The 56205-nt window shown below is 71.4% G+C and carries 50 protein-coding genes, 1 tRNA gene and 2 pseudogenes (2 of these 53 only partly in view); 23 read left to right on the plus strand and 30 right to left on the minus strand.

Annotation, left to right across the window (positions count from 1 at the left end):
- From H4W80_RS34325 to topA, 5 genes are all read right to left on the minus strand, one after another.
- Positions 1-756, minus strand: the 5' portion of a protein-coding gene (locus H4W80_RS34325) for a DNA polymerase III subunit delta' (protein WP_192788870.1). Its footprint begins 417 nt before the window's first position; the window shows 756 of its 1173 coding nt (coding positions 1-756); its start codon is at positions 754-756; the stop codon falls past the left edge of the window.
- Positions 757-921: 165 nt separating this feature from the next.
- On the minus strand, positions 922-2991 hold the full coding sequence (tmk, locus tag H4W80_RS34330) for a dTMP kinase (RefSeq protein WP_192788871.1): 2070 nt from the start codon (positions 2989-2991) through the stop codon (positions 922-924).
- Positions 2992-3123: 132 nt separating this feature from the next.
- Entirely contained in the window at positions 3124-3669 is a 546-nt protein-coding gene (locus H4W80_RS34335) for a helix-turn-helix domain-containing protein (protein WP_225963817.1), read from the minus strand.
- Positions 3670-3744: 75 nt separating this feature from the next.
- On the minus strand, positions 3745-4962 hold the full coding sequence (locus H4W80_RS34340; protein ID WP_192788872.1) for a metallophosphoesterase: 1218 nt from the start codon (positions 4960-4962) through the stop codon (positions 3745-3747).
- A 58-nt stretch (positions 4963-5020) separates the two neighbouring features.
- Positions 5021-7705: a type I DNA topoisomerase gene (topA, locus tag H4W80_RS34345; protein WP_192788873.1), complete on the minus strand. Its 2685-nt coding sequence runs from the start codon at positions 7703-7705 to the stop codon at positions 5021-5023.
- A gap of 208 nt (positions 7706-7913) precedes the next feature.
- Between topA and H4W80_RS34350 the strand changes: the two genes are divergently transcribed.
- Entirely contained in the window at positions 7914-8081 is a 168-nt protein-coding gene (locus H4W80_RS34350; RefSeq protein WP_225963818.1) for a DUF5703 family protein, read from the plus strand.
- A gap of 118 nt (positions 8082-8199) precedes the next feature.
- Here H4W80_RS34350 and H4W80_RS34355 read toward each other — a convergent pair whose 3' ends face one another.
- Together H4W80_RS34355 and H4W80_RS34360 are read right to left on the minus strand one after the other, a co-directional pair.
- Positions 8200-10212 (minus strand): chaplin, encoded by a 2013-nt coding sequence (locus H4W80_RS34355; protein ID WP_192788875.1) that lies wholly within the window; start codon positions 10210-10212, stop codon positions 8200-8202.
- Between the two features lie 235 nt (positions 10213-10447).
- Positions 10448-11041 carry a hypothetical protein gene (locus H4W80_RS34360; RefSeq protein WP_318787198.1) on the minus strand — a complete coding sequence of 198 codons (594 nt, stop codon included), beginning with the start codon at positions 11039-11041 and terminating at the stop codon, positions 10448-10450.
- 342 nt (positions 11042-11383) lie between these two features.
- Between H4W80_RS34360 and H4W80_RS34365 the strand changes: the two genes are divergently transcribed.
- Positions 11384-11469: transfer RNA gene (locus tag H4W80_RS34365), tRNA-Leu, on the plus strand.
- Positions 11470-11540: 71 nt separating this feature from the next.
- On the opposite strand, the gene H4W80_RS34370 is transcribed toward H4W80_RS34365, so the two are convergent.
- Positions 11541-11780: a hypothetical protein gene (locus tag H4W80_RS34370; RefSeq protein ID WP_192794449.1), complete on the minus strand. Its 240-nt coding sequence runs from the start codon at positions 11778-11780 to the stop codon at positions 11541-11543.
- Positions 11781-11879: 99 nt separating this feature from the next.
- On the opposite strand from H4W80_RS34370, the pseudogene H4W80_RS61435 reads away from it, so the two are divergent.
- A pseudogene (locus tag H4W80_RS61435) lies at positions 11880-12668 on the plus strand (sensor domain-containing protein); the annotation flags it as partial.
- A 176-nt stretch (positions 12669-12844) separates the two neighbouring features.
- Here H4W80_RS61435 and H4W80_RS61440 read toward each other — a convergent pair.
- From H4W80_RS61440 to H4W80_RS34390, 4 genes and pseudogenes are all read right to left on the minus strand, one after another.
- Positions 12845-13225 (minus strand): annotated as a pseudogene (locus H4W80_RS61440) (serine hydrolase domain-containing protein); the annotation flags it as partial.
- 235 nt (positions 13226-13460) lie between these two features.
- Positions 13461-16580 (minus strand): S8 family serine peptidase, encoded by a 3120-nt coding sequence (locus H4W80_RS34380; protein ID WP_192788876.1) that lies wholly within the window; start codon positions 16578-16580, stop codon positions 13461-13463.
- Complete coding sequence (locus H4W80_RS34385) at positions 16577-17437, minus strand: hypothetical protein (RefSeq protein WP_192788877.1); 861 nt, start codon at positions 17435-17437, stop codon at positions 16577-16579. Before H4W80_RS34385 ends, H4W80_RS34380 begins: the two co-directional genes overlap by 4 nt.
- A complete protein-coding gene (locus H4W80_RS34390) occupies positions 17434-17985 on the minus strand; it encodes an RNA polymerase sigma factor (protein WP_192788878.1) in 552 nt (183 codons plus the stop codon). Before H4W80_RS34390 ends, H4W80_RS34385 begins: the two co-directional genes overlap by 4 nt.
- Before the next feature lie 283 nt (positions 17986-18268).
- Between H4W80_RS34390 and ilvA the strand changes: the two genes are divergently transcribed.
- The gene (gene ilvA / locus H4W80_RS34395) at positions 18269-19519 is read left to right on the plus strand and encodes a threonine ammonia-lyase IlvA (RefSeq protein ID WP_192788879.1); all 1251 of its coding nucleotides are present in this window, start codon (positions 18269-18271) and stop codon (positions 19517-19519) included.
- A gap of 252 nt (positions 19520-19771) precedes the next feature.
- Here ilvA and H4W80_RS34400 read toward each other — a convergent pair whose 3' ends face one another.
- Positions 19772-20833, minus strand: a complete 1062-nt coding sequence (locus H4W80_RS34400; RefSeq protein WP_192788880.1) for a hypothetical protein — start codon at positions 20831-20833, stop codon at positions 19772-19774.
- A gap of 301 nt (positions 20834-21134) precedes the next feature.
- On the opposite strand from H4W80_RS34400, the gene H4W80_RS34405 reads away from it, so the two are divergent.
- Positions 21135-22079 carry a helix-turn-helix domain-containing protein gene (locus tag H4W80_RS34405; protein ID WP_192788881.1) on the plus strand — a complete coding sequence of 315 codons (945 nt, stop codon included), beginning with the start codon at positions 21135-21137 and terminating at the stop codon, positions 22077-22079.
- On the opposite strand, the gene H4W80_RS34410 is transcribed toward H4W80_RS34405, so the two are convergent.
- The gene (locus H4W80_RS34410) at positions 22076-22903 is read right to left on the minus strand and encodes an SDR family NAD(P)-dependent oxidoreductase (RefSeq protein ID WP_192788882.1); all 828 of its coding nucleotides are present in this window, start codon (positions 22901-22903) and stop codon (positions 22076-22078) included. The two genes, H4W80_RS34405 and H4W80_RS34410, sit on opposite strands and share 4 nt — an antisense overlap.
- A gap of 69 nt (positions 22904-22972) precedes the next feature.
- On the opposite strand from H4W80_RS34410, the gene H4W80_RS34415 reads away from it, so the two are divergent.
- Positions 22973-23392 (plus strand): MarR family winged helix-turn-helix transcriptional regulator, encoded by a 420-nt coding sequence (locus H4W80_RS34415; protein ID WP_192788883.1) that lies wholly within the window; start codon positions 22973-22975, stop codon positions 23390-23392.
- 149 nt (positions 23393-23541) lie between these two features.
- Here the strand turns inward: H4W80_RS34415 and H4W80_RS34420 are convergent, their stop codons facing one another.
- Positions 23542-24828 carry a PP2C family protein-serine/threonine phosphatase gene (locus H4W80_RS34420; protein WP_192788884.1) on the minus strand — a complete coding sequence of 429 codons (1287 nt, stop codon included), beginning with the start codon at positions 24826-24828 and terminating at the stop codon, positions 23542-23544.
- A gap of 26 nt (positions 24829-24854) precedes the next feature.
- Here H4W80_RS34420 and H4W80_RS34425 point away from each other — a divergent pair, with 26 nt between their 5' ends.
- Positions 24855-25847, plus strand: coding sequence for a DMT family transporter (locus H4W80_RS34425; protein WP_465263741.1), 993 nt, complete (start codon positions 24855-24857; stop codon positions 25845-25847).
- Here the strand turns inward: H4W80_RS34425 and H4W80_RS34430 are convergent.
- On the minus strand, positions 25771-26406 hold the full coding sequence (locus H4W80_RS34430) for a TetR/AcrR family transcriptional regulator (RefSeq protein ID WP_192788885.1): 636 nt from the start codon (positions 26404-26406) through the stop codon (positions 25771-25773). The genes H4W80_RS34425 and H4W80_RS34430 overlap by 77 nt on opposite strands.
- A gap of 112 nt (positions 26407-26518) precedes the next feature.
- Between H4W80_RS34430 and H4W80_RS34435 the strand changes: the two genes are divergently transcribed.
- Positions 26519-27361: an oxidoreductase gene (locus H4W80_RS34435; RefSeq protein ID WP_192788886.1), complete on the plus strand. Its 843-nt coding sequence runs from the start codon at positions 26519-26521 to the stop codon at positions 27359-27361.
- On the opposite strand, the gene H4W80_RS34440 is transcribed toward H4W80_RS34435, so the two are convergent.
- The gene (locus H4W80_RS34440) at positions 27362-28015 is read right to left on the minus strand and encodes a TetR/AcrR family transcriptional regulator (protein WP_192788887.1); all 654 of its coding nucleotides are present in this window, start codon (positions 28013-28015) and stop codon (positions 27362-27364) included. It abuts the gene before it with no gap.
- A 54-nt stretch (positions 28016-28069) separates the two neighbouring features.
- Complete coding sequence (locus H4W80_RS34445) at positions 28070-28429, minus strand: hypothetical protein (protein WP_225963821.1); 360 nt, start codon at positions 28427-28429, stop codon at positions 28070-28072.
- A 170-nt stretch (positions 28430-28599) separates the two neighbouring features.
- On the opposite strand from H4W80_RS34445, the gene sigJ reads away from it, so the two are divergent.
- Positions 28600-29532 (plus strand): RNA polymerase sigma factor SigJ, encoded by a 933-nt coding sequence (gene sigJ / locus H4W80_RS34450; RefSeq protein ID WP_192788889.1) that lies wholly within the window; start codon positions 28600-28602, stop codon positions 29530-29532.
- Positions 29533-29534: 2 nt separating this feature from the next.
- On the opposite strand, the gene H4W80_RS34455 is transcribed toward sigJ, so the two are convergent.
- The 3 genes from H4W80_RS34455 to H4W80_RS34465 form a co-directional block, all read right to left on the minus strand.
- The gene (locus H4W80_RS34455) at positions 29535-31037 is read right to left on the minus strand and encodes a serine/threonine-protein kinase (protein ID WP_318787200.1); all 1503 of its coding nucleotides are present in this window, start codon (positions 31035-31037) and stop codon (positions 29535-29537) included.
- A gap of 135 nt (positions 31038-31172) precedes the next feature.
- Positions 31173-31709 carry a CHRD domain-containing protein gene (locus tag H4W80_RS34460; RefSeq protein ID WP_192788890.1) on the minus strand — a complete coding sequence of 179 codons (537 nt, stop codon included), beginning with the start codon at positions 31707-31709 and terminating at the stop codon, positions 31173-31175.
- A gap of 132 nt (positions 31710-31841) precedes the next feature.
- On the minus strand, positions 31842-32363 hold the full coding sequence (locus H4W80_RS34465; RefSeq protein WP_192788891.1) for a plastocyanin/azurin family copper-binding protein: 522 nt from the start codon (positions 32361-32363) through the stop codon (positions 31842-31844).
- A gap of 274 nt (positions 32364-32637) precedes the next feature.
- Here H4W80_RS34465 and H4W80_RS34470 point away from each other — a divergent pair, with 274 nt between their 5' ends.
- The 10 genes from H4W80_RS34470 to H4W80_RS34515 all read left to right on the plus strand — a co-directional run bounded on the left by H4W80_RS34470 (position 32638) and on the right by H4W80_RS34515 (position 42121).
- Positions 32638-34308: a PQQ-dependent sugar dehydrogenase gene (locus H4W80_RS34470; protein ID WP_192788892.1), complete on the plus strand. Its 1671-nt coding sequence runs from the start codon at positions 32638-32640 to the stop codon at positions 34306-34308.
- 93 nt (positions 34309-34401) lie between these two features.
- Positions 34402-35511 (plus strand): DUF418 domain-containing protein, encoded by a 1110-nt coding sequence (locus tag H4W80_RS34475; RefSeq protein WP_318787201.1) that lies wholly within the window; start codon positions 34402-34404, stop codon positions 35509-35511.
- A gap of 53 nt (positions 35512-35564) precedes the next feature.
- Positions 35565-36188, plus strand: a complete 624-nt coding sequence (locus tag H4W80_RS34480) for a DUF7711 family protein (protein ID WP_192788893.1) — start codon at positions 35565-35567, stop codon at positions 36186-36188.
- A 99-nt stretch (positions 36189-36287) separates the two neighbouring features.
- The gene (locus H4W80_RS34485; RefSeq protein WP_192788894.1) at positions 36288-37034 is read left to right on the plus strand and encodes an SAM-dependent methyltransferase; all 747 of its coding nucleotides are present in this window, start codon (positions 36288-36290) and stop codon (positions 37032-37034) included.
- 128 nt (positions 37035-37162) lie between these two features.
- A complete protein-coding gene (locus tag H4W80_RS34490) occupies positions 37163-37579 on the plus strand; it encodes an ArsR/SmtB family transcription factor (RefSeq protein WP_192788895.1) in 417 nt (138 codons plus the stop codon).
- Positions 37579-38478: a cation diffusion facilitator family transporter gene (locus H4W80_RS34495; protein ID WP_192788896.1), complete on the plus strand. Its 900-nt coding sequence runs from the start codon at positions 37579-37581 to the stop codon at positions 38476-38478. Before H4W80_RS34490 ends, H4W80_RS34495 begins: the two co-directional genes overlap by 1 nt.
- A gap of 87 nt (positions 38479-38565) precedes the next feature.
- On the plus strand, positions 38566-39270 hold the full coding sequence (locus tag H4W80_RS34500; protein ID WP_192788897.1) for a DUF4097 family beta strand repeat-containing protein: 705 nt from the start codon (positions 38566-38568) through the stop codon (positions 39268-39270).
- Between the two features lie 105 nt (positions 39271-39375).
- Entirely contained in the window at positions 39376-40374 is a 999-nt protein-coding gene (locus H4W80_RS34505; RefSeq protein WP_192788898.1) for a DUF418 domain-containing protein, read from the plus strand.
- A gap of 54 nt (positions 40375-40428) precedes the next feature.
- Positions 40429-41238 carry an alpha/beta fold hydrolase gene (locus tag H4W80_RS34510; RefSeq protein WP_192788899.1) on the plus strand — a complete coding sequence of 270 codons (810 nt, stop codon included), beginning with the start codon at positions 40429-40431 and terminating at the stop codon, positions 41236-41238.
- Positions 41239-41302: 64 nt separating this feature from the next.
- The gene (locus tag H4W80_RS34515; protein WP_192788900.1) at positions 41303-42121 is read left to right on the plus strand and encodes a patatin-like phospholipase family protein; all 819 of its coding nucleotides are present in this window, start codon (positions 41303-41305) and stop codon (positions 42119-42121) included.
- A gap of 97 nt (positions 42122-42218) precedes the next feature.
- Here H4W80_RS34515 and H4W80_RS34520 read toward each other — a convergent pair whose 3' ends face one another.
- From H4W80_RS34520 to H4W80_RS34540, 5 genes are all read right to left on the minus strand, one after another.
- On the minus strand, positions 42219-44369 hold the full coding sequence (locus H4W80_RS34520) for a polysaccharide lyase 8 family protein (protein WP_192788901.1): 2151 nt from the start codon (positions 44367-44369) through the stop codon (positions 42219-42221).
- Positions 44370-44383: 14 nt separating this feature from the next.
- Positions 44384-44599, minus strand: a complete 216-nt coding sequence (locus H4W80_RS34525) for an Lrp/AsnC ligand binding domain-containing protein (RefSeq protein WP_318787202.1) — start codon at positions 44597-44599, stop codon at positions 44384-44386.
- A gap of 18 nt (positions 44600-44617) precedes the next feature.
- On the minus strand, positions 44618-46039 hold the full coding sequence (locus H4W80_RS34530) for a WGR domain-containing protein (RefSeq protein ID WP_192788902.1): 1422 nt from the start codon (positions 46037-46039) through the stop codon (positions 44618-44620).
- 78 nt (positions 46040-46117) lie between these two features.
- Positions 46118-47467, minus strand: a complete 1350-nt coding sequence (locus H4W80_RS34535) for a choice-of-anchor Q domain-containing protein (RefSeq protein WP_192788903.1) — start codon at positions 47465-47467, stop codon at positions 46118-46120.
- A gap of 118 nt (positions 47468-47585) precedes the next feature.
- Entirely contained in the window at positions 47586-48053 is a 468-nt protein-coding gene (locus H4W80_RS34540) for an ATP-binding protein (RefSeq protein WP_192788904.1), read from the minus strand.
- 204 nt (positions 48054-48257) lie between these two features.
- Here H4W80_RS34540 and H4W80_RS34545 point away from each other — a divergent pair, with 204 nt between their 5' ends.
- Entirely contained in the window at positions 48258-48434 is a 177-nt protein-coding gene (locus H4W80_RS34545) for a hypothetical protein (protein WP_192788905.1), read from the plus strand.
- Positions 48435-48494: 60 nt separating this feature from the next.
- Here the strand turns inward: H4W80_RS34545 and H4W80_RS34550 are convergent, their stop codons facing one another.
- From H4W80_RS34550 to H4W80_RS34565, 4 genes are all read right to left on the minus strand, one after another.
- Positions 48495-50792 carry a xanthine dehydrogenase family protein molybdopterin-binding subunit gene (locus H4W80_RS34550; protein ID WP_192788906.1) on the minus strand — a complete coding sequence of 766 codons (2298 nt, stop codon included), beginning with the start codon at positions 50790-50792 and terminating at the stop codon, positions 48495-48497.
- A gap of 156 nt (positions 50793-50948) precedes the next feature.
- Complete coding sequence (locus H4W80_RS34555; protein WP_192788907.1) at positions 50949-52397, minus strand: multicopper oxidase family protein; 1449 nt, start codon at positions 52395-52397, stop codon at positions 50949-50951.
- A complete protein-coding gene (locus H4W80_RS34560) occupies positions 52394-52783 on the minus strand; it encodes a hypothetical protein (protein WP_225963822.1) in 390 nt (129 codons plus the stop codon). Before H4W80_RS34560 ends, H4W80_RS34555 begins: the two co-directional genes overlap by 4 nt.
- Positions 52780-53775: a carboxymuconolactone decarboxylase family protein gene (locus H4W80_RS34565; protein ID WP_192788908.1), complete on the minus strand. Its 996-nt coding sequence runs from the start codon at positions 53773-53775 to the stop codon at positions 52780-52782. The genes H4W80_RS34560 and H4W80_RS34565 overlap by 4 nt, the downstream gene beginning before the upstream one ends.
- Before the next feature lie 166 nt (positions 53776-53941).
- On the opposite strand from H4W80_RS34565, the gene H4W80_RS34570 reads away from it, so the two are divergent.
- The 3 genes in view from H4W80_RS34570 to H4W80_RS34580 are tightly spaced (at most 18 nt apart) and all read left to right on the plus strand, a layout consistent with a single transcriptional unit that may run on beyond the window.
- Positions 53942-55105 carry a sensor histidine kinase gene (locus H4W80_RS34570; RefSeq protein WP_192788909.1) on the plus strand — a complete coding sequence of 388 codons (1164 nt, stop codon included), beginning with the start codon at positions 53942-53944 and terminating at the stop codon, positions 55103-55105.
- Positions 55102-55761, plus strand: a complete 660-nt coding sequence (locus tag H4W80_RS34575; RefSeq protein ID WP_192788910.1) for a response regulator — start codon at positions 55102-55104, stop codon at positions 55759-55761. Before H4W80_RS34570 ends, H4W80_RS34575 begins: the two co-directional genes overlap by 4 nt.
- Before the next feature lie 18 nt (positions 55762-55779).
- Positions 55780-56205, plus strand: partial view of a sulfite oxidase-like oxidoreductase gene (locus H4W80_RS34580; RefSeq protein WP_192788911.1) — the 5' portion only. The gene runs 174 nt beyond the window's last position; 426 of the gene's 600 nt are visible here — the first part of the coding sequence; its start codon is at positions 55780-55782; its stop codon lies beyond the right edge, outside the window.

A 56205-nucleotide genomic window follows, 5' to 3' on the forward strand; every position in this document is an offset into this window, starting at 1 on the left:
GGCCTCCTCCTCCGCGGTCTTGACCAGCCGCTCGGCGGCCGAGACGCACTCACCCACCCCGGTCAGCGAGCGTGGGATGCCCAGGACGGCCTCACGACGCCGCCTGACGCCCTCGTCGAGCGCCAGCGCCCGCGCCCTGCCGATGTGCCCCTGGGCGGCCCTGGCGGCGAACCTGGCCACCTCCGGCGGCACGCTGTCGCGCGTGGCCAGCACATGGGCGACGGCCTCCGTGCCGGGGGTGGTCAGGTTGACCACCCGGCAGCGCGACCTGATGGTGATCATGAGGTCGTCGGGGGCGGGCGCGCACAGCAGCCAGACCGTACGGGGCGGGGGCTCCTCGATGGCCTTGAGCAGGGCGTTGGCGGCCGACTCCGTGGCCCGGTCGGCGTCCTCGAACAGGATGACCCGCCACCGCCCCTGCGTCGGCGCCCCGGCCGCGCGCAGGATGAGCTCGCGGGTCTGCTTGACGCTGTAGGACAGGCCCTGGGGGCGTACGGACTCCAGGTCCGGGTGGGAGCCGACGAACACCTGGTGGCACTGGTCACAGTGGCCGCACCCGCCGTCGGAGCAGAGCAGCGCGGCGGCGAAAGCGCGAGCGGCGTCCTCCCGGCCCGAGCCCGGCGGCCCGGTGAACAGCCACGCGTGCGTCATGCCCGCGCCGCGCCCGCCCCTGACGACCTCCCCGGCCGCCGCCGCGGCCCGCGACAGCACGGCCACCGCCTGGTCCTGCCCGACGAGGTCATCGAAAACTGCCACGACGTAAGGCTAACCGCCGACGGCAGTCCCCACGCCCGTACGCGCGGGCTCATCGGCGACAGCGGCCCGTCGTAGAGGCCCCACGCCCCGTACGCGCGGGAGGGGCGGGCTCGTCGGCGACGGCGGCGCGTCGTAGGGGCCCCACGTGCGTACGCGCGGGAGGGGCTAGTCGCGGATGGTGGGCATCGTCCAGTCGCCGCGGATGGCGGGCATCGTGCCCGTGGCGTCCTCGGACTCCTGCGGCACCGGGTCCGGCAGGATGTCGCGGATCCGGTCCTGGATCTGGCGGGTGATCTCCTCGGGCGCCAGCGTGCCGTCCACCACCAGGTAACGCTCGGGCGCAGCCGCGGCCAGTGCCCGGAACTCCTTGCGCACCCGCTCGTGGAAGTCCAGCGGCTCCGACTCGATCCGGTCGGCGGCCCCGCCCAGCCGGGTCAGCCCCACCTGCGGCGGCGTGTCGATGAGCACCGTCAGGTGCGGGACCAGCCCGCCGGTGGCCCAAGCGTTGATCTTGGACACGTCCTCGGGGTCGAGCGCCCGCCCGGCCCCCTGGTAGGCCAGGGACGAGTCCACGTAGCGGTCGGTGATCACGAGCGAGCCCCGGTAGAGCGCGGGACGGATCACCTTCTCCACGTGCTCGGCCCGGTCGGCGGCGTAGAGCAGGGCCTCGGAGCGCGCCGACAGCCCGCGCTCGGCCGCGTCGAGCAGGATCGCCCGCAGCCGCATGCCGACCTTGGTCGAGCCCGGCTCCCGCGTCTGCACCACGTCGTAGCCCTGGTCGCGCAGCCAGATGGCGATCAGCCGCGACTGGGTCGTCTTGCCCGACCCCTCGCCGCCCTCGAACGCCACGAACAGCCCGGGCACCGCCTCGGCCGACTCGGCCGGGAAGCGCTCGCCGCGCACCGCCGCGATGAGGTCGCCGGCCAGCGAGACGCCCTTCCTGTCGTCCATGTGCCGCAGCGCCAGGATGCCCACGACCATCGCGAGCACCCCGCCGATGACCAGCACCAGGTTGGAGCCGTCGAACCGGTAGGCGAGCGCGCCGAACCGCAGCCAGTGGACGTCGAAGATCGCCGCCAGCGGGTTGGCCACGGCGACCACCAGCAGCAGGGTCACCCGCGCCGTGGACTGCAGGAACGCGAACGTACGGCCCCGCAGCGCGTCCTCGACCTCGAGCCCGATCAGCGTGTAGCCGATGATCCACGCGATGCCCGCGCACGCCCCCAGCAGCACGGTCAGCATGACCACGATCACCAGGTTGTGCACCAGCGCGGTGGCCACCAGCACGAGCCCCGCGACGGTGATGGCCAGGCCGAACAGCCGCCGCCGCGACAGCTCGCGCAGCAGCCTGAGGCCGAAGAACATGCCCAGCGCCATGCCGACGAAGACCGCGCCGAACACGACGCCGTAGGCCGCGTCGCCGCCGCCGAGCGCCTGGACGTAGATCTTCGCGACGCCGACCACGGCCCCGCCCGCGGCGAAGGCGCCCAGCATGCCGATGATCAGCCCGCGCACCAGCCGGTTGCCGCCCACGAACCGCCAGCCCTCGACGATCTGCTTGAGCACGGAGGGCGTGGAGATGGCGCCGTCACGCTTGGGGATCTCGCGCAGCGTGAAGATCAGGACGGCGGAGACGAGGTAGGCGCAGGCGTTGACGACCAGCGCGAGCGACGTGGCGTCCTGGCCGGACATGAACGGCACCACGCTCGTGAGCATGTCGCCCACCACGGACAGCGCCGCGAACAGCAGGGCCGCGACCGGCGCGGTGCCGTAGGTGACGAGCAGGTTGAGCCGGTTGGCCGACTCGAGCTGCTCCTTGCGCACCAGGTTGGGCACCGTGGCGTCCTTGGCCGGGACCCAGAACAGGTTGACGCACTCGACCAGGACGGTCGCGACGATCACCCACTGGTAGCTGCGGACGAACGGGATCGACAGCACCACGGCGAACCTGAGCAGGTCGGCCACGACCATCATCAGCCGCCGGTCGAACCGGTCGGCGAACACCCCGGCGAGCGGCCCGAGCAGCACGGCGGGCAGCATCTTGGCGATGAACACCCCGCCGACGGCCAGCGACTGCAGCCGGTAGTCGCTCTGCGTGAGATTACCGGCCAGGGCGGTCAGCGCCAGGATGTTGAGCCAGTCGCCCAGGCTGCACACCGACATGGCCATCCAAAGCCGTCGAAACGGCGCATTGGCCAGCACGTGGGCCGGGCGGCTTCGCCCAGGGGCAGTCATGATTTCAGCGTATCCAGGAAGTGGGCGGACAACAGACCAGCCGGATATTCCCGGCCGACTCGGGGCTGAGGGTATTACGTTCGCGGGCCAGCGTGCAGGTTACAGACCTCGAATAGGCCCCCAAAAGCATCATCAATTCATAACTCCGGCCTCACGTCGGGCCTCTTCCACCAATGGCCCCCACTCCGCGCGGATCTCCGCGGGCAGCTCCAGCTCGCCCCACAGCTCGACGAGCAGCACCCCGTCCACATGATCGAGCAGCTCCTGGGGCTCGCCCTCGCACAGCAGCACGGTGTAGGCCGCCCGGCGCGCCTGCCGGTCGGCCAGGTCGTAGACCCGCTCCCGCAGCCGCACGACGCCCAGCGCCGCCCCGACCGGCAGCCGCCGCAACCTGCTCGGCACGTGGAACGTCCGCCCGCCGCCCGCGCGGGCCGCGAACTCGACCTTGGCCTCCAGCGCCAGCCGGAAGCCGGCCGCGTCGAGAATGCGCCCCGCGGTCTCCAGCGTCGGCGACTTCCTGCCGTGCTCGTAGGCCGACAGCGTGGTCCTCGACGTGCCGCTCACGCTGGCCAGGACGCGCTGATTCATGCTCGCGGCATGCCGGGCCTGCTTGAACAGCTGCCCGCCCCGCTGGGCCCAGAAGGCGGCATGCGCCGCCTCCATAGGCGAGGAGACCATCCCCCACCTCCGATCAGTATCCGGTTGGATACTCTACGCCATCATGACCGCAGGTGACCAGTGGATTGCGGAAAGTCAGCCGCGCAACTCCAGCAGCGTGATCTCGGGCGGCGCCCCGACGCGCACCGGCGGGCCCCAGAAGCCGGCGCCCCTGGTGACGTAGACCTGCACCCCGTCGACCGTGGCCAGGCCGGAGACCACGGGCTGCTGCAGGCCCACCACGAGGTTGAACGGCGCGATCTGCCCGCCGTGCGTGTGGCCGGACAGCTGCAGGTCGACGCCGTGGCGAGCGGCCTGGGCGACCTGGACCGGCTGGTGTGCCAGCAGCACCGTGGACCGGCCGGTGTCCCGGCCGCCCAGCGCCTTGTCGAAGTCGGGCCCGTCGCCCGCCGAGGCGCCGTTGAGGTCGTTGACCCCGGCGAGGTCGAGCACGGCGCCCTGGTGCCTGATCTCCACGCGCTCGTTACGCAGCGAGCGTACGCCGAGCTGATCGAGCTCCTCGATCCACTCCATGGGCCCGCTGGGAGCGAAGTATTCGTGGTTGCCGGTCACGAAATATGCCCCGTAACGGGACTCCAGGCTCTTCAGCGGCTGCGCCAGCGGCCCCAACTGGGCCACCGACCCGTCGACCAGGTCGCCCACGATCGCCACCACGTCGGCCTCCAGGCCGTTGATCATGCGGACGATCCGCTCGGTGTGCCCCCTGCCCGTGAGCGGCCCCAGGTGGATGTCGCTCACCACGGCGAACCGCAGGCCGCTGAGCCGTGAATCCAGCTTCGGCAGGGCCACCTTGACGCGTTCGATCACGGGGTCGCCCAGGGCGCTCGTCATGCCGTACCCGACCGTGCCCAGCGCTCCCACGCCCGCGATGGCGGCGGTGGTCCGCCCCAGGAAGAGCCTCCTGCTGATCGGGGCCACCACGGGAGCGGGCTCCGGAGGCGCCGGGGCGCCCGCCATGGCGGGCACGGGCACCGGCGCCGCCTCGGGCGCCACAGCCTGCCGCGAGGCCCTGCGCAGGACGAGCGCGGCCACCGCCCGCGGCACCTCCAGCACCACGAGGAAGACGATCAGGTAGAACATCAGCGCCAGCCAGACGTAGCCCGGCCAGGCCAGCCAGTGCCCGAGGTCCATCCGCGTGGCCGCGAACGTGGCCACGACGAGCACCACCAGCCCCACCACGCCCCACGTCAGCGCCTTGCGCAGCCGCCCGGGGGCCGTGGTGGAACGGACCATCCGCTGCCACAGATAAAGGTGTGCCAGCAGGACCAGGCCCGCGAAGAACAAGACGATCACAGCATCGATGCTACTTGCGGGGCCGCGTCCGGCGGCCCCGCGGACCTCGTGATTCGCCCTACGACTTGGCCGCCGGCTTCTTCGCGGGAGCCTTCTTCGCCGGCGCCTTCCGCGTGGTGGTCTTCTTGGCCGCCGGCGCCCGCTCGCGCCGCTCGGCCAGCAGCTCGGCCGCCCGCTCGGTCGTGATGTCCTCGACCGTGTCGCCCTTGCGCAGCGACGCGTTCGTCTCGCCGTCGGTCACGTAAGGCCCGAACCGCCCCTCCTTCACCACGATGGGCTTCTTGGAGTTGGGGTCGGCGCCCAGCTCGCGCAGCGGCGCCGCCGCCGCGGCCCGCCGGCCGCGCTGCTTCGGCTGCGCGAACAGCTCCTTGGCCTGCTCGATCGTGACCGTCAGCAGGTCTTCTTCGGAGGCCAGCGAGCGCGAGTCGGTGCCCTTCTTCAGGTAGGGGCCGAACTTGCCGTTGGAGGCCACGACCTCCTCGCCCTCCAGCTCGCCCACGAGCCTGGGGATCGACAGCAGCTTGAGCGCGTCCTCGAGCGTGATCGTGTCCAGCGACATCGTCTTGAACAGCGACGACGTGCGCGGCTTGGGCGCGTCGGCCTTCTTCGTCCGCTTCTTGGGCGCCTCGTCCTCGGGCGGCTCGGGCAGGACCTCCGTCACGTACGGGCCGTAGCGGCCGTCCTTGGCCACGATCAGGTTGCCGGACACCGGGTCGCGCCCGAGCTCCCGGTCGCCCGTCGGCCTGGAGAACAGCTCCTCGGCCTTCTCCGCCGTCAGCTCGTCGGGCGTCATGTCCTCGGGCACGTTGACCCGCGCGCCGTCCCTGTCGAGGTAAGGCCCGTAGCGCCCGACCCGCAGCACGATGTCCGTGCCCTTGACCGGGAACGAGCTGATCTCCTTGGCGTCGATGTCACCGAGGTCGGTGACCATCTCCTTCAGGCCCTCGTCGCCGTCGGAGCCGTAGTAGAAGCGCTGCAGCTCCGGCACCCGCTCGGCCCGGTCGTTGGCGATGTCGTCGAGGACCTTCTCCATCTCGGCCGTGAAGTCGTAGTCGACCAGGTTGCCGAAATGCTGCTCCAGCAGGTTGACCACGGCGAACGCCAGGAACGACGGCACCAGCGCCGTGCCCTTCTTGAACACGTAGCCGCGGTCGAGGATGGTGCCGATGATCGAGGCGTACGTCGAAGGCCGCCCGATCTCGCGGTCCTCCAGCTCCTTGACCAGCGACGCCTCGGTGTAACGCGCGGGCGGCTTGGTCGAGTGGCCCGCCACGTCGAGCCTGGTGACGCTGAGGGCGTCGCCCTCCGCCAGGTTGGGCAGCCGCTTCTCGGAGTCGTCGCGGTCGGTCGAGGGGTCGTCGGCCCCCTCCACGTACGCCTTGAGGAACCCGTAGAACGTGATCGTCCGCCCGGAGGCGCTGAACTCGACGTCCTCGCCCGACGACGACCTGCCGCCCACCTTGACCGTGATCGACTCGCCGACCGCGTCCTTCATCTGCGAGGACACCGTGCGCTGCCAGATCAGCTCGTACAGCCGGAACATGTCGCCCGACAGCCCGGTCTCGCCCGGCGTGCGGAACTCCTCGCCCGACGGCCGGATCGCCTCGTGCGCCTCCTGCGCGCTCTTCACCTTGCTGCTGTAGACGCGCGGCTTGTCGGGCACGTACGCGGCCCCGTACAGCTTGATCGCCTGCGACCTGGCGGCCGCCACGGCGGTCTCCGACAGCGTGATGCTGTCGGTACGCATGTAGGTGATGAAGCCGTTCTCGTAGAGCCGCTGCGCCACCTGCATCGTGTACTTCGCGGAGAACCCCAGCTTCCGGCTGGCCTCCTGCTGCAGCGTGGTCGTCCGGAACGGCGCGTACGGCTTGCGCGTGTACGGCTTGCGCTCGACGGACTTGACCGCGAACGACGCGCCCCTCAGCCGCCCGGCCAGCTCGCCCGCGGCCTGCTCGGACAGGTGGAGCACGTCGACGTTCTTGAGCCGCCCGGTGCTGGCGAAGTCGCGGCCCTGCGCCACCCGCTTGCCGTCGACCCCCGTGAGGGTCGCGGTGAAGTCACGCGGCCGCTCCTCGGACTTGCCGGTGTCGAAGAGCGCCTGCAGGTCCCAGTAGTGGGCGGCCGTGAACGCCATGCGCTCCCGCTCCCGCTCCACCACCAGCCTCGTCGCCACCGACTGCACGCGGCCGGCCGACAGGCGCGGCTTGACCTTCTTCCACAGGACCGGGCTGACCTCGTAGCCGTAGAGGCGGTCGAGGATGCGCCGGGTCTCCTGGGCGTCGACCAGGCGCAGGTTGAGGTCGCGCGGGTTGGCCACGGCGTCCTGGATGGCCTGCGGGGTGATCTCGTGGAACACCATGCGGTGGACCGGGACCTTGGGCTTGAGCACCTCGCGCAGGTGCCAGGCGATGGCCTCGCCCTCGCGGTCCTCGTCAGTGGCCAGATAGAGCTCGTCGGCGTCCTTCAGCAGCTGCCGCAGCTTGTTGACCTGCGACCGCTTGTCCGGGTTGACGACGTACAGCGGCTCGAACTCGTGCTCGACATTGACCCCGAGGCGGGCCCATGGGGCTCCCTTGTACTTCTCGGGGATGTCGTCGGCCTTCTCCGGAAGGTCACGGATGTGGCCGATGCTCGATTCGACGATGTAGCCGCGCCCGAGGTACCCGGCGATCGTCTTCGCCTTGGCGGGCGACTCGACGATCACCAGGCGTGTTCCGCCGGCGCTGCCGTTCTTGGCTGGCACGCTGCTTCCTACCTCGCTGTTCGCTTTGCAAATCCCCCTGCCGGGAGTCGGCACAGACTGAAAGGTAACCCGACTCGCGGAAATTTCCTTCCCCCGGGCTACCCACTAGCTTCCGGGTCCACCCACAAGCACGCAGAATAAGGCCCATCGAGCGGCATGGCGCCCTGACTCACCCTGGAGACTAATCGTTGTGCTCGACTACTCCTACATGGATATCTTCATTCCACGCGATCTCACTCGTGAAGCAGCACGTCAGCTGCTGACCGAACACGCAGAGTACGGGCAGTGGGAGCTGGCCCGCGTACGCGTGTACCCCGACGGGAGCCGCCACGTACGGCTACGTCGCAAGGTCATGCGGGTACGCAGCACGCTGTGAACCCCGGACATGGCTTTGCCCGCCCCGGGCCGCGCCCCCGGAACGGGCAAAGCGTCTAACGCTGACCGCTCACAGGCTGTGAGCGGTAGCCGTCCTTGTTACGTGCTGCCTGATTCCCTTACTTCCGGCCGAACCGGAACCGGCGGGCGGTCCCGAACAGCGTCGCCGAGGCGGCGAACATCGCGCCGATCATGAGGGCGAGCAGGGAGCTGGAGTTCATCCCCCCGAGGCCGGCGGGCTGCTCGGCGCTCATCAGGCCGCTGACCGGCAGGCCGCGGGTGGCCGAGGTCACGGCGCCGCCGACCGGGGTGCCGGCCACCAGGCCGGTCGCCGGGTCGAGCACGGACACGGCGCCGCTGGAGGCGGCGGGGCGCCCGGCCCCGTCGACCAGGCCGGCCGCGTGCTTCTTCTTCGGCTGGGCCGGGGTCTGCGCCTGGCCGGGCAGGCCGGGCAGCTCGGGCAGGCTCGGCAGGCCGAACGTCTGAGCGGCGTCCTCGACCAGCGGCACCGAGGTCAGACCCGTACCGGTGACCTCCTGCAGCTTGCCGGTCACGCCCAGCTGCTGCGGAACCCCGGCCAGGTCGTTGCCCTTCTGGGCGGCGCCGGCGAGGTCCTGCGCGCCGCCCAGGACCGGGACGGCGGGCAGCATGGGCAGCAGCCCGCCCTTGGAGCCCTTGCCGGCCGTCCTCTCGACGCCGCCGCGGACGTATCCGTGCCCGTACCCGGGCTTGCCGACGTTCGCCCCGCCGAGGCACCCGGCCGCGGCGTCGCCGAGGACGGCCGCCGCGTTGCCGCAGACGTTGATGGGAGCGGCGATCGGGGCGATGATCTGGTTGCCCGCGAGCACCCCGGCGCGGCCGGAGGTGTGGTTGCCGCCGCCACCGGTGCGGTCGACCTTGGCCCCGCCCTTGCAGTGGGCCCTGGAGGCGCCGAGCACGGCGGCCGCGTTGCCGCAGATGTTGATCGGGGCGGTGATCGGGGCGATCACCTGGTTGCCGCTCAGCACGCCGGCCCGGCCGGAGGTGTGGTTGCCACCGGCGCCGGTGCCGCCGTTCTTCACGCGGGCGCCGCCCTTGCAGCCGGCGAACGCGTGCCCGACCAGGGCGACCGCGTTGCCGCAGACGTTGACGGGCGCGCTGATCGGCGCCACCACCTGGTTGCCGCTGAGGACGCCCGCCTGGCCGGAGGTGACGTTGCCGCCCGCCCCGGACCCGCGGCGGGTGTTCTCGACCTTGGCGCCGCCCTCGCACCGGGCGACGGCGTTGCCCACGGCGTTGCCGCAGACGTTGACGGGCGCGCTGATCGGGGCGATCACCTGGTTGCCGCTGCCGACCCCGAAGCGTCCGTCGGTGTCGTTGCCCGAGGAGCCCACGGGGCCGCGGGGGCCGTGGTAGCCGTCCCGGCCGCCGCCGTTGGTGACGGTCGAGCCACCCTTGCAGCCCGCGAACGCCCGGCCGACGACGGCGATGGCGTTGCCGCAGATGTTGACCGGCGCGGAGATCGGCGCGACGACCTGGTTGCCGCCCAGCACGCTGGCGTTGCCCGAGGTGCGGTTGCCGCCCGCGCCCTGTCCGGTGTTGTGGACGCTGGAGCCGCCCTTGCAGCCCGCCGTCGCGTCGCCGAAGATCGCGACCGCGTTGCCGCAGGCGTTGATCGGCGCGGAGATCGGCGCGGTGATCTGGTTGCCGCCGAGCACGCTGGCGTCGCCGGAGGTGCGGTTGCCGCCCGCGCCGCCCTTGCCCTGGTTGCGAACGGTGGCGCCGCCCTTGCAGCCGGCGTCGGACCTGCCGACCAGGGAGATGGCGTTGCCGCAGGCGTTGACCGGGACGCTGATGGGCGCGTTCACCTGGTTGCCGCCGAGCACGCTCGCGTTGCCCGAGGTGCGGTTGCCGGGGATGCCGCCCTTGTTGACGACCTCGGCGCCGCCCTGCGAGCTGGCCGAGGAACTGCCGATCGCGCCGACGGAGTTGCCGCTGATGTCGATGGGCAGGGAGATCGGCAGGTCGACCTGGTTGCCGCCGCCGACGGACGCGTCGCCCGAGGTGTCGGCCAGGGCGGTGCCGCCGCCGAACGACATGACGGCAACGGCGAGCAGGGCCGCGGGAGTAGATACCTTTGCCCACGTACGCATGAGAATGCTCCTAGTGGTTCTTCTTGGGGGGATAACTTCTTGGGGGATAACGGAACGGTTCGCGGGCAGCCCGAGGCCGTGCGAGGTTTCGCGCACAGCGGAGACCTCGGATTCGCGAACAGCTGAACTGACGTGTTTGTGCACCCGCCGGCGGAGAGGCGTCTCAGATCGCGCTCAACCGCGTTACTTCGGAAAGGGGCCGGTCAACGAAAGGACCGGCAGCTGCAAGGCGGGATCAGTCAGGCGAGAAGGAGGGGTCGTCCGCCGCTGTGCGGACGACGGGGGCAGGCACCCGCGCCAGGAGGGCGCGCGTCACCTGCAGCCGCGGGTCGAACACGGACCTCGCGACGTCCCCCGCAGCGGCACCGAAGGAGCCGCTGCCACCGCCGTTGGGCACCAAGCCATTGGTGTCCAGGATCTTTCCGGCGGTGGATGGCGATGGCAGGCCAGGATCCTGCTGGCTGTTGAGCCCGTCGACCGTGCGCCCGGCCATGGCCTGGGCGTTGTCATCGGGGCTGGTGAGGGAGTGAGGCGCCTGAGCGGACGCGGCTCCGTCCACGGTCTGCGCGGCCGTGGTCTTCGCGTGCGCGTCCGCCGTAGGAGTCGCCACTTCGGCCGCCGCCGGGGCGGCGGTGAGCATGCCGAAGATGACGGCGAACAGCCATCCGGCGGCTACCAGGGCGCCGACCGTGACTGCCCGCACGACGAGCCGCCGGGCACCGGCCGCGAACCGCGCCATCCGGTCAACCCGAACGGTGTCCGGGACGGTCACGGGCAGGCGATGCGCACCGAGGGCCACAGCCCTCCGCTGCACCACCTTGCGCGCCACGTGACCTCCCGCACTCCAGAACCGGCCTCATTTGTCGTGAGGCCGGTCCATGGACTCACCCCTCAACGGTCCGTAACCGTAGCAGCACTCAAGGTTGCCGCAAGAGCTTTTCATCGGAGACCCAGAAATTCGCCAACTCCCCATGGGCCAAACCCCCACCAACTGCCCCAACACCCTCTGGCGTACGCCAGCGGGACCCCATCAGGAGCTCTCGGCCGCCCCATATCCCGGCTCTTGGAGACACCTCGGGGAGGCGAGCTGATTCTTGGTATGACGCACCCCTCAGAGTTTGCTAACCTTACTGAGCCGACGCGAGATGACGGTCCCGCGTGCAGGCACCAAGTCCGGGTGGCGGAATAGGCAGACGCGCTAGCTTGAGGTGCTAGTGCCCAGTGATGGGCATGGGGGTTCAAGTCCCCCCTCGGACACAAACAGGTCGCCTATGGGTCCTGGTCACGGGTAGACGTGACCAGGACTTTCTGTTTTGACGGGTGGTAGATCACTCGCCGCGGTCCTGCGGACAAGCTCTTCCTTGGATCCATCCGGCGACGAGCGCCGGCTCGGCGCCCGCCTCAAGGGCAGCCCGATGCTGGGCGAGCTTGCGGTCACACCCGGCGATCTGGCGGCGCGCCATGGCGAGCGCTTGGGCCTCGGGCGGTGTCACGTCCTGTGCGGCCGTCAGGACGTCGAGGATCTGGTCGACGTTGTGGTGCGCGAACAGTTGGCCCAGCCAGCGCATCCAACTCTCTCCGACCGGGACCAACGGAGGAGTGAGGGATGAGGGCGCGACATCCCATCGGTGAGCGTCTTGATGGTGGTGCGGGCACCACCATGCAGAATGTCGCCCGTGAAAGTCCTGACTGCCACGCGGAACGCGGCGCTCTTCCTGATACTCGGGTCAGGCACAGCGCTGCTCGCGCTGCCGCTGTTCTGGCTGGTCGTCAGCACCACTCTGCTGAGCCTGGCCGGCATCGGCCTGCCTTTGGTCCCGCCGGTGACGCGTCTGGTCAGGCGGCTGGCCGGATGGCAGCGCCGCCGCCTGGCGATGCCGGCTCCGCCGTACCTGCCGCTTGAGGGACCGCTGCCGATACGCGTGCGCGCGGCCGTGGGCGAGCCTGCCATGCCGCGGGAGGTGCTCTGGCTCCTCGCTCACGGCCTTAGCGGCACCGTGCTCGGTTTCCTGGCACTCGGCCTGCCCGTGGCCGCGCTCAACGCGGCCACTGTGCCGCTGTGGTGGTGGTTCACGCCGGGCAGCCCGCCCTCGGTGCTCGGCTACGCCATCGACTCCTGGCCGCTGGCCCTGACGGGCCCGTTCGTCGCCGCCGGCTATCTGGGCGCGGCCTGCCTGATCCTGCCGACCGCCGCCGGCCTGTCCGAACGACTCAGCCGCAGCCTGCTCAAATCCCTGGGCCGGGTAGGGCTGGCGCAGCAGGTGGCGCTGCTGACCGCGGCCAGGGCCTCCGCGCTCGAGGCCCACGCGCAGGAGCTCAGGCGCATCGAACGTACTCTGCACGACGGCACACAGAACCGCCTCGTCGCCGTCGTCATGCACCTCGGCATGCTCGAACGCGCCCTGGCCGACGTCCCCGAGAGCACCCGGCGGCTGGCCGGACGGGCCCAGGAGGCCGCCTCCGACGCGCTGGTCAACCTGCGTGACGCCATCCGGGCCATCCACCCGCCCGTCCTCACTGAACACGGGCTCGACGGCGCGCTCGCCGCGCTGGCCGCGCGCAGCCCCGTCCCCTGGAGCAGCTGGCGGACCGTGATCAGGCGGCCGTCGTTCCCGTTGCCACGCACCAGCCCCGGCAGGTACTTCTCAACCGGCGCGTCCAGCTCGACCTTGCCCTCACCGGCCAACTGCAGCACGACCGCGGCGGTGAAGGTCTTGGTGTTGCTCGCGATACGCACCCGCCCGTTGACCGGGACCCGCGCCCGCGTGGCCAGGTCGCCCACACCCGCGGTGTAGTCCCGGACGCGCCCGTCGCGCTCCCTCACCGCTGCCAGCGCACCAGGGAACCGGCCGCCGCCGACCAGCTCATTCAGCGCAGTCTGCACGGCGTCGCCCGGCTGGTCACGTGGAACGGCGTCAGCGGCGGCCGGGCTGGAGGTCCCCAGCACGAGGGCCAAGACCGCCGCGACGCCTGCCCGGGCACCGCTGGAAGGGACGCAAACATACTGTGACATCGGAGAACTCCCTTAATGACGTGGTTGCGATGTCATCAAGGATGTCGGCGCGTCCAGCTCGTGATCGATCCCGCGCGTGGGTGTCTGCGCACTACAGCCGGCACCACCGCCAAACCGATCACACCATTCGCCTCGGCCGGCCAGCGCAACGCCAGGAAGTCCTGCACCAGGCGCCGACAGGTCGCGAGGTGATTGTTGACGGTCGCGGCGGCACGCTTCTCCTGGCCCGGCTGGATCACGTCGCTGGGCCGACCGCGTACGCGCGTACGATCGTCTGCGTCAGCCCGCCGCCCGACCCGTTCTGCGCCGTCACGCGCAGCGACACGAATCCCGGCGTTGCCGGGTTCCGCACCAGGGCCGTCCACCCCGATCCGGACGCCGCCACCGGCACGGCGTGCCAGGTCGCCCCGTCGTCGGCCGACGTCTCCAGCCGCAGCCGCTTGACCGGCCCGGCGCCTTGGGCGCGTTCGACCCGGATGGGCAGCCGGGTCAGCGAGCCCGGCGTGGCCCGGTTGGCGTCGTCGAGCCCGTCCGGCACGTACCGCACCGCCATCAGCGGCAGCGCCTGACGCTCGGCTGTGTGCGACGAACGGAACGTCCAGGCCGCCTCCACCTTCGTGGACAGCACGGACTGCCTGTTCATGGACGTGCTCAGCGTGTACGAGGCGGCCCCGGCGGGCAGTTCGGCACGCAGCTCGCACCGCTCCGGCAGGGCGATCAGGCAGTCGGTGATCTCGGAGGTCGCGAGCACCTTGCCGTCGCCCGCGAGCGTGACGGTTCCCGTCGCGGAGACGTCCGTCCCGGCCCTGCCCGCGACGCCGTCGGCGAACAGGCCGCCCCCGGCGAACACCAGCTCGTCCCCGGTACGGCTGCCGCCGCCCCGGCTGAGCGACGGCCCGGCCACCGCGGTGTTCCAGGTCTCGCTCGTGTGCCCGGGCCGCACGACCTCGCCGTCGTCCACCAGCACGTGCGTGTCGATCTCCAGCGCGCTGTCCCACACCAGCCCCGGCGTACGGTAGAAGGTGAGCGTGCCGGGCAGCTTGATCGCCTCATCGACCGAGCTGGTGTACGACGCCGGTCCCGTCCCGAGGCGGGGCGCGAAGAGCGGCGAGCCCGTGTCACCCGTGGCCCGGTAGTTCGCGGTCACCTTGGCCAGGTCCTTCCGTTTGGTGTCGTACACCGGGTTCTGGGTGATCCCGTCGCCGTGGCGGGCGGCCACGTCGTAGACGACGTCCCGGTTCTGCCACACGCTCCTGATCGCCGAACGCAGGCCCCGTTGGCGCACGGGCACGACGTACGTCCCGCCGGAGCGCCGGTAGGTGAACCAGGCGAGCTCCCAGGGGCCGTTGGCCAGGTAAACGAAGCCGCCGAAGATCGGTTTTGCCGCCGGGTCGTCGATGGTGGCGCGCACCTCCTTGCCCTGGCGGGCGTCCAGCGTCACCTTCAGGTCGGCGGTGACCGTGAGCGGGGTGTGGGCGATCGTGCTCCTGTCGCTCTCCCCCGTCTCCGAGAACAGGTTCCACTTCCCCTTGGCCAGCCGCAGGGTGGCGGTGCCGTCCCTGAACGACACGTCACGGAAGGCGCCGGTCGCCTCGTCGTAGACCTGCGCGTACGGGTCCGCGGGTCGTCCTTGCGCGTCCACGGCGTTCACGGTCACGTCGTACGACTCGGGCTCGACGTACGCGCCGGCCGGGGTGCGGATCACGGTCTCGCCCGACCTGGCGGTGATCACGCCCGGGTGCTCGCCCGTGGACGCGCCGCGGGCGTCGATCGTGAGCGTGACCGGCGCGCTGCCCCCGGCGGGCACCTCGACGCGCTCGGCGGACAGCTTCAGCACCTCGCCCTCCGCGGTCAGGTCGAGGGTGATCGGGGTGTCGCCGCTGTTGACATAGGTGAGCGTGCGGGTCGCCACCTGCTCACTGCCGGCGGGCGTCCCGGTCGACGTCTGCTCGACGTACGGAAAGGCCGCCCACAGGGTGCCGGGTTCGGCCGTCACCGGCTGGGCCAGGGCGCGCACCAGGTCGACCAGCCCCGCTCCCTGCTGGTACGGGGTCGCGTCCGGCTGCGGCGCGGCGCTGCCGATCAGGGCGGCCTTGAGCCGCTGACCCGTCCAGTCCGGGTGACGCTGAGCCAGGATCGCGGCCGCTCCCGCCACGTGCGGAGCGGCCATCGAGGTGCCGCTGCGGGCCACGTGCCGCCCACCCGGCGCCGCCGCCACGATGCCCACGCCGGGCGCGGTGACGTCCGGCTTGATCGCGTGGTCGCCGTCGCGCGGACCCCTGCTGGAGAAGGGCGCCAGGCGATCGGCCCGGTCCACGGCGCCCACGGCGAGCGCGGCGTCGGCGCCGGCCGGGCTGAGCAGCGGACTGGCGCCGGTGTTGCCCGCCGCCACCACGAACAGCGCGCCGGTACGCTCCGACAGCGTGTTCAGCGCCTGCTCGACCGGGTCCAGGTCGGGGGTGTCGGGCGCGCCGAGGCTCATGTTGACGACCTTGGCCTTGACCTCGACGGCCGCCCACTCCATCCCGGCCAGGATGGCGGACTCGAATATGCCGCTCGCCCCGCCCACCTTGGCAACCGCGAGCTTCGCGTCCGGTGCGACACCCCTGTACGTCTCGTCCGCGCTCGCCACGATCGAGGCCACATGCGTGCCATGGCCGGATAAGTCCCTGACGTCGGTGTCCTCGCTGAAGTTGCGCGACTGCGTGACCACGCCCTTCAGGTCGGGATGATCGGGATCGTAGCCGCTGTCGAGAACGGCGACCGTGACTCCCTTGCCCGTCATGCCCTGCTTCCACGCCTGAGGGGCGCCGATCTGCTTGACGCTCTGGTCGAGGGCGAAGGAGCGCTGCCCGTCCAGCCAGATCTTCGTGGCGGCGGTCGTACGGGCGCCGCCGATCAGGTCCTTCCACGTCTGGGCCGCGCCCGACTTGGGCACGCGCACCGCGGTCATGCCGAGAGCGGCGACCCGGCGCTCCTCCCGCGCGCCCCGCAGCCCGCCTCCTTGGACGATCAGTGGGAGGTCGTTCCTGTCGGCGTCGCCGTAGTGCCAGCTCAGGAGCTGGGTGACGTCGAAAAGGCGCCGGTCGAGCCTCCCCTGGGCGATCAGCGGCAGGGCGTCGGAGGGGATCACGTACAGATGGCCTCCGTGCACCTGCCGCATGAACCCCACCTCCCTGCCCGCGCCCGGCTCGACCCGGTATCCGCCCCCGGCCACGATGACCCGGTCCCCGGTGAGCAACGTCACCCCGTTCCCCCGAGCTGTGCTCGTTTGGGTGGTGTTCCCTCCGGTCGTGGGCGCCGGGAGCGGGGCTGCCGCCAGCAGCGCGGCGGCCACCGCCATGCGGAGGATCATGAACCGCACCCCTCCTTCCCCAGGATCGTCCTCAGCAGCTCGCCGTCCATCGGCGTCTCGCTCACGACCAGGTCCGCCGTGCCGTACGAGGCCAGGCCGCCGCCCATCACGTACATGGAGTCGGGCACCGAAGCAGTGACCTGCGCGTCCTCGCCCCGCTCGCCGGGCCGCTTGACGGCGTACTCCCTGACGCTCACGCCCAGTTCCTTCAGCCGTTCCCGCACCTCGCTCACCGGCCGGTTGTAGAACGGCTGGCAGTGCAGGGGCTCGCCGTCGTCGTGCAGACCGGCGCTGGCCTGGTATTCCTCCCCGGGACGGCCCTCACGGCCGAGCAGGATGTCCGCCTGGGCGGTGAAGTCCTTGGCGATGGTGACGCCGATCGGGCACTGCCGGTAGCGCCCGCACTGTTCCGGCCGGTCGATCGTCTTGATCTTGTCTGCGTACGGGAAGGGGCCCTCCTTCCAGCCGGGCGTGTCGGTGGAGATCTCCCCGACGAAGCTCGGGCTCACGGGCACGACCTTCAGCGAGACCTTGAGCCCCAGCCCGCGCAGCCTGCTCTCGTACACCTCGGGCTTGGCGTAGAGATCCTTGACCTCGATGACGTAGTGGTCACCCTCCTCCTTGACGTCGAGCGCGGCGGCGGCGGGGGAGGCGGTGAGGAACGTGGGCAGCGCCCAGGCGGCGACCGTCGCCGCGATCGGCAGCGCCACCGCCCACCTCCTCCTCTTCTTCAGCGGCTTCTGCAGCGGCGCGGCGTCGTCCATGATCTGGGTCAGCATCTCCCGCGCCCCCGGCGTCAGGCCGGGTCCGGGGTCGGGGGCGAGGCTCCTGACGATGTCGTCGACGTCGGTGTTCACGCGTTCTCCTTGGCGAGGTTCACGGCGCGCGGGCCGTAGGTGGTCAGGTCGGCGTCGGCGCGGGCCAGCTCGACGGCCAGCCGCTTGCGGGCCCGGTGCAGGCGCTGGCGGGCCGCCGTGGAGGAGCAGCCGAGGACTTTGGCGATCTGCGGCGTGTCGAGCCCCTCCCAGCCGACCAGGGACAGCAGCTCCCTGTCGTCGCCGGACAGCCGGGCGAACGCCTCCCGGGCCGCGTCGGAGGCCGTGTTCACGACGGTGCCGGTCCAGTCGGCGAGCTCTTCGCGCAGGCGTACGGTCAGCGCCGCCCTGCGGGACTGGCCGCGCCGGTGGTTGGCCAGGGTGCGCCTGGCCACGCCGTAGAGCCACAGCCGGGCCTCCTCGCCGTTCGGCACGTCGGCCAGCCGCCGCCACGTCGTGGTGAACGTCTCGGCCAGCACGTCGGCGGCGTCGTCGGGATCTTCGGCACGGCGGCGTACGTAACTGGAGACGGCCGCGTAATGCTCGGTGTAGATCTCCTCGAAGCGCCGCCGGGGCTCCGCTGGTCCCACGTCGTCGTCCTTCCGGTACAGGAATGTCACATGCCGGTAAATGTCCGGCACTTTATGGGTGTGACAGCGGCCGCCCGTCTCTCGGGGAACCGCAGTGACAGGCCCTGTGCAACCGGTGCGGCTCCCTGCTGGGAATAGCATGGCCCGGTGGGATCGTTGTGGCCGGTGTGCTCGCGCCCGGCGACCAGCACCGTTCCCGATGATCGCCTGTCCGGCCGCGACCGTGGCCGCGACGACGTGACCCGCGAGCCTTCCTCGATCCACCGCTGTGCCAGGAGCGTGCATGACCGACCGCCTCACCGCCGGCCTGATCAGCCAGGCGGCCGAACGGCTGCGGCCGGTGATCCGCCACACCGCGCTGGAGCCGAACCAGCGGCTGTCCGGCCTGCTCGGCGGTCAGGTGCTGCTCAAGCGCGAGGACGCGCAGGTCTGTCGCTCCTACAAGGTGCGCGGGGCGTTCAACCTGATCGCCTCCCTCACGGATGAGGAACGGCGGCGGGGCGTGGTCTGCGCGAGCGCGGGCAACCACGGGCAGGGCGTCGCGTTCGCCTGCGCGCGGCTGGGGATCAGCGGCCGGGTGTACGTCCCGTCCACCACGCCACGGCAGAAGCGTGAGCGCATCGCGGCGCTCGGCGGCGACCGGGTGGAGGTCGTGGTCGGCGGCGGCACCTACGACGAGGCGAGCGGCGCCGCGCACGCCGACAGCGAGCACACCGGCGCCATCTACGTGCATCCGTTCGACGACGTCAGGACGATGGCCGGGCAGGGCACGGTCGGCCTGGAGATCCTGGCGCAGGGCGAGGAGCCACCGCACACCGTGGTCGTCCCGGTCGGCGGAGGCGGCCTGATCAGCGGCATCGCCGTCTGGCTGCGCGAGCACTCACCCAGCACCCGCATCGTGGGGGCCGAGCCCGCCGGGGCGGCCAGCATGCGGGCCGCCCTCGACCACGGCGGGCCTGTCGCCCTGCCCGAGCTGGACACCTTCGTGGACGGCGCCGCCGTCGGAAGAGTGGGAGACGCCACATTCCCCCTGGTCAAGGACCTGGTCGACGAGGTCGTGGCGGTCGATGAGGGTGCGGTGTGCACCGAGATGCTGGATCTCTACCAGACCGACGGCATCATCGCCGAACCCGCCGGAGCTCTCGCGGGTGCGGCGGCCCGCGAGCTCCTGCCGTACGCCTCTGACGGGCCGGTGGTGTGCGTGGTGTCGGGCGGCAACAACGACGTCAGCCGGTACAACGAGGTGCTGGAGCGCTCTCTCGTGCACATCGGGCTGCGGCACTACTTCCTGGTGACCTTCCCGCAGCGCCCCGGAGCCCTGCGGCACTTCCTGGACGAGGTCCTGGGCGAGGGCGAGGACATCATCGCCTTCGAGTACGTCAAGAAGAACAACCGCGAAACCGGCCCGGCGCTCGTCGGCATCGAGCTCGAGCGGGCCGGCGACCTCGACAGCCTCCTGTTCCGGATGAAGTCCGGCCCGCTCACGGTGGAGCGCATCCCGCCGGGGTCGCCGCTGTTCACGTTCATTCTCTGAGATCTCGTCACCGCAGCCACGTCCGCTCCGTCGGGAGCAGGCTCACCTTCGACCGCACGCTCGACTCGGGCAGGTCGACTGCCATCCCCTTCGCGATCAGGCGGAGTCCGTTGTGAAAACAGGCGGCATATCCGGCGGCGAAGAGTCCGACATGTTGTTGTCCTTTCGCGGGCAAGTGGGGTGCGGAAGTTCGGGCCGGTGTCCTTCGGAACCGGCCCGGGGAGAGAGGCGTCGGCTCGGCGGGTAGTGCGATCAGCGCACGTTGACCGGGCGCAGCGTGAAGCCGTCGTTCGGCTTGCCGGCCAGCAGGGCGGCCAGACCGCCGCTGAGCGCGTAGGTCGTGCCTCGGGGGCCGGCCGTGACGGAACTGGTGACCGGGTCGGCGACGGTGTCGGTGACCTTGACGGTGGCGGACTTCCAGTGACGGTCAGGGCGAACGCGTTGCACGACGGCGGCCTTCCCGCTGAGCAGCCCGCTGCTGACCACAGCGAGCGACTTGTCCGGCAGGACCCGGATGCCCGCGGTGAGGGCCTTGAGGTTCTTGGGGAGCTTGACCTTGACGGCCTTCTTGGGGCTGTCGACCGGCACCCGTACCAGGCTGCCGTCGGCCTTGGCGACGATGAGGAGGTTCCCGGGTATCCATGCGACGGCGCTCATGCCCACGTTGTTCAGGAAATCCGGGATGTTCAGATCCCCGGCCAGCAGGTCGTCGCGCAGGAGGACGGAGGCCTGTCCGTTGCGGTCGATGCGGAAGATCGTCGGGGAGAGCTGGTCGACGGCGTACGCCGTGCCGTCCGCAGCGATCGTCACGTCGGAGACGAGATGCTGCTTGTCGTCGTCGGCGACCTTGTTCAGGTCGGCGTACCAGAGCCGGCGTCCGCTGCCGATGGCGTAGGCGGCGACGCCTGCGACCTTGAACTTGGTGGCGTCCGTGGAGCGGTCGGCCGTCCCGTAGTCCACGTTGCCGGCCAGGATCCTGTTCCCCTTGGAGTCAACCCGCACGGCCTGCACGGACACCAGATCCTTGTCTTCGATGATGGTGCGCACCCTGCCCTTCTGGTCGACGGAGGAGATGGTGCTGTGCGCCAGCGAACCCGTCACGAACTTCCGGGAGCCCGGGTAGTAGTCCACGGAGTGGGGGAAGACCCCCGGCCCCTTGGCGTCGATGGTGGGTGCCGCTTGGCGGGGGCTGTCGAAGGTGGTGGCGACGTGCCGGTCGGAAGTGGCAAGGGCGTCGGCGGTACCGGCCAGCGTGGTGCCGAGGACCGTCATGGCGGTGAGGGCCGCGGCGGTCGCGGACTGCTTCAGCTTCATGGAGCGTTCTTCCTTCCGAAGACGCGGTCCCGCCCGGTGCGCCGGACATCGCGTACGGGATGCGGTGGGCGGGGACGTCGTATCCAAGTGAGTCGGTCGAGCAGGAGCCGGCGCCGCGTGGACGGCGACGCCGCCGTACCGGGGCTCTGACCCGATGACGCCGGCCGGTCCGCGCCAGTTTCCTGTTCCGGGGCCGGCCCTGCGTCCTGCTCGTGGCTCCGAGTCTGCTGCCGCCGGCCGTTCGCAGCCTGCCCCTGGCGGGAGCAGGCTGCCCGGCGTCCCGGTGCTCGATACTCGGCGTATGAACAAGAAGACGGGGCTGGGAGAGTTCCTCAGGATGCGCCGGTCGCAGTTGCAGCCGGCGGATGTGGGCCTCCGGGATTTCGGAGAGCGCCGTCGCGTGCCGGGGCTGCGCCGTGACGAGCTGGCGCAGCTCGCCGGGGTGGGCTTGTCCTACTACACGCGCCTGGAGCAGGGGCTCTCGCTCAACGCGTCACCGGAGGTGCTGGACGCGCTGGCCCGTGCCCTCGGTCTTGACGAGGTGGAGCGGACCCACCTGCACGACCTGGCCCGTGCCTCGCGCCGCACCGGCACCCGGCGCAGGCCCGCGCCGGAGCGAGCGGGAGACACGACCCGGCAGCTGCTCGCCGCGTTCGGCGACGCGCCCGCGGTCGTGCTCGGGCGCCGCAGCGACGTACTGGCCTGGAACCGCATGGGACACACGCTGTTCGCCGGGCATCTGGACCCGCACATCCCCGATCAGCCCGACCAGCGTCCGAACACGGCCTGGCTGGTCTTCCTGGACGCGCACACGCGGGACCTGTACGCGGAGGACTGGCCGAAGAAGGCCAGGGACGTGGTGGGGAAGCTGCGGCTCGCCGCCGGGCAGCATCCGGATGATCCTCGGCTGGCCGCACTGATCGGCGAACTGACCATGAAGAGCCCGGAGTTCGCCGGCATGTGGTCCGAGCACCGGGTCAGGAGGTGGGATCTCGCGACCTACCGCATGCACCATCCGGTCGTAGGCCGCATGCAGCTCAACCTCCAGACCCTGAACGTCCCGCAGGTGGACGGCCAGCGCATAGTCGTGGCGACCGCCGAGGCCGGCACCGGGTCGGCGGCAGCGCTGAGCCTTCTTGCCCGGGCCGGTATTGCGAGCGCTGTTCGGCCTGTGCGCCAGGCGGGGCGGACCGAGGCTGCGGGATCCCCGAGGTACGGGGTCACCGGCGTAAGCCTGATGTCCTAGGCGAGGTCGACGACTTCGTGCATGCGGAGCCGGCGGTTGAACCCGCCGGCGATCCGCGCGACGACGGTGCGCGGCAGCAGGCGCGCGGGCCAGGTCAGCGCCCGGTTCACGGCCCGGCCCGGATACGACACCGCGCGCCTGCGGGCGTAGTCGTTCAGGGTACGGGCCGCGACGGTGGCCGGTGCGTCGGCAACCCGGGAGTCGATCGTGGCCGAGGTGCCGTCGAAGAAGCCTGTCGCGATCGCGCCGGGGTGCGCGGCCATGACGTGGACGCCGGTGCCGCGCAGTTCCTCGGCCAGCGCCTCGGTGAAGGAGAGCACGAAAGCCTTGGTCGCGGCATAACTGGCCTGGTAGGGCATGGGCTGGAAGGCCGCGGTGGACGAGACGTTGATGATGCCGCCGGAGCCGCGGGCGACCATTTCGGCCCCGATCGCGTGGGTCAGCGCGAGCAGGCCGGCGACGTTGAGCCCGACGGAGCGCAGTTGCGGCTCGAGCGGGCGGCCGAGGAACGGGCCCGCGCTGCCCGCGCCGGCGTTGTTGAGCAGCAGATCGACGGTCAGGCCGCGGTCACGCAGCTCCCGCAGGACCCGCTCCGGACCATCCGGAGCGCCGAGGTCACCGGTGATGACCTCGGCGTCCGGCCCGCCGTGCCGTTCCCGAATATGTGCGGCGAGCTCCCGCAGGCTCCCGTCCGAACGGGCCAGCAGGATCACCCGTGCTCCCCGGCGCGCCAGCTCCAGCGCGTACGCCCGCCCCAGCCCCTTGGACGCGCCCGTGACGAGCGCGGTGACGCCGCGATAGTCGTCGGCCACAACATCCTCCATTGCTTCGAGTCTCGAAGCATTGACGCTAGCACGATCCTTCGAAACTCGAAACACCGATAGAATGGCGGCATGACCACGCCCGAGCTCACCGCGGTGGTGGCCGCGACCCATGAGATCTGGATGCGGACCAACGACCTGATCGGGCAGGCGCTGGCCAGGCACGGCCTGACCCCGGCGACGTTCCAGGCACTGTGGGCCATCGACCCGGCCGAGCCACCACCCTCGATGAAGGTGATGACCGAGCGCCTGTACTGCAACGCCCCCAACCTGACCTTCATCACCAACCAGCTCGCCGACCGGGGGCTGGTGGAGCGCGCCGTGGACCCGGCCGACCGCCGCTCCCGCGTCCTGGTCCTGACCGCCAAGGGCCGCGAGGTTCGCGACGAACTGGTCCGGACGGCGCTGGAGAAGACCCCGCTGGCAGTGCTGGACCGCGACGAACTGCGGCAGCTCATGGTCCTGCTGAACCGGGCCGTCCGCTCCGGCTGACGAAGGCGGGGTGGGACCGCCGTCGTCTGGCGGTCCCGCGCTTCGGCGCACACGCCCGTCCTGGCTCCCGGGCAGAGCACGACCCTGCACTTCGACGCCCCGCGAGGCGCCCTGCTCACCCTGCTCACCCTGGTCTGCGGCGCAGGCGGTCATGAGCCGCTGGGCATGCGCGGCACCCTGCGCGTGACCGCGTAGGGTCCCATCGGTGCGCCCGCTTGGGGCTGCCATTCCACGAGCAGCACGGTGGCGTCGTCCTGGAGCACGCCGTGCTGGTACTGCAGCAGCGCCTGGACCAGCCGGCGCAGCGTCTCGGGAGCCGAGACCTGGTCGGCTTCGTGGCGGGTGATGAAGTCCACGAAACGGTCAAGACCGAACTCGTGGCCGTCCGGGTCCTTGGCCTCGACGACACCGTCGGTGTAGCACAGCAGCCGGTCGCCGGGCTGGAGCTGGTAGTGAGCCGGGTCCTGGCCGGCCGGCAGGCGCAGCCCCATGGGAGGGCCGGGTTCGGCGGCCAGTTCGGCCACCACGTGGCCGTGGCGCAGCAGCAGCGGTGGCGGATGGCCGCGGTTGACCCAGGTGAGCGCGCCGGTGCCGATGTCGAGGGTGGCCAGGATGCCGGTGGCGAACTGGGTGCGGGCGAACTGCTCGGCTATGGCGGCATCGATCGCCTCGCCGACGGCGCGCAGGCCGTCGCCGCGCAGGCGGCGATTGCGGAAGGCGCCGATGGCGATGGCGGAGGTCAGCCCGGCGGTGAGGTCATGTCCCATGGCGTCGAAGACCGCCAGGTTGAGCTGGTCACGCGTCAGGGCGTAGTCGAAGGCGTCGCCGCCGACCTGGTAGGCCGGTTCCAGAGCGGCGCTGACGACGATCTGGTCGGTGGCGAAGGTCTTGGCGGGCAGCAGGGACCACAGCACTTCGGCCGACAGGTCCATCGGCCGGTCGCGGACCACGGTGGCGAAGGTGTCGCTGGTGGTCTGCTTGCTGGCCAGCACCACGGCCAGCAGGGAAGCGAGCCAGTGCGCGCGCCGCCGGGTTTCGTCGTCGTCCTCGGGGGCGGTGACGGCCAGGACGCCCATGCGGTCGGTGCCGTCCAGCATCACCAGCCACCAGCGCCTGGGGCCGTCCTCGCCGGGGCCTGCCTCCTCATCCGGGTCGGGATCGCCGGTCTTGAGGGAGGAGACCAGGTACAGGCCGCGGTAGGCGCGCCCGGCCAGGGTGGTGTCGATGCGCAGGCGTCGCGGGGGCGAACCGTCGGGCGCGCGCTGGCCGGGCAGCGGCACCAGGTACTGCTGCTGCAGATCGGCCAGATACAGCAGCGGCTGGGAGAAGCCCGCCAGGCCGGCGTAGGCGACGACCAGCGCGGGCAGGTCCTCCATGGGCGCGAGGTGATGGGCGGCGATCAGGCCTCCGAGCATCTGTTCGCCGTTCCTGTCCATATCTGGCCGTCTACCCGTGTCCTCCAGTGCAAACGGGCCTCGGCACTCCGCGGGGGCCAGTTACGGAGCCGGCGTTCGGGGCAGCGGAACGGGGTGCTCATCCCGGTCGGACAGGACATCGGAGACGGTCACCATTGGTGATCGTCATCATCGTCTCTCTGGGGGCGGCGTGCCTGCTGGGCATCGGCTTCGTCGCCCAGCAGCATGCCGCCTACCGCGAGCCCCTGGAGGAGATGCTGCATCCGCGCCTCCTGCTCGACCTCATGCGCATGCCGTTGTGGCTGGCCGGGATCGGGCTGATGGTGGGCGGCCAGATCCTCGGCGCCATCGCGCTCCGGTACGCGGACGTGGCGCAGGTGGAGCCGCTGCTCGCGATGAACCTGCTGTTCGCCCTGAGCGCGGCCCATGTCATCTACCAGGAGCCGTTCGGCCGCACGCTGCAACTGGGCGCCCTGCTGGTGTGCGGAGGAGTGGCGCTGTTCCTGTTCGCCGGAAAGCCTCATGGTGGGCGCCTCCCCGACCCGGTCTCCATACGGTGGCTCGCGGCGCTCCCGGTGGTCGTGGCCGCGGCGGCGCTGGTCCTCTTCGGCCTGCGGCGTTCCCTGAAGGTCAAGGCGATGCTGCTGGCGGCCGCCGCCGGGGTGCTGTACGGCCTCCAGGACGTGCTGACCCGCGGCTCCCTGCTCACGCTGGACAGCGGGCCGAACATGCTCGCGACCTGGCAACTGTACGTCCTGCCGTGCGTCGCCGTGGTGGGGCTGCTGCTCAATCAGAGCGCGTTCGACGCCGCCCCGCTCCAGATCTCGCTGCCGGCCACCACGGTCGCGGAGCCGATCGCCGGGATCGTGCTGGGTGTGGCGATCTTCGCCGAGCGCCTGCAGGTCACCCCGGCGGCGATCGCAGGCGAGGTGGCCGGTCTGATCGCGATGGTGACCGGCATCGTCATCCTCGGCCGGTCCCCGTTCCTGGCGAAGCCCGCGCAGCCCGTCCTCCAAGGTCCGCACCGGAAGGAGCGGTGATCCCCTGGCCGGACCCGCTCGGGCGGCCGACGCCGCGCAGCAGGGTGTCGACCACGACGTCGGCGGCCTGTGCGGCGCTCAGCTCGGGCAGGTCCTCGGCGGCGTGCACCATCAGCGGCGGCAGGAGCGCGGCCACCCAGCCGGGCGGCAGGTCGGAGCGCAGCAGGCCCTCGTCGGTGGCGCGCCGCAGGAAGGCGTCGACCTCGTCGATCAGGCCGCGGCGGCGCTCGCGGAGCGTCTCCTCGCGGAGCATGCGGCTCGTTTCCACCGGCCATTTGCGGTTGGCGGCGATGATGCCCTCGACGTAACGGTGCAGCGCGACCTCGACGGGGGCCTCGCGCAGCCTGGCCTCCTGGATGGCCTTCTCGACCGCGTCGTAGCGGGCTCCGTAGACGGCGGCCATGAGGTCTTCGCGGGAGGCGAAGCGGCGGTAGACCGTGCGGCGGTCCACTCCTGCCGCGGCGGCGATGGCGGTGATGGTCGCCGAGGGGTCGTCGGCGAGCATGCGGGCGCCTGTGCTCAGGACACGTTCGAGATTGCGGGTGGCGTCGGCTCTCACGCGCCCCAAGATACCCCTGCTTGCGGCACAGAGGACACACTGACGCGGAGTTTAGTTTTGTAAGTGCTACATTGATGAGGCAGTTAGACGGCATCGACCGAAGGAAGCACCCATGGCCAGGACATGGCTCATCACCGGATCGTCGCGCGGCTTCGGCCGCCACCTCACCGAAGCGGTCCTCGAAGCGGGCGACCAGGTCATCGCCACCGCGCGCAGCCCCAAGCAGCTCGACGACCTGGTGGCCCGCCATGGCGACCGGATTCGGGCGGTCGCGCTCGACGTCACCGACGCCGCCGCGGCCGCCCGGGCGGTCGAGGAGGCCACCGACGCCTTCGGCGGCCTCGACGTGGTGGTCAACAACGCCGGTTACGGCAACAGCGCGCCGATCGAGGAGATGGCCGAGGACGACTTCCGCGCCCAGATCGAGACCAACCTCTTCGGCGTGGTGAACGTCACCCGGGCCGCCCTGCCCGTCCTGCGCGCCCAGCGATCAGGGGTCTTCGTGCAGTTCTCCTCCATCGGCGGGCGCGTCGGCGGCACTCCCGGCATGGGCGCCTACCAGACCGCGAAGTTCGCCGTCGAAGGCTTCTCCGAGGTGCTCGCCAACGAGGTCGCGCCCTTCGGCATCAAGGTCGTCATCGTCGAGCCGGGCGCGTTCCGTACCGACTGGCAAGGGGCCTCCATGGAGATCCACCCCGTCGGCCCCGACTACGAGCAGACCGTGGGCGCCATCCACCGCTACCGGCGCGACACCGACGGCACCCAGCCCGGCGACCCCGCCCGCGCCGCCAGGATCATCATCGACGTCGTCGGGCATGACGACCCGCCCCGGCGGCTCCTCCTCGGCAGCGACGCCGTCGCCTCCGCCCAGAAGGCCGCCGAGCTGCGTGCCGCCGAAACCGAGAAATGGGCCGACGTCAGCCGCTCGGCCGACTACCCCGCCGGCGAACGCTAGTCACCGGCCCGGCCGCGCGGCCGGTGGGGGCGGCGGGAGGGCGAGGACCGCGCGGACCGCGGCTTTCAGCCGTGCCCGGCTGTCCTCCCCGATCACGGGCCGGCCGTCCGCGGTCGGGCCCGCCAGCGCCCGCCGGAACACAGCGGTCGGCAGGTCGACCACGCACAGCGTCACCACCTCGACGCTCGCCCCGTCAGCACGGTCCCACAGCGCCCGCGACAGGCGGGTCAGCAGCGCCACCAACCGCTTGTCCAGGGCGAACATCTCCTCGGCCAGCTCCTGCGGCACCTCGGGACCGAGCAACTGGTCACGGCGCACCGCCACGAGCATCCGGGCGGCGGCGGGCCGGCGGTCGGCGAACACCGCCGGAGCGCTCGCCACCGCCGCCACCGCCTCGACTGCCGCTTCGCGGTCACCCCCGTGCACCGCGTCGGCCAGCTCGACCTGGAGATCCAGGAAATCTCCCGCCGCCCTCAGCCACAGCCGCCCGAGCAGCACCGGCAACGACCCGAACGCGTGGTAAATCACACCGTTCGACACCCCGGCGGCCGTCGCCAGCGCTCGCACCGTGAACCGCTCCGGACCGCCGTCGGCCACCAACTGCTCGGCGACGTCCAGCAACCGGCCGAGATCATGGACTCGAGGGCGAGGCATGCCCACCATCATAACAGAGCGTGCGCTCCAGAATTGCGCGTGTCGCGCGGGGCGTCATGTCGTGGCGTTCACGCGGGCGCCGCGGCCGGCCCGGATCCGGCCGAGTTGAACGACGCTCATGCCGAACATCAGGACGCCCAACGGCACGTGCAGGGTCTTCACGTGCGCAATGCCCAGCGCTATCTGCGCCGACGTGACGACGAAGAAGCCGGCCGCGTACAGGATGGGCCTGGGCGAGCCGCCGCCCGGCCGCCACACCAAGATCGCGACCACCAGGTGCAACAGCGTCACAATGAACGTCGCGTATGCTCCAGCACTGTGCAGGGCCCCACCCCCGGGCAGGGACAGAAGCAGCCCGGCGGTGATCGCCTGGACGAAGACGGCCACGGTTTGCACGGTGATCGCGATCCGCAAGTACCTGAGGTTCGTGGGCGTGGACATGGCGGGACTTCCCTTCTCGATCCGGTGTCTCGGCAGTCCGACGACACGACCGCCAGGAATGTGAGGTGCGGCGACCTCACGTTCCGGGGTGTTGTCTCGTCTGTCCGGGTGAGGGCAGAAACGACCGAGGAGCAGGCGACACCATGACCACCCCATCCGAGCCAGGGTCCGACCCGAGCCTGAGCGTGATCATGAGCGAGCGGCGCCAGCTGATCAATCTCGCCTACCGCCTCCTCGGCTCCCTGGCCGATGCCGAGGATGTCGTGCAGGAGGCCTGCGCCCGCTGGTACGCCATGACCCCGGAGCAGCAGCAGGCCATCGAGTCCCCCGGCGCCTGGCTGACGAAGGTGGCCGGCCGCATCTGCCTCGACGTGCTCGGCTCGGCACGGGCGCGGCGCGAGCGTTACGTGGGCGAATGGATCCCCGAGCCGCTGCCCGACCGTACGGAGTGGATCAGCGCGCGGCCGGGCGGCGCCATGATCGACCCCGCCGACCGGATCACCCTCGACGAGTCGATCAACATGGCCTTCCTCGTCGTGCTCGAAGCGATGACCCCGGCCGAGCGCGTCGCGTTCATCCTGCACGACGTCTTCCGCTACTCCTTCGCCGAAGTGGCGGAGATCGTCGGCCGTACGCCGGTGGCCTGCCGCCAGCTGGCCTCCTCGGCCCGCCGCCGTCTTCGCGCCACGCAGGCTCCCGCGACTCCGGCGGCCCGGCCCGGCATCGTCGGTGACTTCAAGCGGGCCTGGGAGGCCAAGGACATCAAGGCCCTCATCGAGCTCCTCGACCCCGACGCCAGGGCGGTCATCGACGGCGGCGGCCTCGTCAGCGCCGGGCTCCGCCCGATCGAGGGCAGCGAGCAGATCGCCCGCTACCTCCTCGCCATCGCTGGAATGTCACCCGGCCTGACGATCCTCGAACGTACGGTCAACGGTCAGCCCGGCCTGGTGGCCCAGCAGGACGGCGTGACGGTGACGGTGGCGGCGTTCGACGTCACGGGCGAGCGGATCAAGCACATCTGGGCGGTACGCAACCCCGAGAAGCTCCGGCCGTGGACGGTGCAGCCGCAACCTTAGTGTCAGCGGTACTTGTCGAGGGCCGCGGCGACGAGCTTGGCGGCGCGGTCGGCGGTGCCGAACCCGGAGCGTCGCGCTCTGACGGTGATGGACACCGAGACGTTCGACAGCCGGAAGGAGATCTTGGTCTCGTAGACCTTCCACGGCCAGTTGGGCACCTGCCGGGTGTAGCTGAAGGCCTCGTCGCCGACCTTCGGCCCCGTGCGGATCTTGGTCTTCTCGTCGCGCTTCGGCTCGTCCTTCATGTACTCGACCATCTGATCATGGGTCAGGTTGGCCGCGGAGGCGCTCGGCAAGCGGTACGCCATGATGCTCAGGATGGAACCATCCGTATTGGACCAGGAGCAGGCGGCGTCGGTCAGGAACTGGCGCTTCATCGCCCCGCCGAACAGCGAGCGCGTCTGGGCGCTGGTCAGCAGATCGCACGCCTCGAAGTCGCGGGAGATGACCGGGGTGGCCTCCGGTGACGAGCGGAACGTCGGCAGCGGAGAATAGGTGTAGCTGACGCGGGGGGCGAGCATGGCGCCGAGGAAGCGGACGACGTTCGGGAACAGGTACGGCACGACCACCACCCCCGCCGCCACGACCAGTACCACCGCGAGCAGGGCGCCCACGACGACCTGGACGCGGCGACGCCGACGGGGGCGGCTGCCCGGTACGGTCCGCGTGCGTGGCGAGGTCGGGACGTCCGTGGGCTCGCCCCGCGAGAGGGCCCGCAGCCAGCCGGCCACCTGGTCCGGGGAGCAGCGGCGTGCCGGGTCCTTCTCCAGGATCGCGGCCAGCACGGGTGCCAGCGGGCCGGCCAGCCGGAAGGGGGCGGGCTCCTGCATCAGTACGGCGGCCAGGACCGCGGCCTCGTTCGGGCGGGGGAACGGCGGCCCGCCCTCCACAGCCGTGAAGAGCGTGGCGCCGAGCGACCACAGGTCGGCGAGCGGGCCGTCGGCCTCGCCGCGCAGGCGCTCCGGCGCGATGTAGCCGGGCGAGCCGGTCAACATCCCCGTCTGGGTGAGCCCGGTGTCCCCGGCGATCGTCGCGATGCCGAAGTCGGTGAGCAGCACCCGCCCGTCGTCGGTGAGCAGGACGTTGGCGGGTTTGACGTCCCGGTGCAGGATGCCGGACGCGTGCGCGGCGCCGAGGGCGTCGAGCATCCGCATGCCGATCTCGGCCACGCGGTGCGGCGGCAGCGGGCCGTCGTCGCGTACGACCCGGTCGAGGGAGCGGCCGCGGACCAGCTCCATGATGATCCACGGCCGGCCGTCGTCCAGGACCACGTCGTGCACGGTGACGATGGACGGGTGGGAACGCAGCGTCGCCGCGGCGCGCGCTTCCCGGAGCGTGCGTTCGGCCAGTTCGGCCCGCGACGCCTCGTCGAGATCCGGCGGGAGCCGGACCTCCTTGACGGCCACTTCCTGCCGGAGGAGCTCGTCCGTCGCCCGCCAGACGGTGCCCATGCCGCCCTGACCGAGCTGCGAAAGCAGGCGATAACGGCCTGCGAGCAACGTCACCGTGCCATTACCGACGTCTCGGACTCCGCGACCATTCGTCGCCTCCTGTCGATATCCGGCTCAGCACGGGCACATCAGATAGTAAGCGAACGGATCGCGAGCGTCAGGGAATGTCGATCATCCGTGGGGGTCGGTTTACCAGTGGTGGGCGCCGTGGAGCTGAGCGCGGACCGCGCCGTCGGGGAACTCGGAGGTGTGCAGGTTGGCGTACCAGTTCTTCGGGTTCTTCTTGATTCCGTTGAGGACGCTGGTGTCCTTGACGCGTACGGAGCCGGAGCTCGTGTTGCCGCGGATGGTGCCGTTGCTCAGCAGGTCGATGACGACGGGGCCGTTCTTGCCGGCCTTGCCCCGGTGAATGTGGAAGGCGGTGGGCTTGGCGACCTTCTTCCACTGGACGAAGTAGTAGAGACGGTCGCCCTTGATGCGGAACTTCGCGGCCGCCAGGCCGTTCCGGTCGTTGACCTTCTTGCCTGCCTCCGGCACCTCGTTCCTGCCGAGAAGGACCGCGGTGAAGTAGTACGTCTTGGCGCTGGTGAACGTGGCGGGGGCGGCGTTGGCCGGTGCCGAGGTGGCGGCCAGGGCCGCGGTGGAGGCCAGCGCCGCGAAGGCCGCGCCGGCCACCGCACGCCGCCACTGGATACGCCGGTTGCCGAGCTGCTCGGAAGTGTTCATGGGGTCCTGCCTCCGGTTAATCTTTCGGATCTCTTGGGACAGGGCAGGACGTTAGTAGGGCGGTATCCGACGTTCTGTGGACAAATCCGCATAAGGCCTTGGGGTGATGAGTGTCACAAAGCCCCGTGTGGGTTACGGGGTGACGTCGAGTTCCGCGCGCATGCCCGCGGCGTAGTGTCCTGGGAAGTTGCAGATCAGCTCGTACCGTCCGGGCTTCAGCGTCAGCGTCGCCCAGCCCGCGGATCCGGGTGCGATGCCGCCGCCCTCGCCCGCGCCGCAGTTGTGGGACGCCTCGCCGACGGAGCCCGTCTCGCTTGCGCGGCTCTCGGCTCCGATCGGCCGCTTCCCGATGGGCCGGCCCGCCGTCAGCGGGAGGACGACCACCTCGTGGGCCAGGGTGCCGGTGTTGGAGACACGGAGAGACACGGTGCCTGCCGTGACCTTGGCCGGCTTCACGGTCAGGCGCATGGGTGCTGCCCCGGTCGCGTCGGTCACGTCGACGTCCACCACCTTGCCCGGCAGCGGTGGAGGAGTGCATTCTTGGGCGGGCCGCGACCCGGCCGCCTGCCCCGTGGCCGTTGGTGCGCCGGTGAACAGGGCGGCTGTCATGGCGACTGCCGCGGTGCCTGCGGACCAGACGTCGTGAGGCCTCATCGGGCTCACCCCCCGAGTGCGCGTGTGCTCACCCGTCTCCCGCGTCATGGTCGCGCTCGACCGGTGAGCATTCCACCTTCCAGGGTACGCGTGGCACATCTACCAGGACTGGTGCGAGCCCATCGAGCGCCGCGCGGCCATGTTGAAAGTTTCAGCGACCGCGTGGCCGTCGTCGCAGATGGACGGAACGGGCGGGTCGCGATGATTGAGGTCCTGCGGTCGCGATGCCTACGGTGCTGGGGTCCGCACACGTGATCCCGTCAAGGAGTCCGTCATGCGCGCCCGTGTCGTACCCGCCCTGATTCTGGCCCTGATCGCCCTCATCATCAGCGCTCCCGAGGCACGTGCGCAGGTGGTCGGGGGCTTCGACTTCTCCAGGGCGGAGGTGTCCGTCACGGGACTGCAGGTGCCATGGGGTCTGGCGTTCCTGCCGGACGGCAGCGCGCTGGTCTCCGAGCGGAACACGGGGCGGATCCTCCAGGTACGGCCCGGCCAGACGCCCACCCAGGTCGCCACCGTCAGCGGGGTGAGCGCCTCCGGTGAGAGCGGCCTGCTCGGCATCGCGGCCAGGGACGGCTGGGTGTACGCGTACTTCACCAGCACCGCCGGGGACAACCGCCTGGTCAGGTTCCAGCTGAGCGCGCCTCAGACGCAGACGGTGATCTTCTCGGGCGTCCCGAGCGCCACCATCCACGACGGCGGGCGCCTGGCCTTCGGCCCGGACGGCATGCTCTACCTGAGCACCGGCGACGCCAGTAACACCAGCAACGCCCAGAACCTCAACAGCCCCGCCGGCAAGATCCTGCGCATGACGCCCACCGGCGGCGTGCCTTCGGACAATCCGTTCGCGGGATCCCCGGTCTGGAGCTACGGCCACCGCAACGTGCAGGGCCTGGCCTGGGACTCCCAAGGCAGGATGTACGCCAGCGAATTCGGCCAGAACACCTGGGACGAGATCAACCAGATCGTCGCCGGCGGCAACTACGGCTGGCCCACCTGCGAAGGCAACTGCGGCAACTCCTCCTTCCGCAACCCCATCGTCACCTGGACGACCGCCGAGGCGTCGCCGAGCGGGCTCGCGTACGCCAACAACACGCTCTTCGCCGCCGCGCTGGGCGGCCGGCGCCTCTGGACGGTGCCGCTGACGGGCAGCGGCACGCCCGGCACGCCGCTGGCCGAGCTCCAGTCCACGTACGGACGCCTCCGCGCGGTCGCGCTCGGACCCGACGGCTGGCTCTGGGTGACGACCAGCAACCGGGACGGCCGCGGCACGCCGGTGGCCCAGGACGACCGCGTCATCCGCATCCCGCCCGCCACGAACGGAACCGACACCACCCCGCCGACCGCCCCCGGCGGCCTGGCCGCCTCCGCGGTTACCGCCACCGGCACCACGCTGACGTGGACCGCCTCGACCGACGACGTCGGCGTGACCGGCTATGACGTCCTGCGCGCGCCGGGCTCGTCCGGCGGCGCCTTCACGCAGGTGGGCACCGCGGCGACCACCTCGTACGCCGACACCGGGCTGACCGCCGCCACCACCTACCGCTACCAGGTGCGCGCCCGCGACGCGGCGGGCAACTCGTCGCCGGTGTCCAGCACGGTCACGGTCACCACCGGCCCGGGCGGCACGACCGGCGGATGCATGGCCACGCCGACCACCCAGACCCAGTGGAGCACCGGCTACGTGATCCAGCCGGTCACGGTCGCCAACACGGGCACCTCGACGACCACGGGCTGGACAGTGACGTTCACGCTGCCCAGCGGGCACGCCGTCACCGGTTCCTGGAACGCCACGCTGACCGTCAGCGGACAGACCGTCACGGTCAGGAACGCCGGTCACAACGGCACGCTCGCGCCCGGCCAGAGCACCACGTTCGGCTTCCAGGCCAGCCGTCCCAGCGGCGACACGCAGACTCCTTCCCCCGCCTATCGGTGCACTGGTTGACCAAAGATGTAAAGCCATACATCGATCGATGTACGGCTTATTTCGCTCGCCGGGACGACGGGGAGGGGCCACCGCGCCACCAGGCTTGATGGTGTGACCAGACGTATCGACGCGCTTGACGTGTTACGGGGCGTGGCCATCATGGGCACGCTCGGCACGAACATCTGGATCTTCACCGCGCCGGGCGGATCCGCCGAGTTCCTTCAGTTCGGGGGCGGCGCCGGTGCGGTGGAGACGTTCCTGAAATTCCTGTCCAACGGCAAGTTCCTCGGGCTGCTGACGCTGCTCTTCGGTGTCGGCCTGGAGCTGCAGTACCGCAGCGCGGTCCGGCGCGGGCTGACGTGGCCGGGCAGGTATCTGTGGCGGGCGACGCTGCTGTTCGTGGAGGGGGCGCTGCACTACGTCCTGGTCTTCGAGTTCGACGTGTTGATGGGGTACGCGATCACCTCCATGATCGTGGCGTACCTGGTGGGCAGGAGCGACCGTGCGGTCACCGCCTGGATGGTCGCCGCGGGAGCGGTGCACGTCGCCATGGTGGCCCTGGTCACGGCGGCCCTGATGGCGGTGCCGGCCGGGGGCGGCACCCCGATTTACCCCCCGGACGGCTGGCTCGACCAGGTCGCCTTCCGCCTGCGGCATGTCGCCGTGTTCCGCGCGGAGCTGGTGTTCATCATCCCCATGGGCACCGTCCTGTTCCTGCTCGGCGCCCGGCTGCTGCGCGCGGGCGTCTTCGAGGAGCGTGGCGCGGGACTGCGGAGGAAGCTGATCGTCATCGGCCTCGGCGTCGGTGTGCCACTGAACCTGGCCACCTCCTTCGCGGGCCCGGCCTGGTTCGCCGTGGACCGCTATCTCATGGCGCCGCTGGTCGCGCTGGGCCTGCTGGGGATGATCACCTCGATCGTGCTCGGCATGGGTGGCGCGCCGGGCGTGCTCAGGAAAGGGATCACGGACGTCGGGCGGACGGCGCTGTCCTGCTACGTCTTCCAGAACCTGGCGGCCAGCGTCCTCTGCTACGGCTGGGGTCTGGGGCTGGCGGATCGGTTCGACGGGCTGCGGCCGTGGTGGGTGCCGGTGGGATGGGCCGGGATCTGCGTGCTGTTCATGGTGCTGTCGTCGGTGTGGCTGCGGCGGTTCAGCCGCGGGCCGCTGGAGCTGGCCTGGCAATGGGCCTACCAGGCACCGGCCCTGGCGCGACGCCCCTGAACACCGGAGACCGTACGCTGGTCGCGAGTCCGGGACAGGGAGGCGAGCGGAGGATGCGCTACCGGCGAGCGGTGGAGAGGCTGCGGCAGCTCGCCCAGGCCTGCGAGCAGACCCGCCGCGTCCCGGCGGACGAACCCTTCCTGCGCGCCGCGCACGTCTTCGGCGACCTGCTCGCGGGTGAAGACCCCGTCGATCACCTCGAGATCGTCCTGGTGCTGAACCTCCCGCCGGAGGAGGTGACCTGGGGCTCGCAGCCGCCCGGCACCGCGTGGCTGGTCGATTTCCTGCGGCTGGACCAGGGCGGGGTCGCGTACTGGTGGCGCTCTCACCTGGATCCGGTGGAGAATCATCGCATTCAGGACCCGGTGCGGTTCTGGTCGCTGGACGGGCCCGAGCAGGACGTGCTCGACGCGCTGGCCGAGCGCCGCTTCGACCGGGTGCGCGAGGTGGCGTCCCGGCCTCGGGAAGAGCCCGCCCAGGTCGCCGGGGAGTTGCGCGCGGCGCTGGACCACCTGCGTGCCGTACGCGACTCCTACTGGGACAGGCAGTGGCGCCGGCGGCACCGCAGCCTGGGGCGCTACCCCGAGCACCACCTGTGGGAGGCCGTACAGGGCTACCTGGACCTCCTGGACGCGCACGAGGAAATTCGATTGCCGCCGGAATCGGCGGAGGGCTAGGGTCACGATCACCATCTCGTGACGGAGGAGTTGCTTTTATGCGTGTCGATGAGCTGACCGTCCCCGTACCTCAGCCATCCCACGTAAGGACTCACGATCTTGGATCTGTCACGTAGCTTCACCATCCGGGAGAGCAGCCACCGGATCATCAACCCGTTCACCCCTGAGAAGCTGGCCACGCTCGGCGCGGCGATCGGGCTGCGGCCCGGGGCCACCGTGCTCGACCTGTGCTGCGGCAAGGGTGAGATGTTGTGCACCTGGTCCCGCGATCACGGGATCACCGGCACCGGGGTCGACATCAGCACCGTCTTCCTCGCCGCCGCCCGCGAGCGCGCCGCCGGGCTCGGCGTCGGCGAGCGGGTGACGTTCACGCACGGAAACGCCTCCACGTACGTGGCCGGCGAGCCGGTCGACGTCGCGGCGTGCGTCGGCGCGACGTGGATCGGCGGCGGGACCGCCGGCACGGTCGCGCTGCTGGAGCGCAGCCTGCGCCCGGGCGGCACGATGCTGATCGGCGAGGTGTTCTGGCGGGCCGAGCCGCCCGGCCAGGAGGCCCTGGAGGCGTGCCACGCGACCTCGCGCGACGACCGCGAGACGCTGCCCGGCCTCTTCGAGCTGTTCGACGGGCTCGGGTACGACGTCGTCGAGATGGTGCTCGCCGACGAGGACAGCTGGGACCGGTACGTCGCCGCCCAGTGGCGCAACCTGCGTACCTGGCTGGACGCCAACCCCGACGACGAGCTCGCGCCCGAACTGCGTGCCGAGCTGTCGCGCGAGCCGATGCGTTATGTCCGCTTCCAGCGGCAGCTGCTCGGCTGGGGCGTGTTCGCCCTCATGAAGCGCTGACCTGCGCAGGCTCTCGGCCCGGCTTGAAGAAGAGGCCGGGCCGAGAGCCTTCTGCGATGGCCGGGTTTGAAAGAGGGCGCGCGGAGAAACTTGACGGAGGGATCGCTTCGCAGGTTATCGTTGTTTATATGAATAGCTCTTCAAGTGAGCGAGTTGTCCTGTCTCCGGACGGCTGCGCGGTCCGGGTGATCGACCCGGACCGGGTCGCCGCCGTGTGCGAGCGAATGCCGGCGGCCGACGATCTGGCCGACACCGCCGACATCTTCGGCCTGCTGTCCGATCCGAACCGGCTGCGGCTGCTCGTGGCGCTGCTGGACGGAGAGCTGTGCGTGTGCGACCTGGCGGCGGTGACCGGACAGAGCGAGTCCGCGGTCTCCCACGCCCTGCGGCTGCTGCGCGCCCACCGCATCGTCGTCGCCCGGCGCGCCGGGCGGATGGCGTACTACCGGCTGGACGACCCCCACGTACGCATGCTGCTCGACGTGGCGCTCGCCCACACCGAGCACACCGAGGCCATCCACCCCGAGCGGGACGGGGCCGACTGATGGGCGCCGGGCACGGACACGGGCACGCCGGTTCCCGGCACCGGTGGCGGCTGACGGTCTCCTTCGTCCTGATCGGCGCGTACTTCGTGGTCGAGCTGGTCTACGGCCTGATCTCCGGCTCGCTGGCGCTGATGTCGGACGCCGGGCACATGGCCGCCGACGTCGTCACCCTGGGCGCCGCCCTGGTGGCCACCCGCATCGCCACCCGGCCGGACGCCACCGGAAAGCGCAGCTACGGCTCCTACCGGGCCGAGGTGTTCGCGTCCCTGCTGGCCGTGATCATGATGCTCGGCGTCGCGCTGTACGTGGTCGCCGAGGCCATCGGGCGGATCGGCGGACCCGCGGAGGTCTCCTCCGGCCCGATGCTGGTCGTCGGCGGCATCGGCCTGGTCGTCAACCTCATCGCCCTGTCGCTGCTGCGTGCCGGGGCCAGCGAGAGCCTCAACGTCAAGGGCGCCTACCTGGAGGTCGTGGCCGACACGGCCGGGTCCGTCGGCGTCATCGTGGCGGGCTGGCTGATCACGGCCACCGGCCAGACGTTCTGGGACACCGTCGTCGCCCTCGCCATCGGCGTCTTCGTCGCCCTGCGCGCGATCTCCCTCGGCCGTCAGGTCTTCGCGGTGCTGGGCCAGCACGTGCCCGAGGGCATGGACGCGGCCGCGGTGGCGGCCGACCTGGCGGCGCTCGACGGCGTACGCGACGTGCACGACCTGCACCTGTGGACCCTCACCTCCGGCATGAACGTCGCCACCGCCCACCTGGTCACCGTCGATCCCAACGACCACCACGCCATCCTGGACAAGGCCCGCGAGCTGCTGCTCCGCCGGCACGGCGTGGCGCACGCGACCCTCCAGGTCGAGCCCGCCGACCACACCGGCTGCGACGAGCTCGGCTGGTGAACCGACCGCCCCTGAGGGAGTCTTCAGGGACGTCTCAGGGAACTCCCCGACGCCCGGGCAGGGCCTCGTGACCCACACTTAGGCGTCATGGGCATGAAGAGAGCGGGCATGATCGCAGGGCTGCTGGTGGTCGCGGCGGTGTCAGCCGGGTGCGGCCTCGGTGGCCCCCTCGATGAGGACACCAAGTCCTACGACGTCACCGACAAGGTGGCCGGCATCAGGGTCGGGTCCGACTCCGGCACCGTCGAGGTGGTGGAGTCGGACCGCCAGGGCATCCACGTGACCGAGCATCTCGTCTGGCGCAAGAACAAGCCGGAGACCAGCCACGGCGTGGAGGGCGACACGCTCGCCCTGACGTACAAGTGCCCCCGCACCTGGGGGCTGGGGAGCGGGGGCGTGGCCTGCGACGTGAACTACAAGGTGGAGATCCCCAAGGGCCTCCGCGTCAAGATCACCTCCGACTCCGGGGACCTGACGCTGAAGGACCTGTCCGGCGAGGTGGACGTCCACAGCGACTCCGGGGTGATCGAGGCCAGCGGGCTGTCGGGCAAGCGGGTCGTCACGGAGACCGACTCGGGGGACGTCGAGCTCGCCTTCACCGCGCAGCCGGACAAGGTCGTGAGCTCCTCGGACTCGGGCGCGGTCACGGTCCGCGTGCCGCAGGGGCCGTACCACGTGATCACCAAGACCGACTCCGGCAGCAAGCACGTCACGGCGGCCAACGACGCCTCGGCGCCGCGTACGATCGAGGTCTCCAGCGACTCCGGCGACCTGGAGGTCGTCACCCCCTGAGCCCCCTGAGGCCCCCTCAGGACACAGATCCGGCCGAAAGTACTGTCGCCAACCCTGCTTCCGGCCGAAGCCGGCACCGGCATGAGGCCCGCAGGATGGGGCGTCATGCCACCCGAAAATCCAGATTCCCGAAGAAGGGCGCGGATCAGCGCGCTCGACGTCATCCGCGGCTTCGCGCTCTGCGGGATCCTCCTGGCCAACGTCCAGCCGATCGCCCACGTCGGCGACGCCCTCGTCCCCGTCCGGCACACGGCGCAGAGCCCTGGCACGATGTGGATGGGGCTGCTGGTCGAGCAGCGGTTCTTCCCGATCTTCTCGCTGCTGTTCGGCATCGGCTTCTCGCTGCTCCTGGAGTCCGCGGCGGGGCGCGCCACCAGCCCGCGACTGCTCCTGCTGCGCCGGCTCCTGGTGCTGCTCGCGATCGGCCTGGTGCACATGTTCGCGCTCTGGCGGGGCGACATCCTGACCATCTACGCCGTCGTCGGCCTGGTGGTGCTCCTGCCCTCGACCTGGCTGCCGCGCTGGGCCGTGGCGGGCCTCGCCGTCGCGCTCGTGGCCGCGGCGCTGGCCTCCGGCGGCGGGACCGCGCTGGTCCCCGGGCTGTTCCTGGCCGGCTCCGCGCTGACCCGGTACGGGGTGATCGACCGGATCGAGCGCTCCGCCCCCGTGGCGCTGACCGTGCTCTTCGCGGCCGGCGCGGCGGTCGCCCTGTGGCTGCAGGCCGGCACGCAGGACGGATCGCTCGCCGTCGGCGGGCTGCTGACGGCGGGCGTGTACGTGTGCGGCCTGCTGGTCCTGCTCAGGACGCCGCTCCGGCCGGTCCTGCAGGCCGTCTTCGCCCCGCTGGGCCGGATGGCGCTGACCAACTACCTGTCCGCCACGGTCCTCGTCCTGGTGATCTCCAGGTTCGTGGCCGGCCCGCCGGAGACCTGGCCGGTGACGACGGTGCTGCTGATCGCCGGGGCGATCCTCGCGGGCCAGTGGCTGGTCTCCACCCTCTGGCTGCGCCGCTTCCGGTACGGCCCCGTGGAATGGCTCTGGCGCTGGGCCACCTGGCTGCGCCGCCCGGCGATGCAGCGGATCGGGGAGGGCGCGCGCCGATGAGTTTCGCCGGCGGCGGGAGTCATATCGGCGACGGTGAAACAACTGGAGGTTTCCATGACGACCACGCGCACCCTCGCCATCCCGGGTGGACGCCTGAGCTACGAGGTCCGCGGCGCCGGCCCGGTGCTGGTGATCACCGGGGCGCCGATGGCCGGGGCCGACTTCGTGCCGCTGGCCGAGGCGATGGCGGGCGACTACACGGTGGTCACCCACGACCCTCGGGGCATCTCGGGCAGCGTGCTCGACGACCCCGCCCAGGACTCCACCCCCGAGCTGCGGGCCGACGACCTGGCCCTGCTCCTGGACGCCCTGGGCGCCGAGAGCGCCGACGTGTTCGGCAGCAGCGGCGGCGCGGTGACCGGCCTGGCGCTGGTGGCCCGGCACCCCGCCCGGGTCCGTACACTCGTCGCGCACGAGCCGCCCTCGCTGGAGCTGCTCCCCGACGCCGCCGACCAGCGCGCCGCGACCGAGGACATCATCGCGACCTACCACCGGGACGGCGTCTGGGCGGCTTTCGCCAAGTTCATGGCCACCGCCGGGTTCGACCAGGGCGACGAGGGCGCCCCGGCCGGGCCTCCCGGGGAGCCGACAGAGCAGATGCTGGCCGACAGCGCGCGCTTCTTCGCCCATGAGCTGCGCGGCACCACCCGCTACGTGCCCGACGTCGCCGCGCTGAAGGCCGCCCCGGCCCGCGTCGTGGTGGGCATCGGTGACGAGTCGGGCGGGCTGGTCACCTACCGGACCTCCGTGGCGCTGGCCGAGCTGCTGGGCACGACTCCGACGGAGTTCCCCGGCGACCACGGCGGCTTCATCGGCAGGACCGAGGAGTTCGCCGCGGTGCTGCGCAAGGTGCTCGCCGGCTGAGATCGGCGGAAGACACCCGCGGGACCCGGGCGTTGGGGTGGAAGAACCCCAATGAGGAGGACCGATGAGCAAGCGGGCACTGGTGCTGGGTGGCGGCGGGGTCGCCGGGATCGCGTGGACGACAGGTGTGCTGGCGGCGCTCGCCGACGGCGGTGTGGACGTAACAGGGGCCGACCGCATCGTCGGCACGTCGGCGGGCTCGGCGGTCGCCGTCCAGGTCACCAGCGGACTGCCGCTCTCCGAGCTGTTGGAGCGGCAGGTCGATCCCGCGCTCCAGACGCTCGAACTGCCCAGCGGGGTGCGGATGGAGGAGCTGTGGGCGAAGCTCCAGGAGGTCTACGAGAGCACGTCCGACCCGGTCGAGCAGCGGCGGAAGATCGGCGCGCTGGCGCTGGCCGCCGACACGATCAGCGAGGCCAGGCGGCGCGAGGTGATCGAGGCCCGGCTGCCCGTGCATGAGTGGCCGCGGCGCGACCTGGTGATCGTGGCGGTCGAGGCGGCCGGCGGCGAGACCCGGCTGTTCGAGCCCGGGTCGGGGGTGGAGCTGGTGGACGCGGTGGCGGCCAGCTGCGCGGTGCCCGGCGTGTGGCCGTGCGTGACGATCGACGGGGTCCGGTACATGGACGGCGGCGTGCGTACGAGCACCAACTCCGATCTCGCGGCCGGGTTCGAGCGGGTGCTGGTGCTGGCCCCGATGCCCGACGTCGGCGAGCCGTCCTGGGCCGCGCTCGACGGCCGGGTCGAGGTGATCGGGCCGGACGCCGACTCGCTGGCCGCCTTCGGGACCGACCCGCTCGACCCGGAGGTGCGCACGCCCAGCGCCCGAGCCGGTTACGCCCAGGGCCGCGGCGCGGTGGCCCAGGTGGCGGCGCTCTGGGAGTGAACCGCGCGCGGCGGCGGTCCCCAGCGGAGCCTCTCTAGCGGAGCGGACGGTCATGGAGGCGGCCCCTAGCGGAGCCGCGCGGTCGTGGACGCGATCCCTAGCGGAGCCGCACGGTCGTGGAGGCGCCCTCCCGGCCGGCCCGGCCGTCGAAGGTGAACGTCTCCCCCGCCCACGTGACTGTCAGCTCGTCGAGGTCGCACCGGGGGTCCGACACGGTCAGCGCGTCCCCGCGCACCAGCACCGCGCACGGGGCCGAGGCGGTCAGGCCGCCCGCGGTCCCGGCGTCCCAGAAGTTGGCCGCGGTGAGGCCCAGCGAGGGCACGTGGACGGCCTGCAGGCGGTCGGTGTTGGCGAGCACGCGCACCCAGCCGGGGTCGGCGGCTCTCGCGCGGGTCTCCTCCTGCCCGGCGCCGGGCAGGAGCAGGTAGACGTATCCGGCCGAGCGCGGGTCGACGCCGTGGTCGAGCCAGAGCGTCACGTAGTCGCGGGTCACGCCGCCGCCGGCGCGGCGCTCGCGCAGCGTGCGCAGCGCCCCGCGCACGACGTAGCCGCCGTGCCCTTCGAGGTGGGCCCAGCTCTCCCCCACCGTCAGAGCGGCGCCGGTCCTGCGGTTGTCGACGACCGTCTCGACGGGCACGCCGTCCTCCGCGGCGATGCCCGCGCCCAGGCACACGATCGCGTCGTCGAGGAAGAACCACGACTTGAACGCCTCCATCGTGCTCTCCAGGCCGTTCAGGTGCTGGCCGACGGTGGCGTACGTGCCGTCCGTGGCCCCGCCCACCCACCGGCCCGGCGGGCAGGTGTCGCCCCAGTCGCCGCCCGCGCCGTCGGGCAGCCGCTTGGTGGAGACGGTCGTCCCGGGCAGCCGGTAAGGGTCCACGGTGGGCCAGAAGTCGTCCGAGTACTGGTCGCCGTGGCCCGCCGCCCACCAATAGAGCATCCCCGAGCCGGTGTGCCAGCCGCGCAGGTTCTCGCCGTTGCCGTGCTCGTAGTGGCCGATCCTGGCCGAGGCCATGCTGAGCGCCGCGCACCAGCCCGGCCTGCGGTGTACGGCCCGTGCGCTCATCGGCAGCAGCCGGTGCCCGACCGGCTCCTCGGCCGCGGGCACGGAGGCGTCGTCCACGACCGCGGCCAGCCGGGCGTGGAAGGCGGGCTCGGGGTGCTCCAGCATCGGCCGGTACGTGCCGCGTACCGCCCAGCCCTTGACCATGGCGTGCCAGCGCGCCCGCTCGGCGGCCGGGGCGCCCTCCCCCAGCAGCAGGACCGCGGCGGCGATCTCCCGCCCGCGCTCGTGGTCGCCGAACGGCTTCCTGCCGACGCTCCTGCCGCGGACCAGGTCCATGCAGGCGCCGTCGCGGACGAAGGGGGCGAACGACCGCTCGACCATGTCGAACACGTTCTGGTCGGAGACCTCCCACGGCGTGCCCCGCAGCACCGCGAACATCGTCGCCAGCCCCGACAGCAGCGTCACCCCGTAGGCCCCCTGGTAGGGCACGTGCGTGTGCTGGATGAACGACCCGTCCCGGTAGAACCCGTCGCCCTCGCCGACGAGGCGGAACAACGGCGCGAGCGCGGACGCCGCCAGCGCCGCCTTGCCGTGGTCGGAGCCGAGCATGGCCCGCAGCAGCATCACCAGGCACAGGTCCACGCGGTTGGCCGCGGTGCTGTTGCCCCTGTACTGGCCGAGCCGCCGTTCCGGGACGAAGTGGTCGACCGCGTCCCGCAGCGGCGCGCTCAGCGGCTCGGGCAGCCCGACGAGCACCGCCGCGTCGAGCAGCGCCTTCGGCACCCCGATCTGCCAGTGCCACCAGTTGCCGGTCGCCTCGGCGCCGTCGGCGTACACGCTGCGCCGGTAGTGGTCCACGCCCTGCGCGACCGCCGCCGCCAGCCCCGCGTCGCCGGTCAGGCCGGTGCCCTCCAGCACGTACGCCTGCGCCATGGCCCGCAGCCGCCGCGGGGTGGCCACGAAGGAGGGGAACGCCTGGCCGGGCCAGAGCGAGGCGCGGCCGGGTGCCATGGTGTCGCGGTGGCGGGCGGCTGTCCTGCCCAGTCTGGCCAGCCAGGTCCGGTACGGCTCGGCGGCCGGGTCGTACCCGCCGCCCACCGTGACCTCCCGCCAGCGGCGGCGTAAGCGGAAGAAGGAGTCGTCCGGGGTGTACGCGGGGCCGGCGGGCCCCAGCGCGCCGAGCACCCCGGCCGCGGTCACGCCGCCGAGCCGGAGTAACGAGCGCCTGGTTGGCCGGTACACGCCTCGATTATCGGTCAGAGCGGGAGCACGGCCCCGAACCGCTTCACGGTCCTGATGATCGGCGCGGTCTCGATGCGCCCGATCGCGGGCAGCGCGCCCAGGCTCTCGGTCAGGTAGCGGTAGAAGGCCGCGTCGTCGCGGCACACGACGTTGGCCATCAGGTTGGCGGGGCCGGTCGGCGTGGCGGCGGGGCTCCTGGTCCTGGCGACCGTCCGCCCCGCGAGAGCCACCTGAAAGCCACGTGAGCGTCAGAGCAGGCGGCGGATGTCCCCGTACGCGCGGTAGAAGCCGCCCCGGCCGGCCGAGCGCACGCCGTCGACGAGGTAGCGGGCTCCGGCCTCCCGGATGTCCTTGGGGAACTGCACGTTCCACGACTCGAAGCCGGGGCTGACGACGCGGACCCGCAGCCGCTCGCCCTCCTTGAAGCACTCCACCACCACGCCGTCGCCCGTGTCGGTGGTGGTCTCCAGCGTCACCGACGGCTCGACCACCTGCAGCGAGGCGGCCGCCTTGACGTCGAGCGGCTGCGGCACGCTGCCCGCGCGGGCCGCGGCGATGGCCGCCTCGCTGGCGTCGATGCAGGCCAGCGAGCCGTCGGTGGTGACGATGTAGAGGCGGTCGTCCAGGAACTGCATGGAGAACGCGGAGCCGCAGCCGGTGGCGAGCTTCCACAGCCGCTCGCCGGAGGCGTCGAAGCAGTAGACCGACGAGTGGTTGTCACCGGCGAAGACGTGGCGGCCGCCCGGCGAGGTGGCGCAGGAGTAGACGGCGCCGTCGCACTGGTAGGCGGCCTCGATCCGGCCGTCGCCCTTGGCCAGGCGGATCACGCGGCCCACGGAGCCGCGGGCGGTGCCGGCGTAGACGGAGTGCGCCTCCTGCCAGCCGAACAGCACCTGCTCGCCGAGGGCGGTCTGCCAGACGGGCGTGCCGTCCTGGACGTCGTAGCGGGCCACGCCCTTGGAGTGCCCGTGGTAGACCGAGTCCTCGTCGCACCTGACCATCCAGGCCGAGTCGCCGGCGACGCCGCGCGACCACTGGAACTCGTCCTCGTAGTCGATCGTGGTGACCCCGCCGGCGCGGTCGGAGACGCCGAGCACGCCGTCGTGGATGTCGAGCCAGTAGATGTCCACGTCGGCGGCGATCTCGTACGCGGACCTCGGCACCTTGCCGCTCAGGTCGTACACGCGGCCGTCGTCGCAGCCCGCGTAGATCCAGAAGTCGTCGGCCACGATGCACTTGACGCCGTCCGGCAGCTTGAAGCGGCCGGTCACGGTGCCGGAGTGGGTGACGGTGTAGACGTCGCCGCGCTGGTTGCCGACCCAGCAGCGCTCGTCGTCCACGAAGATGCCGAACGCGGACGCCCCGCTGTCGAAGCGCCACAGGACCGGCGCCTGCTGGGCGGTCGACCGGGTGCTGGGGATGGCCCGGTGGGTGACGGCCCGGCGCTGGCGCACGCCGCGGACCGCCGGGGCGTATCCTTTGCGGGTCTTCTCGCCGAGCTTCTTGGCGGCGGCGGCCTGGGCCTTGGCCTCGGTGGGGAAGTCGGTGACCTTGGTCTGGCCGCTCTCGCCGATGCGTCCGTACGTGATCGTGACCCGGGTGCCCGCCACGGTCACGTCGTAGAACTTGTGCGATCCGCCGCCGTCCTCTGACAGCTCCAGATAGGTCATGTCCGCACTTCTCCTGATTTGCCGGGCCTGATCACTTGCCCGGAGAGTAGAGGACGGCGGCGACAAATCGCAGGAAGGTTACTTGTCGTACTCGTACGCCCCGGCGTCGACCGCGCCGTCACTGCCGTCGATCGCCCGGCCGGTCACGTCGTTGTTGCTGAACTTGGTGATCCCGAAGTCGATGGCCGGGCTCCCGGCACGCAGGCTCAGCGGGTTGGCGGTGTTCGACAGGTTGAACAGCGGGTCGGCCGTGATGTTGTCGTGGCCGCCCATCTGGTGCTGCGCGGCGCCGAAGAACACGTTGTGGTGGCTGTCGGTGACGTTCGGGCCGTAGGCGGTCTTGGCCGTGACCTGGATGATGTTCTGCGACATCGACAGGTGGGCGTTGGTGCAGCCGGCGTCGCAGACGACGCCCTGGGAGCCCGCCTGGGGCAGGTAGACGGAGTTGTTGCGGAACACGGTGCCCAGCACGGGCCCGTTCGGGTCGGGGTCCTCGCCGGGCTCCTGCGGGCCGCGGGTGACGAGGGCCGCGCCGGTCTTGGGGCCGGTGATCACGTTGTACTCGAAGACGTTGCCCGAGGTCCCGTCGGGGTCCTCGGGGTTGCCGTTCTCGTCGACGCCATGGCTGGTGCCGAGCTCGGTGAAGGTCTCGTTGTCCACCGAGATGTTGTGGTGGATGCGGTTGCCGGAGCCGAGGAAGATCTCCACGGCCGCGCCGTCCAGCCCGTAGTCGTAGCTGGACGCGATCGAGCCGCGCATCTCGTTCCAGCCGATGTCGGTGTTGTCGCCCTGGACGAGGATCGCGAACGCGCCCGAGTCGTCGTTGCCCGGCTCCTCGGTGTTCTTGCTCATGAAGTTGTTGTCGACGAAGTCGTTGGCCGTCACCGCGTTACGCTGCGCCTTCGGCGCGATGTAGACCCCGGCCGCGGCGCCCGTGATGTAGTTGCGCTCGACGACGTTGTCGTTGCCCGTCACCTTCACGCCGGCCCACTCGCAGCGGCCGTCGTCCTGGGGCACGCCCACCTGCAGGTTGTAGACCTCGATGAAGGAGCCGTCCAGGCTCACGCAGGCCTCGTTGTCCCCGGAGATGATCGGTTTGGCACTGCTCGTGCCATAGGTGTCCACGACGATCGGGGCCTGCGCGTTGCCCGACTCGGTGATGGCGAGTTGCTGCCCCTTCCACCTGCTGCCGCGCTTCAGCAGCAGCTTGGAGCCGGGGTCCAGCTTCGCCGCCGTGGCCTTGGTGAGGGTCTTCCACGCGGTGGCCTCCGAGAGGCCGTTGGCAGAGTCGTTGCCGTTGACGGAGTCCACGTAGTAGACGCCGACGGCCGCCGATGCGGTGCCCGTCGCCACGGTGGTGGCGAGCGTGGTGGCGACGAGCGCGAGCGCCGCCGTGGTCGCACCGGTCCGCAGGTTCCAGTCAGACATTCAGCCTCCAGAACTGCCGGGGCTTCGTCACGCAACGAAGATCATCCCCGGCTTGCGGCTGACACATTAACTGGATTTAGTCGGAAAGTCCCGATTTTTCCTGACTCAAATCGGACGTTTAGGTCCCGGCCCGGATCGGCACCACGTTGCCGGGCGCCCCGCCGCGCGGCAGCGCGAACCAGGTGGCCTTGCCGACGAGCTCGGGGTGGGTGACGTAGCGCTGGGGATGGCAGCCGTAGAACCCGTCGGAGAGCCTGGCGATGATCCGCAGCCCCCGCCCGTGCTCGGCCCGCACGTCCGGCGGGGCGGGCTCAGGAAGCAGCGGACTGCTGTCCACGACCACGCACATGATCTCTTTCGCGTCGATGTGCAGGGCCAGTTCGTACGGGCCGTCACCGTACATCAGGGCATTGGTGACCAATTCGCTCACCATGAGGACGGCGTCGTCAACGAGATCCGAACAAAGGGAGAGCGCCGACAATTCTTCGCGAATGATCGCCCTCGCGTGGGCGACCGTCCGGACGTCCTCCCGCAGCGGCCACACGTACTGCATCCGGCTCCGACGAGCTGATCGCAGCGTGGTCATGGCATCTCTCTCCTGTGTTTGCCGGGCTTCCGGGACAGAGGGACAGCGAATGCGCGTTTCACTCAACAAGAGGGCCTGCCTTTGGGTCGACGTACTGGGCCGTCGAAACCTGTACGCACGAGAAGGCCTTTTGGGTCGAATCTTCGGCGAGAAATCGCGATTCTTTTTAGCCGCTGCCCCGAAACGACGGGTATGGGCTTGGCCATGAGCACTGACGAGAACACACCCGAGATCGACTCCCGGCCCCCCGCCGCCGCCCGCCGGCCGGGCAGGCGTGGAGAGCCGCCGCCGAAGCCCAAGCCCGCGGGGATGCAAGCGCTGGAGCAGGCGCTGTCGCGGGCGGGCAAGGAGTTGAAGGACATCCTGTGGGTCCGGCCATGACCACCGGCTCCTGAGGCCCGGTTCGCGTCGCCGCTGCCGAGGCCCGGCGACGCGACCGGCTCACGAGGTCTCGGCCACCCCCGCGAGCAGGGACCAGAGCGCGTACGGGGTCAAGGGGACGTCGGTGATCCGGCCGGCGATCTCCGGGAGGGCGGCGGCCACGGCGTTGGCGATGGCGGCCGGAGGGCCGATCGTGCCCGACTCCCCCACTCCCTTCATCCCGCCGGGCGTCAGCGGCGACGGCGTCTCCAGCATCACGACCTCGATGTCCGGCACCTCCCGCGTCGTCGGGAGGAAGTAGTCGGTGATGGGCTGGCCTTCGGGGGTGTAGACGATCTCCTCGGTGAGCGCCTGCCCGATCCCCTGGACCACGCCGCCGCGGATCTGGCCCTCCACGACGGCCGGGTTGACCAGCACCCCGGCGTCGTTGACGACCCAGTAGCGCTCGACCTCGACGGCCCCGGTCTCCGGATCCACGGCCACGGCGGCCGCGTGGGCCCCGTAGGCGAACGTGTAGGCGTCGGGGTCGTAGCTGACCCGTTCCTCCAGGCCCGGCTCGACCCCGTCCGGGAGGTCCCAGCCGCGCCACGCCGACGTGGCCAGCTCCCGCAGCGTGAGGGACGCCGCCGGGTCGCCCTTCACCCGCACCGCGCCGTCGGCGATCTCCAGGTCGCCGGGGGCCGCCTCCAGGCGGTGCGCGGCCAGGGCCACGAGCTTGCCGCGCAGCCGCTCCGCGGCCCGCGTGAGCGCCCCGCCGCCGACCACGAGCGAGCGGCTGGCGATCGACCCGACCGACGAGTACGGCGTGGCCGCCGTGTCCCCCAGCACCACCCGTACCCGCTCGATCGGCACCCCCACCCGGTCGGCCGCGAGCTGGGCCAGCGCCGTCTCGATGCCCTGCCCTATCGACACCACCCCCGACGACACGACCACGGACGCGTCCTGCTCCATGCGCAGGAACACCGTCTCGTAGCCGCCCGCCTGGATGCCGGTGTCCCTGAACTCCTTCGAGGGACCCATGCCCGTGGTCTCCACATGGCAGGAGTAGCCGATGCCGCGCCTGCGCCCGTCTGCCTTCTCAACCGGGGTGATCAGGTCGCGCAGGGTACGCAGGGCGTTCGGGTAGTCGCCGGAGTCGTAGCGCTGGTAGACGCGGTTCGTGTACGGCAGCTCGGCGGGCCCCAGCATGTTGCGCAGCCGCAGCTCGACCCGGTCGATCCCCAGCCTGCGCGCCGCCTCGTCGATCAGCCGCTCCCTGGTCAGGCTGCCCTCCGGCTGGCCGAACCCGCGGTAGGAGCCGGTCGGCGTGGTGTTCGTGACGACGCCGCGCACGCGTACCGCCACCCGGTCGAACCGGTACGGCCCCGGCAGCAGGGTGGCCGTCACCGCGAAGGTCGACGCGCCCACGTTCGAGGGATGCGCGCCGAGGTCGCCGACCAGGTCCACGTACATCGCCACGAACCGCCCGTCCCCGTCGAGCGCCAGCCGCGCCCGGTGCACGGCGGCCCGCGACGGCAGCGTGGCGACCAGCCGGTCGCCCGGCGACTCCGACCAGCTCACCGGCCGGCCCAGGCGCATCGAGGCCAGGCAGACGAGCGCCTCGTCCGGGTAGACGTGCTCCTTGCCGCCGAACCCGCCGCCCGTGTCGCGGCTGATGACGCGTACCCGGTCGTGGGAGAGCCCGAACGCCTCCGCCAGGTGCTCGCGCACCTGGTGCGGCGCCTGCGAGGAGATGTGCACGGTCAGCTCGTCGTCGGCGTACGAGGCCACCACGCCGCGCGGCTCCATGGGGTGCGGCGAGACCCGGCCCATCGTGAACGTCAGCTCCACGACGTGCGCGGCCCCCTCGACGAAGGCGGCGCAGTCCTCGTCACCCATCATGAAGTCGGTGAGCACGTTCGTGCCCCACTCCGGGTACAGCAGCGGGGCTCCGTCCCGCATCGCCGGCTCCGTCCCGACCACCGCCGGGAGCTCGTCCAGCGAGAGATCGACGAGCTCGGCGGCGTCCCTGGCGGCCTCGGGGGTGCGGGCGACGACGAGCGCGAGCGGCTGGCCCGCGTACCTGATGGCGTCGTCCAGCACCCGATAGGACTGCAGCCGCTGGCCCGGGGACAGGTGGACGCAGGGCAGGCGCAGGTCGGGGGCGTCTTGGGGGGTGATGACGTCGAGCACGCCCTCGACCGCCCAGGCCGCCTTGGCGTCGCAGCCGAGCAGCCGCCCGTGGGCGATGGGGCTGCGGACCACGTAGGCGTGGACCGTTCCCGGCAGCCGCACCGACCCGACGTACCTGCCTCGACCGGTCAGCAACCTGGCGTCTTCCCGCCGCGGCGTCCTGGCGCCGACATAAGGCTCACCCATGGTCCCGATTCTGAGCGCCCCCGGCCGGACTGTCGATGACCCCAGGGGACCTCAGCCCGCTTGTCCCTTTCCCGAGGGCCCGCACCCCGCCCGCACCTCTCCCCCCAAGGGACCGCAACCCCCGCCTCTCCCTCTCCCCCCAAGGGACCGCGGCCGTCATACGACCTCGAAAGCCGCCATCATCGCCATGTCCTCGTGTTCGAGGTTGTGGCAGTGCAGCACGTACCGCCCCCGATAGTCGGTGAACCTGGTGACGATCTCCACGGTCTGCGCCTCGCGCAGCTCGACGGTGTCCTTCCACTCGGGCGGCCCCTGCGGCCGCTCCCCGTTCACCGAAAGCACCTGGAAGTGGTCCAGGTGCAGGTGCACGGGATGGGCGACGTCACTGGTCAGCCGCCAGACCTCGATGTCCCCGAGCCTCGGCCTGGCCTCCATGCGCCTGGGGTCGAACGGCTTGCCGTTGATCAGCCACCCCATCCCCCCGCTGCCGAACTCGAACTCCCGCGTCACCTTCGCCTTCCCGGGGTCGAGCGCCTCCACCGTGGACAGCCGCTCCGGCACGGACGACTCGTCCCTCTCGTCCCGGTCCACGGCGAACCGCATGACCCTCGCCTGCGCGCCCTCCCCCGCCAGGTTCCGCAGCTCGACCTGCTGCCCCACCTTGTACGCGGAGAAGTCGACCACCACGTCCACCCGCTCGCCGGGAGCCAGCCGGAGCTGCCGCACCGTGCGCGGCCGGCCCAGCAGCCCGCCGTCGGAACCGATCTGGACCAGCGGCCCGCCGGTCGCCAGCTCGTACGTCCGGGCGTTGGAGGCGTTGCACAGCCGCAGCCGATATCGGGCCCTGGCCACCCGCAGCTCGGGCCACGGCGCCCCGTTCACCAGGATCACGTCCCCGAGCACGCCCCCCATATACGCCTCCCGCACCCCGGGCCGGCCCTCCAGCGCCGGATACAGCATCGTGCCGTCCGCGGCGAACGACCGGTCGCAGATCAGCAGCGGAAGGTCGCGCTCCCCTGCGGGCAGCGGCAGCGCCTCCTCCTCCGCGTCCCGCACCAGGAACATCCCGGCCAGCCCGCGCCAGACCTGCGGCCCCGTGTAGTCCATGCGGTGGTCGTGGTACCAGAGCGTGGCGGCCCGCTGTTCCAGCGGGAACACGTACTCGCGGGACGCCCCCGGCGCCACCAGGTCGGTGGGGAAGCCGTCGGACTCGGGTGGGGTGTGCCCGCCGTGCAGGTGCAGGACGGTCGGCTCGCCGAGCTGGTTGACCAGCTTCACGACGGTCCGCCGCCCGGCGCGGGCCTCGATGGTCGGGCCGGGGAAGGTGCCCCCGTACCCCCAGATCCCGGTGCGCAGGCCCGGCAGCACCTCCACCTCGGCCGCCCGCTCGGTCAGCTCGTAGAAGTCGGCCCCGCCCGCGCTGCGCACCGGCTCGGCCACCTGCGGGACGGGCAGCGGCACCGCGTACGGCCTGGGCAGCGGCGCCGCGCTCGTCAGGAGCTGCGGCTGCGGGGTGCCGGCGATCAGCGAGCAGCCCGGCACCCCGGCCACCGCCACCGCGCCCAGCCCCAGCAGTCGCAGCACGTCGCGTCGCGTGTGGGTCATTGCCGCGCCATGACCCGGTTGAGCTGCTCGACGCCTCCGTGGAACATCAGCACCCCCAAGGGCACGTGCAGGACCTTCAGCCCAGCGACTCCGAGAATCGCCTGCACCACCGTGGCCACCAGGAGGATCACCGCCGGAAGGATGAACTTGGCCTTCCCACCGCCGGGCCAGCGGACAAGGATCGCCGCGACGACATGGACGATCCCTATGACGAGCAGGGCGACGGCCGTAGCCATGTGCAGCGCCCGGCCGCCGGGCGTGGAGAGCAGCAGGCCCGCCGCCACCGCCTGGAACAGCAGTGCGACGGCATGCAGGGGCGCCACGACCTTGAGCGCCCACATGGGCCAGGTCGCCGGCCGGACGGCAAGGGTCTGTTGCGCGGTCATGATCGATCTCCTGTTAGTGCTGAGCCGGTGATGAAGGTCTCCATGCGTTCCATGGCCGAGGTCGCGCCGAACGCGCAGAGCCGTACCAGGTCCTCGTCCGGCCGCGAGCCGCGCCAGGCGGCCACGTCGGCGTCGGTCACCCGATACGGCGCGAGCGCGGCGAGCAGGGCCAGCCGGGCCCCGGCGCGCTCCTCCGAGGGAACCCCGGAAAGAGCGGCGTCCAGCCAGGCGCCGCCCATGGGCGGGTGCTCCCCGTCCCAGGCCGCCACCGCGTCCGCCACGGCGGCGCGGGCGGCGTCCCCGAGCAGCTCCCCACCGGCGGCGCCGGCGGCCCGCAGCGCGGCGTAGGCGGCGCCGGCGGCCGTGCCGGCGCCCCAGGCGGGCTCCGGCCGCGCGGGCAGGTCCGCGACCAGGGGCAGGCTCGCGCCCGGCGTCAGCCGCCTGCGCACCGTACGGGCCATCACCCGGCCGCCCACGCTCCTGACCAGGCGGGAGTTCTGGAGGTTCGCGGGCAGGAGGTTCTCGGTGAGCAGCGCCGAGGCCATGCGGTTGATGAAGTGGAAGGCCAGCGCCGTGCCGATGTGCTCCGGCCCGATCTCCACCCCGCCGCGCCGCGACGTGGCCCAGGCCAGCATCGCGGCGTGCTCGGGGTCGTCGGGCGTGCCACCGGCCGCGATGGTCTCCGCCAGCCGGTGGTCGCCGGTCGCGTGCAGCAGCGTCGTGTGCGCGGCCACGCAGAACGGGCACCGGTTCGCCATGGACACGCCGAGCGCCACGACCTCCTTCGCGGTCCTGGACGCGTTCCCGGCCAGCAGCGACTCGCGCAGCATGGCCCAGGTCGCGGCGAGCACGTCCGGCGCGGGCGACAGCGTCAGGAAGACCGCCATGCGCGCCATGCCGAAGTCTTCCGCGAGCTGCGCGTACACCTGGGCCACCCGGCCGGTCGCCGCCTGCGGCTGCACCGGCGTGACATAACGGAACTGTGTCTCCATAGCCGGACATCGTGGTATTTCTCGTGGCTCGGGGCGTCGTGCCGTGGTTGACTCATGCGCCTACCGCCCTGGAAGCACCTTCGTGCGGAGTACTTCGCCGGGAGTAGCCCGGAATTACATCCAGGCGGCGAGGATCGTGCCCTGGTCAAGGCTCTAATCTGCAGGAATGACCTTTCTGCGCGGATGGCACCCGCTCGCCGTGGACAGCGCGCTCGCCGCCGTCGTGGCCGTCATGCTGGCCGCCGCCGTGCTGGTCACGCCGCAGGCGGGCGCCCTGGACCTGGCCGCCGTCCTGGTCGGCTCGCTCTCCCTCGTCGCCTGGCGCCGCGCGCCCCTGGTGCCGCTGCTCGTCGGCACCGTCAGCATGCTCGTCTTCTCCGTGCACGCCCAGCCTGGCCCGCCCGCCGCCTTCCCCGTGCTGATGGCGGTCTTCGCCGCGGTATGGGCCGGACACCGGCTGCTGCCCGCGCTGGCGAGCGCGGTGTTCCTGGGCGTCAGCCTGGCGACCAGCCTGGCCACCGCGACCGGGCAGAGCCCCAAGGACATCGTCCAGGGAACGACGTTGCTGCTCGGCTGGTTCCTGGCGTCGGGGGTGACGGCGACGGTCACCCGGCAGCGGCAGGCGTACCTGGAGCAGGTCGAGCAGCGCGCCGCGGAGGCCGAGCGCACCCGCGAGGAGGTCGCGCGCCGGCGCGCGGGCGAGGAGCGGCTCAGGATCGCCAGGGAGCTGCACGACTCGCTCACGCACAGCATCTCGGTCATCAAGGTGCAGGCGGGCGTGGCCGTACACCTGGCCCGCAAGCGCGGCGAGGACGTGCCCGGGGCGCTGCTGGCCATCCAGGAGGCCAGCGGCGACGCCATGCGCGAGCTGCGCGCCACGCTGGAGGTGCTGCGCGACGACCCGGACGGCTCCGGCGACCCCGACGGCTCCGCCGCGCAGGACAGCCGGCTCGACCGGCTCGACGACCTGGTGGAGCGGGCCCGATCGACCGGGCTGGCCGCCACGGTGACGATCTCGGGGGTACGGCACGAGCTGCCGGCCGAGGTGGACCGGGCCGCGTACCGGATCGTCCAGGAGGCGCTCACCAACGTCTCCAGGCACGCGGGCGGGGCGGGGGCGTCCGTGCGCGTCGACTTCGGCGGCGACGAGCTGGTCGTGCAGGTGGACGACGACGGCCTGGCGAGCGCGGACGCGCCGCCCGTGCCCGGCGTGGGCCTGCTCGGCATGCGCGAGCGGGTCACTGCGCTCGGCGGCCGGCTGCGGGCCGAGCCCCGCCCGGAGGGCGGCTTCACCGTACGCGCTGAGCTTCCACTGGGGGAACCGACGTGATCCGCGTGCTGCTCGTGGACGACCAGGCACTCATCCGCGGCGGCTTCCGCGCCCTGCTGGAGGCCGAGGACGACATCGAGGTCGTGGCCGAGGCCGCCAACGGCGAGCAGGCCCTCGCCCTCGCCCTCGAACACCTGCCCGACGTCGCGCTCGTCGACGTCCAGATGCCGGTGATGGACGGCATCGAGGCGACCCGGCGCATCGCGGCCGACGAGCGGCTGAGCGAGGTCCATGTCGTGATCCTCACCAACTACGGCCTCGACGAGTACGTCTTCAACGCGCTCAGGGCGGGCGCGAGCGGATTCCTGGTCAAGGACACCGAGCCCGCCGACCTGCTGCAGGGCGTCAGGGTCGCGGCCCGCGGCGACGCGCTGCTGTCCCCCGCCATCACCCGCCGCCTCATCGGCGAGTACGTGGCCCGCCGCCCGGAGCCGGATCCGCAGGGCCTGGAGGTGCTCACCAACCGCGAGCGCGAGGTGACCGCGCTGGTCGCCCGGGGCATGTCCAACGACGAGATCGCCGCGCACATGGTGATCAGCCCGACCACCGCGAAGACGCACGTCAGCAGGGCCATGACCAAGCTGCGGGCACGCGACCGGGCGCAGCTCGTGGTCTTCGCGTACGAGTCCGGCCTGGTGTCGCCGCGCCGGAGCTGACGCGTGATGAAATGAGACGTGAACATCATTTCGCGCGGTTTCCGCGGACGGCACCGGCCGGACGGCGACCGGCTGCCACCGGGGCAGTACCTGGTCGACGACTTCCCCGTGCTGTCGGCCGGGCCGACGCCGCGGGTGCCGCTGGAGCGGTGGGAATTCGCCATCGACACCGAGGCCGAGCAGACCCACCGCTGGTCGTGGCAGGAGTTCATGGCGCTGCCCAGTGAGACTCCCACGGTCGACATCCACTGCGTGACCAAGTGGACCAAGCTGGACACCACCTGGGAGGGCGTCTCGCTCGACGTGCTCTTCGAGGACGTCGAGAGCGCCGCCGAATACGCGCTCGTCTACTCCTACGGCGGCTACACCACGAACCTCCCGCTCGAGGACCTCCTCGACGGCAAGGCGTGGATCGTGCACCGCTTCGACGGCGAGGACCTGGAG

Source organism: Nonomuraea angiospora (assembly GCF_014873145.1).
Lineage (GTDB): Bacteria > Actinomycetota > Actinomycetes > Streptosporangiales > Streptosporangiaceae > Nonomuraea > Nonomuraea angiospora.

What these genes read in the sequence shown, in the direction of transcription:
- H4W80_RS34465 (WP_192788891.1), bottom strand. Translation starts at nt 32,363, where the DNA reads ATGAGGCCTCACGACGTCTGGTCCGCAGGCACCGCGGCAGTCGCCATG.
- H4W80_RS34350 (WP_225963818.1), top strand. Translation starts at nt 7,914, where the DNA reads ATGGATATCTTCATTCCACGCGATCTCACTCGTGAAGCAGCACGTCAG.
- H4W80_RS34440 (WP_192788887.1), bottom strand. Translation starts at nt 28,015, where the DNA reads ATGCCTCGCCCTCGAGTCCATGATCTCGGCCGGTTGCTGGACGTCGCC.
- sigJ (WP_192788889.1), top strand. Translation starts at nt 28,600, where the DNA reads ATGACCACCCCATCCGAGCCAGGGTCCGACCCGAGCCTGAGCGTGATC.
- H4W80_RS34370 (WP_192794449.1), bottom strand. Translation starts at nt 11,780, where the DNA reads ATGCGCTGGCTGGGCCAACTGTTCGCGCACCACAACGTCGACCAGATC.
- tmk (WP_192788871.1), bottom strand. Translation starts at nt 2,991, where the DNA reads ATGACTGCCCCTGGGCGAAGCCGCCCGGCCCACGTGCTGGCCAATGCG.
- H4W80_RS34570 (WP_192788909.1), top strand. Translation starts at nt 53,942, where the DNA reads ATGACCTTTCTGCGCGGATGGCACCCGCTCGCCGTGGACAGCGCGCTC.
- H4W80_RS34380 (WP_192788876.1), bottom strand. Translation starts at nt 16,580, where the DNA reads ATGATCCTCCGCATGGCGGTGGCCGCCGCGCTGCTGGCGGCAGCCCCG.
- H4W80_RS34545 (WP_192788905.1), top strand. Translation starts at nt 48,258, where the DNA reads ATGAGCACTGACGAGAACACACCCGAGATCGACTCCCGGCCCCCCGCC.
- H4W80_RS34500 (WP_192788897.1), top strand. Translation starts at nt 38,566, where the DNA reads ATGGGCATGAAGAGAGCGGGCATGATCGCAGGGCTGCTGGTGGTCGCG.
- H4W80_RS34355 (WP_192788875.1), bottom strand. Translation starts at nt 10,212, where the DNA reads ATGCGTACGTGGGCAAAGGTATCTACTCCCGCGGCCCTGCTCGCCGTT.
- H4W80_RS34535 (WP_192788903.1), bottom strand. Translation starts at nt 47,467, where the DNA reads ATGTCTGACTGGAACCTGCGGACCGGTGCGACCACGGCGGCGCTCGCG.
- H4W80_RS34480 (WP_192788893.1), top strand. Translation starts at nt 35,565, where the DNA reads ATGCGCTACCGGCGAGCGGTGGAGAGGCTGCGGCAGCTCGCCCAGGCC.
- H4W80_RS34415 (WP_192788883.1), top strand. Translation starts at nt 22,973, where the DNA reads ATGACCACGCCCGAGCTCACCGCGGTGGTGGCCGCGACCCATGAGATC.
- H4W80_RS34435 (WP_192788886.1), top strand. Translation starts at nt 26,519, where the DNA reads ATGGCCAGGACATGGCTCATCACCGGATCGTCGCGCGGCTTCGGCCGC.
- H4W80_RS34540 (WP_192788904.1), bottom strand. Translation starts at nt 48,053, where the DNA reads ATGACCACGCTGCGATCAGCTCGTCGGAGCCGGATGCAGTACGTGTGG.
- H4W80_RS34530 (WP_192788902.1), bottom strand. Translation starts at nt 46,039, where the DNA reads ATGACCTATCTGGAGCTGTCAGAGGACGGCGGCGGATCGCACAAGTTC.
- H4W80_RS34460 (WP_192788890.1), bottom strand. Translation starts at nt 31,709, where the DNA reads ATGAACACTTCCGAGCAGCTCGGCAACCGGCGTATCCAGTGGCGGCGT.
- H4W80_RS34515 (WP_192788900.1), top strand. Translation starts at nt 41,303, where the DNA reads ATGAGCAAGCGGGCACTGGTGCTGGGTGGCGGCGGGGTCGCCGGGATC.
- H4W80_RS34505 (WP_192788898.1), top strand. Translation starts at nt 39,376, where the DNA reads ATGCCACCCGAAAATCCAGATTCCCGAAGAAGGGCGCGGATCAGCGCG.
- H4W80_RS34335 (WP_225963817.1), bottom strand. Translation starts at nt 3,669, where the DNA reads ATGGTCTCCTCGCCTATGGAGGCGGCGCATGCCGCCTTCTGGGCCCAG.
- H4W80_RS34420 (WP_192788884.1), bottom strand. Translation starts at nt 24,828, where the DNA reads ATGGACAGGAACGGCGAACAGATGCTCGGAGGCCTGATCGCCGCCCAT.
- H4W80_RS34400 (WP_192788880.1), bottom strand. Translation starts at nt 20,833, where the DNA reads ATGAAGCTGAAGCAGTCCGCGACCGCCGCGGCCCTCACCGCCATGACG.
- H4W80_RS34550 (WP_192788906.1), bottom strand. Translation starts at nt 50,792, where the DNA reads ATGGGTGAGCCTTATGTCGGCGCCAGGACGCCGCGGCGGGAAGACGCC.
- H4W80_RS34565 (WP_192788908.1), bottom strand. Translation starts at nt 53,775, where the DNA reads ATGGAGACACAGTTCCGTTATGTCACGCCGGTGCAGCCGCAGGCGGCG.
- H4W80_RS34410 (WP_192788882.1), bottom strand. Translation starts at nt 22,903, where the DNA reads ATGGAGGATGTTGTGGCCGACGACTATCGCGGCGTCACCGCGCTCGTC.
- H4W80_RS34490 (WP_192788895.1), top strand. Translation starts at nt 37,163, where the DNA reads ATGAATAGCTCTTCAAGTGAGCGAGTTGTCCTGTCTCCGGACGGCTGC.
- ilvA (WP_192788879.1), top strand. Translation starts at nt 18,269, where the DNA reads ATGACCGACCGCCTCACCGCCGGCCTGATCAGCCAGGCGGCCGAACGG.
- H4W80_RS34495 (WP_192788896.1), top strand. Translation starts at nt 37,579, where the DNA reads ATGGGCGCCGGGCACGGACACGGGCACGCCGGTTCCCGGCACCGGTGG.
- H4W80_RS34555 (WP_192788907.1), bottom strand. Translation starts at nt 52,397, where the DNA reads ATGACCCACACGCGACGCGACGTGCTGCGACTGCTGGGGCTGGGCGCG.
- H4W80_RS34510 (WP_192788899.1), top strand. Translation starts at nt 40,429, where the DNA reads ATGACGACCACGCGCACCCTCGCCATCCCGGGTGGACGCCTGAGCTAC.
- H4W80_RS34405 (WP_192788881.1), top strand. Translation starts at nt 21,135, where the DNA reads ATGAACAAGAAGACGGGGCTGGGAGAGTTCCTCAGGATGCGCCGGTCG.
- H4W80_RS34470 (WP_192788892.1), top strand. Translation starts at nt 32,638, where the DNA reads ATGCGCGCCCGTGTCGTACCCGCCCTGATTCTGGCCCTGATCGCCCTC.
- H4W80_RS34560 (WP_225963822.1), bottom strand. Translation starts at nt 52,783, where the DNA reads ATGACCGCGCAACAGACCCTTGCCGTCCGGCCGGCGACCTGGCCCATG.